The 57,671-nt window shown below is 64.2% G+C and carries 43 protein-coding genes, 1 tRNA gene, 1 rRNA gene and 1 pseudogene (1 of these 46 running past the window's edge); 40 read left to right on the top strand and 6 right to left on the bottom strand.

Translation table 11 applies throughout. The annotated features are described in order from the left end of the window. The 4 genes from BIGA_RS05455 to BIGA_RS05440 all read left to right on the top strand — a co-directional run. A protein-coding gene (locus BIGA_RS05455; protein ID WP_081929508.1) for a metallophosphoesterase crosses the window boundary here: on the top strand, nucleotides 1–672 show its final stretch. It extends 4,407 nt beyond the left edge of the window; the window shows 672 of its 5,079 coding nt (coding positions 4,408–5,079); its start codon lies off the left edge, out of view; the stop codon is at nucleotides 670–672. 590 nt (nucleotides 673–1,262) lie between these two features. Next, nucleotides 1,263–2,609 carry a xylose isomerase gene (gene xylA, locus BIGA_RS05450; RefSeq protein ID WP_033507682.1) on the top strand — a complete coding sequence of 449 codons (1,347 nt, stop codon included), beginning with the start codon at nucleotides 1,263–1,265 and terminating at the stop codon, nucleotides 2,607–2,609. 263 nt (nucleotides 2,610–2,872) lie between these two features. Further along, nucleotides 2,873–4,693 carry a glycoside hydrolase family 43 protein gene (locus tag BIGA_RS05445; RefSeq protein ID WP_051917114.1) on the top strand — a complete coding sequence of 607 codons (1,821 nt, stop codon included), beginning with the start codon at nucleotides 2,873–2,875 and terminating at the stop codon, nucleotides 4,691–4,693. Further along, on the top strand, nucleotides 4,693–5,922 hold the full coding sequence (locus tag BIGA_RS05440; RefSeq protein ID WP_033507681.1) for an MFS transporter: 1,230 nt from the start codon (nucleotides 4,693–4,695) through the stop codon (nucleotides 5,920–5,922). Before BIGA_RS05445 ends, BIGA_RS05440 begins: the two co-directional genes overlap by 1 nt. Before the next feature lie 471 nt (nucleotides 5,923–6,393). On the opposite strand, the gene BIGA_RS05435 is transcribed toward BIGA_RS05440, so the two are convergent. Next, the gene (locus tag BIGA_RS05435) at nucleotides 6,394–7,440 is read right to left on the bottom strand and encodes a LacI family DNA-binding transcriptional regulator (RefSeq protein WP_051917113.1); all 1,047 of its coding nucleotides are present in this window, start codon (nucleotides 7,438–7,440) and stop codon (nucleotides 6,394–6,396) included. Between the two features lie 570 nt (nucleotides 7,441–8,010). Here BIGA_RS05435 and BIGA_RS05430 point away from each other — a divergent pair. The 4 genes from BIGA_RS05430 (at nucleotide 8,011) to BIGA_RS05415 (ending at nucleotide 13,167) form a co-directional block, all read left to right on the top strand. Beyond that, entirely contained in the window at nucleotides 8,011–9,288 is a 1,278-nt protein-coding gene (locus tag BIGA_RS05430) for an ABC transporter substrate-binding protein (RefSeq protein WP_033507680.1), read from the top strand. Between the two features lie 143 nt (nucleotides 9,289–9,431). After that, complete coding sequence (locus BIGA_RS05425; RefSeq protein ID WP_033507679.1) at nucleotides 9,432–10,469, top strand: carbohydrate ABC transporter permease; 1,038 nt, start codon at nucleotides 9,432–9,434, stop codon at nucleotides 10,467–10,469. Between the two features lies 1 nt (nucleotide 10,470). Beyond that, nucleotides 10,471–11,340: a carbohydrate ABC transporter permease gene (locus tag BIGA_RS05420; protein ID WP_033507678.1), complete on the top strand. Its 870-nt coding sequence runs from the start codon at nucleotides 10,471–10,473 to the stop codon at nucleotides 11,338–11,340. Nucleotides 11,341–11,580: 240 nt separating this feature from the next. Further along, entirely contained in the window at nucleotides 11,581–13,167 is a 1,587-nt protein-coding gene (locus BIGA_RS05415) for an IS3 family transposase (protein WP_034259774.1), read from the top strand. Nucleotides 13,168–13,254: 87 nt separating this feature from the next. Here BIGA_RS05415 and BIGA_RS05410 read toward each other — a convergent pair. Beyond that, nucleotides 13,255–14,363: pseudogene (locus BIGA_RS05410) on the bottom strand (IS30 family transposase). Between the two features lie 400 nt (nucleotides 14,364–14,763). Here BIGA_RS05410 and BIGA_RS05405 point away from each other — a divergent pair. The 13 genes from BIGA_RS05405 (at nucleotide 14,764) to BIGA_RS05350 (ending at nucleotide 30,532) form a co-directional block, all read left to right on the top strand. Continuing rightward, entirely contained in the window at nucleotides 14,764–16,455 is a 1,692-nt protein-coding gene (locus tag BIGA_RS05405; protein ID WP_033507724.1) for an ABC transporter substrate-binding protein, read from the top strand. Nucleotides 16,456–16,530: 75 nt separating this feature from the next. Next, entirely contained in the window at nucleotides 16,531–17,523 is a 993-nt protein-coding gene (locus BIGA_RS05400) for an ABC transporter permease (protein ID WP_033507725.1), read from the top strand. A gap of 11 nt (nucleotides 17,524–17,534) precedes the next feature. Next, entirely contained in the window at nucleotides 17,535–18,473 is a 939-nt protein-coding gene (locus tag BIGA_RS05395) for an ABC transporter permease (RefSeq protein ID WP_237744067.1), read from the top strand. A 5-nt stretch (nucleotides 18,474–18,478) separates the two neighbouring features. After that, nucleotides 18,479–19,330, top strand: coding sequence for an ABC transporter ATP-binding protein (locus BIGA_RS05390; protein ID WP_033507726.1), 852 nt, complete (start codon nucleotides 18,479–18,481; stop codon nucleotides 19,328–19,330). 11 nt (nucleotides 19,331–19,341) lie between these two features. Further along, on the top strand, nucleotides 19,342–20,163 hold the full coding sequence (locus tag BIGA_RS05385; RefSeq protein WP_188599645.1) for an ABC transporter ATP-binding protein: 822 nt from the start codon (nucleotides 19,342–19,344) through the stop codon (nucleotides 20,161–20,163). A gap of 90 nt (nucleotides 20,164–20,253) precedes the next feature. Continuing rightward, the gene (locus BIGA_RS05380; RefSeq protein WP_033507728.1) at nucleotides 20,254–21,873 is read left to right on the top strand and encodes a glycoside hydrolase family 43 protein; all 1,620 of its coding nucleotides are present in this window, start codon (nucleotides 20,254–20,256) and stop codon (nucleotides 21,871–21,873) included. A 6-nt stretch (nucleotides 21,874–21,879) separates the two neighbouring features. Continuing rightward, nucleotides 21,880–23,847: a right-handed parallel beta-helix repeat-containing protein gene (locus BIGA_RS05375; protein ID WP_033507729.1), complete on the top strand. Its 1,968-nt coding sequence runs from the start codon at nucleotides 21,880–21,882 to the stop codon at nucleotides 23,845–23,847. Between the two features lie 28 nt (nucleotides 23,848–23,875). Continuing rightward, nucleotides 23,876–25,351, top strand: coding sequence for a carboxylesterase/lipase family protein (locus BIGA_RS05370; RefSeq protein ID WP_051917112.1), 1,476 nt, complete (start codon nucleotides 23,876–23,878; stop codon nucleotides 25,349–25,351). Between the two features lie 41 nt (nucleotides 25,352–25,392). Continuing rightward, entirely contained in the window at nucleotides 25,393–26,520 is a 1,128-nt protein-coding gene (locus BIGA_RS05365; RefSeq protein ID WP_033507730.1) for a glycosyl hydrolase family 8, read from the top strand. Nucleotides 26,521–26,545: 25 nt separating this feature from the next. Continuing rightward, nucleotides 26,546–28,426 carry a sialate O-acetylesterase gene (locus BIGA_RS05360; RefSeq protein WP_051917111.1) on the top strand — a complete coding sequence of 627 codons (1,881 nt, stop codon included), beginning with the start codon at nucleotides 26,546–26,548 and terminating at the stop codon, nucleotides 28,424–28,426. Nucleotides 28,427–28,454: 28 nt separating this feature from the next. Further along, nucleotides 28,455–29,654, top strand: coding sequence for an iron-containing alcohol dehydrogenase (locus tag BIGA_RS05355; RefSeq protein WP_033507732.1), 1,200 nt, complete (start codon nucleotides 28,455–28,457; stop codon nucleotides 29,652–29,654). Nucleotides 29,655–29,667: 13 nt separating this feature from the next. Continuing rightward, nucleotides 29,668–29,880, top strand: a complete 213-nt coding sequence (locus tag BIGA_RS09515) for an SDR family NAD(P)-dependent oxidoreductase (RefSeq protein WP_152596034.1) — start codon at nucleotides 29,668–29,670, stop codon at nucleotides 29,878–29,880. Nucleotides 29,881–29,911: 31 nt separating this feature from the next. Then, a complete protein-coding gene (locus BIGA_RS05350; protein WP_033507733.1) occupies nucleotides 29,912–30,532 on the top strand; it encodes a sugar O-acetyltransferase in 621 nt (206 codons plus the stop codon). A gap of 9 nt (nucleotides 30,533–30,541) precedes the next feature. On the opposite strand, the gene BIGA_RS05345 is transcribed toward BIGA_RS05350, so the two are convergent. Beyond that, nucleotides 30,542–31,441, bottom strand: coding sequence for a nucleoside hydrolase (locus BIGA_RS05345; protein WP_033507734.1), 900 nt, complete (start codon nucleotides 31,439–31,441; stop codon nucleotides 30,542–30,544). A gap of 111 nt (nucleotides 31,442–31,552) precedes the next feature. Then, nucleotides 31,553–33,082 carry a xylulokinase gene (locus BIGA_RS05340; RefSeq protein WP_033507735.1) on the bottom strand — a complete coding sequence of 510 codons (1,530 nt, stop codon included), beginning with the start codon at nucleotides 33,080–33,082 and terminating at the stop codon, nucleotides 31,553–31,555. A 182-nt stretch (nucleotides 33,083–33,264) separates the two neighbouring features. Here BIGA_RS05340 and BIGA_RS05335 point away from each other — a divergent pair, with 182 nt between their 5' ends. The 6 genes from BIGA_RS05335 to prmC all read left to right on the top strand — a co-directional run bounded on the left by BIGA_RS05335 (nucleotide 33,265) and on the right by prmC (nucleotide 37,946). After that, entirely contained in the window at nucleotides 33,265–34,488 is a 1,224-nt protein-coding gene (locus BIGA_RS05335; RefSeq protein ID WP_033507736.1) for an ROK family transcriptional regulator, read from the top strand. A gap of 174 nt (nucleotides 34,489–34,662) precedes the next feature. Then, nucleotides 34,663–35,277: an ECF transporter S component gene (locus tag BIGA_RS05330; protein ID WP_033507753.1), complete on the top strand. Its 615-nt coding sequence runs from the start codon at nucleotides 34,663–34,665 to the stop codon at nucleotides 35,275–35,277. Nucleotides 35,278–35,320: 43 nt separating this feature from the next. Continuing rightward, nucleotides 35,321–35,394, top strand: a tRNA-Ile gene (locus tag BIGA_RS05325). 180 nt (nucleotides 35,395–35,574) lie between these two features. Continuing rightward, nucleotides 35,575–35,787, top strand: coding sequence for a 50S ribosomal protein L31 (gene rpmE / locus BIGA_RS05320; protein WP_033507737.1), 213 nt, complete (start codon nucleotides 35,575–35,577; stop codon nucleotides 35,785–35,787). A gap of 111 nt (nucleotides 35,788–35,898) precedes the next feature. Beyond that, nucleotides 35,899–36,987 carry a peptide chain release factor 1 gene (gene prfA / locus BIGA_RS05315; protein WP_033507738.1) on the top strand — a complete coding sequence of 363 codons (1,089 nt, stop codon included), beginning with the start codon at nucleotides 35,899–35,901 and terminating at the stop codon, nucleotides 36,985–36,987. Next, nucleotides 36,987–37,946: a peptide chain release factor N(5)-glutamine methyltransferase gene (gene prmC / locus BIGA_RS05310; protein ID WP_033507739.1), complete on the top strand. Its 960-nt coding sequence runs from the start codon at nucleotides 36,987–36,989 to the stop codon at nucleotides 37,944–37,946. The genes prfA and prmC overlap by 1 nt, the downstream gene beginning before the upstream one ends. On the opposite strand, the gene BIGA_RS05305 is transcribed toward prmC, so the two are convergent. Beyond that, complete coding sequence (locus BIGA_RS05305) at nucleotides 37,934–38,635, bottom strand: sugar O-acetyltransferase (RefSeq protein ID WP_237744066.1); 702 nt, start codon at nucleotides 38,633–38,635, stop codon at nucleotides 37,934–37,936. The two genes, prmC and BIGA_RS05305, sit on opposite strands and share 13 nt — an antisense overlap. Nucleotides 38,636–38,806: 171 nt before the next feature. Here BIGA_RS05305 and BIGA_RS05300 point away from each other — a divergent pair, with 171 nt between their 5' ends. The 9 genes from BIGA_RS05300 (at nucleotide 38,807) to BIGA_RS08990 (ending at nucleotide 50,241) form a co-directional block, all read left to right on the top strand. Beyond that, nucleotides 38,807–39,466, top strand: coding sequence for an L-threonylcarbamoyladenylate synthase (locus BIGA_RS05300; RefSeq protein ID WP_033507740.1), 660 nt, complete (start codon nucleotides 38,807–38,809; stop codon nucleotides 39,464–39,466). Then, complete coding sequence (locus BIGA_RS05295; protein ID WP_081929504.1) at nucleotides 39,463–40,686, top strand: MraY family glycosyltransferase; 1,224 nt, start codon at nucleotides 39,463–39,465, stop codon at nucleotides 40,684–40,686. Before BIGA_RS05300 ends, BIGA_RS05295 begins: the two co-directional genes overlap by 4 nt. Before the next feature lie 80 nt (nucleotides 40,687–40,766). Continuing rightward, on the top strand, nucleotides 40,767–42,317 hold the full coding sequence (gene guaB, locus BIGA_RS05290; protein ID WP_033507741.1) for an IMP dehydrogenase: 1,551 nt from the start codon (nucleotides 40,767–40,769) through the stop codon (nucleotides 42,315–42,317). Between the two features lie 161 nt (nucleotides 42,318–42,478). Next, entirely contained in the window at nucleotides 42,479–43,156 is a 678-nt protein-coding gene (gene orn, locus BIGA_RS05285) for an oligoribonuclease (protein WP_033507742.1), read from the top strand. Nucleotides 43,157–43,221: 65 nt separating this feature from the next. After that, nucleotides 43,222–44,631: a DEAD/DEAH box helicase gene (locus BIGA_RS05280; protein WP_033507743.1), complete on the top strand. Its 1,410-nt coding sequence runs from the start codon at nucleotides 43,222–43,224 to the stop codon at nucleotides 44,629–44,631. A gap of 113 nt (nucleotides 44,632–44,744) precedes the next feature. Next, nucleotides 44,745–46,598: an AAA family ATPase gene (locus tag BIGA_RS05275; RefSeq protein WP_081929501.1), complete on the top strand. Its 1,854-nt coding sequence runs from the start codon at nucleotides 44,745–44,747 to the stop codon at nucleotides 46,596–46,598. A 301-nt stretch (nucleotides 46,599–46,899) separates the two neighbouring features. Then, nucleotides 46,900–47,325 carry a hypothetical protein gene (locus BIGA_RS05270; RefSeq protein WP_033507745.1) on the top strand — a complete coding sequence of 142 codons (426 nt, stop codon included), beginning with the start codon at nucleotides 46,900–46,902 and terminating at the stop codon, nucleotides 47,323–47,325. Nucleotides 47,326–47,404: 79 nt separating this feature from the next. Further along, complete coding sequence (locus tag BIGA_RS05265) at nucleotides 47,405–49,198, top strand: proline--tRNA ligase (RefSeq protein WP_033507746.1); 1,794 nt, start codon at nucleotides 47,405–47,407, stop codon at nucleotides 49,196–49,198. Between the two features lie 395 nt (nucleotides 49,199–49,593). Next, on the top strand, nucleotides 49,594–50,241 hold the full coding sequence (locus BIGA_RS08990; protein ID WP_237744068.1) for a single-stranded DNA-binding protein: 648 nt from the start codon (nucleotides 49,594–49,596) through the stop codon (nucleotides 50,239–50,241). Between the two features lie 14 nt (nucleotides 50,242–50,255). Here BIGA_RS08990 and BIGA_RS05255 read toward each other — a convergent pair whose 3' ends face one another. Further along, a complete protein-coding gene (locus tag BIGA_RS05255; protein WP_033507747.1) occupies nucleotides 50,256–52,340 on the bottom strand; it encodes a M13 family metallopeptidase in 2,085 nt (694 codons plus the stop codon). Between the two features lie 169 nt (nucleotides 52,341–52,509). On the opposite strand from BIGA_RS05255, the gene BIGA_RS05250 reads away from it, so the two are divergent. The 4 genes from BIGA_RS05250 to BIGA_RS05235 all read left to right on the top strand — a co-directional run bounded on the left by BIGA_RS05250 (nucleotide 52,510) and on the right by BIGA_RS05235 (nucleotide 57,671). Next, nucleotides 52,510–53,331, top strand: a complete 822-nt coding sequence (locus BIGA_RS05250) for an HdeD family acid-resistance protein (protein WP_033507748.1) — start codon at nucleotides 52,510–52,512, stop codon at nucleotides 53,329–53,331. Between the two features lie 58 nt (nucleotides 53,332–53,389). Beyond that, nucleotides 53,390–54,169 carry a type I methionyl aminopeptidase gene (map, locus tag BIGA_RS05245; protein ID WP_033507749.1) on the top strand — a complete coding sequence of 260 codons (780 nt, stop codon included), beginning with the start codon at nucleotides 53,390–53,392 and terminating at the stop codon, nucleotides 54,167–54,169. Between the two features lie 236 nt (nucleotides 54,170–54,405). Further along, nucleotides 54,406–55,698, top strand: coding sequence for a citrate synthase (locus BIGA_RS05240; protein WP_033507750.1), 1,293 nt, complete (start codon nucleotides 54,406–54,408; stop codon nucleotides 55,696–55,698). A 453-nt stretch (nucleotides 55,699–56,151) separates the two neighbouring features. Continuing rightward, nucleotides 56,152–57,671: ribosomal RNA gene (locus tag BIGA_RS05235) — 16S ribosomal RNA — on the top strand.

The raw sequence follows: 57,671 nt of genomic DNA, 5'->3' as shown, positions 1-57,671 counted from the left end.
AACGTGGTCAACATGCTGTTCGACTACCAGGGCATGGAAGAGGGCGGCAAGGGCTACCTGCGGTTGATGCACGTGAACACTGCTGACGGCACGATGAGCGTGCGCACGTATTCGCCGTCGCTTAACGAATACGGCTCCGAATCCGTGGCCACTTCCGAATTCGCGCCCTCGGACGAGGAATTTGTCATCCATCTGAACGAACTGGGCATCGATACGACCCAGGCCGATCGGCCCAAGACGCTGACCACCGATTCCTTCCGCGTCGATGTGCTCGGTGGCGAGGTTATCGGCACTGCCCTGATCGAACCTGCGCAGTCCGATTCCGACGACGTCCGTACTGCGTCGATCGTCTGGAGGGATGCCCCCGAAGGTGTTCAGGGATGGTATGCCAAGGTCACCTCGCCGTACGGAGGATCGGCCACCTCGGCTGTCGACTATGTGACAGTGGGCGTCGGGACGGGCGAACAGCAGCCTTCGGATGGGCAGCAGCCTTCGGGCGGACAGCAGCCTTCGGGCGGACAGCAGTCCTCTTCCTCGGGTCGGCCGGACGGCGAGAAACCGGCGGACACCGGTGCTGGAGTGATGGTGCCTACGGTGATCGCCGCGGTTGCGTTGTTGATTGCGGGCAGCTGCATGGCGCTGCGTAGTCGCGGCGGCCGCCATCGCGTCTGACCTTGGGCGGCCGTCGTCCGAGGAAGATGGCCGCCTGATTGTCCAATAATCGTGCCGGTGCGGCGGAGCCTTGATCTTCAAAGGTTCCGCCGCACCGGCATGGTTATGCAAGAGCAGATCGAACCGTTCTGATGCGGTCCGACGGCGCGATGGGATTGCCCTGCCGTGTGATTGCGGCATGGAATGATCCTGGTCTTGTCCGATGGGTTTCGTCCCTCGTGGTTGCGGCATGGTACGGAATCCTGTTGATGGGTTTTGGACGGTTTTGTACCCCGCAGTTGTGGTACGGAATGCTGGGGGATGCGTTTTGGGGATGCCGTACCGCGTGGTTGTGGTACGGGAGATGCCGGGGCCATCCGAGGGATTCTGTACCACGCGGTTGTGGCGGTGGCAAGAAGGCTGGGGCTGGTCGGGGAGTTGCGGGTGATTGCTTGGGATGTGGCTGGCTGAATGGGCGTCGTATGACGCGAAACGCCGATAAAGTTAAACGAATTGACATACTTGGGTAAATGGTCTTACTATGTATGCAACGGCGGACCACAAGAACGCCGACACAATAACAGCTCGAATCAACAGCAAAGGAGCAACCCATGGGTCTGTGGGATGTTGACAAGATCGAATACGTCGGTCGCCAGAAGGGACCGCAGGAGGGCCTGGCCTTCCATTACTACGACGCCGACCGCGTCGTCGCCGGCAAGAAGATGAAGGATTGGCTGCGCTTCGGCGTCGCCTGGTGGCACACCTTCGATCAGGAGCTCGTCGATCCGTTCGGCACCGGCACCGCTCACCGTCCGTGGTACGGCAAGTACTCCAACCCGCTCGACGAGGCTCTGGCCAAGGTCGACTACGCCTTCGAGTTCTTCACCAAGCTCGGCGCCGAGTACTTCTGCTTCCATGACCGCGACATCGCTCCGGAAGGCGACACCCTGCGTGAGACTAACGCCAACCTGGACAAGGTCGTCGACAAGATCGAGGAGAACATGAAGGCCACCGGCGTCAAGCTGCTGTGGAACACCTCCTCGCTGTTCACCAACCCGCGCTTCGTCTCCGGTGCCTCCACCTCGCCGTTCGCTGACATCTACGCCTACGCTGGCGGCCAGCTGAAGCACAGCCTGGAGATCGCCAAGCGCCTGGGCGCCGAGAACTACGTGTTCTGGGGCGGCCGCGAAGGCTACGAGAACCTGTGGAACACGCAGATGCAGCGTGAGCAGGAGCACATGGCCAAGTTCTTCCACATGTGCCATGAGTACGCCAAGGAGATCGGTCTGGACGCCCAGTTCCTGATCGAGCCGAAGGCCAAGGAACCGACGATGCATCAGTACGACTTCGATGCCGCCACCGCCATCGCCTTCCTGAAGACCTACGACATCGACTTCATGAAGCTGAACCTCGAGGGCAACCACGCCAACCTGGCCGGCCACACCTACCAGCATGAGATCCGCACGGCCCGTGAGGCCGGCGTGCTCGGCTCGCTCGACGCGAACCAGGGCGACAAGCTGATCGGCTGGGATATGGACGAGTTCCCGACCGACCTGATGGAGACCACCACCGTGATGTGGGAGGTCATCGACGAGGGCCAGATCGGTCCTCGCGGTGGCCTGAACTTCGATGCCAAGCCGCGTCGTACCTCCTTCGACGCCGAGGACCTGTTCCGTTCGCACATCGCGGGCATGGACACCTTCGCCGCCGGCCTGCTGGTCGCTGCGAAGATGCACGAGGACAAGTTCATCCAGAACCTGCAGGCCGAGCGCTACGCTTCCTACGATTCCGGCATCGGCGCCACCATCGAGGATGGCACCGCCACGCTGGCTTCCCTGGAGGAGTACGCTCTCGACATCCCGCAGGCCAAGCTCATCGAGACCACCAAGTCGGATCATCTCGAGTCCGTCAAGGCCACGATCAACAACTACATCATCGACGCCCTCGCCGAGGCGTGATGATTCCGGGCCCGACCTGCCGGGAGGGCCCGAAGATGGCGAACCGGTGTCGGCCGCTTCGGCGGTAAGAAGCGACCGACACCATAGAACCAGTCATATTCTCCTTTCTCCTTTTCCTTCCGATTGATCGAGAGAACGCCTGCGGGGGCAACCCGTGGGCGTTCTCCCGTTTCGGGGCTCCGAAAGTTTCACCACACTTTGGTACAACGCTGTATGAAAGTTTCGAGACAGCGCATCCAACTCTCTGTACAAGGACCACGACGATGACCACAACCACCATCACTAATCCGATCCTGACCGGCATGTACCCGGACCCGTCCTGGATGTGGGACGCGGACCACGGCCGCATCGCCATGGTCAACTCCTCGTTCGAACTGGTGCCCGGCCTGCCGATCCACACCTCCGACGACCTGGGGCGGTGGATCCACGTCTCCGACGCCATCGACGAGGCGATGGCCCGTCGTCTGCTCATCCCATTCGTGGAAGATTCGGGCGGCGTCTACGCGCCGACGTTGCGCCGCATCGGTGGCCGGTACGTCATCGTCTGCACGATCGCCCGCATCAATGAGGAGGCAGCGCGGCGCGGCGGCGTCACCGAGGAGGAACTCGCGGCCGCCGCCAAGGCGGAGGGCAACTTCGCAATCGTGGCCGACACGCTGGAGGGACCGTGGTCCGGCCCGTACTGGATCGAGGGCGCCGAGGGCATCGATCCGGACATCTTCGAGGATTGCGACGGCGCGGTGTACTGGACCCAGACCCGTCCCGCCCTCGACCCGCAGTGGGAGGGGCAGACCGAAATCTGGACGCAGCGCATCGACCCGGAGACCTGGACCCTGATTAACGACGGCCAGGCCGCCGGCGATGGCAGGACCGTGATCTGGCGCGGCTACGGCGTCGATGCGGTCTGGGCCGAGGGACCGCACCTGTACCGCATCGGCGACTATGTATACCTGTTCACCGCCGAAGGCGGCACCAGCTTCGAGCACAGCGAGATGGCGATGCGCGTGTTCGCGCCGCAGGGACTCAAGGCCGCAATCGAGACGTTCCGCGCGGACATCGCGGAGGCCGGCGTCGCAATCCCCGCGCCGCGCGAGGGCGAACACTGCCTGCTGGGCACGCACGACCGTTTGTTCCACGCGAACAAGAAGAACCCGATCCTGACCCACCGCCATCTGGGTCTGAACGAACCGGTGCAGTGCGTCGGCCACGGCGACATCCTGCACCACCCGACGCTGGGCTGGTGGATGGTCAGCCTGGGCGTGCGTGAAACCAAGGGCGCCAACCCGGGCGAGCTGCTGAGCTACCTGGGTCGTGAGCCGTTCATCGCGCCGATGACGTGGGAGCATAACCCGTCGAGTTGGAAGCTTGACGGCGGCGGCGCACCGACCTCCGACCCGGGCGATCCCGGCTGGCCTGTCGTCGCGCCAGGCCTGGGCCGGATGCCGGAGCGTCTGACGATTCTCGACGCGGGGACGGATATCGCCGCTGATGATCCGGCCGTCCGCGGCATGACGGCCGTCGCCGACGACCGCGCGGTCCGTGTGCTCATCGGCCTGAACGACGCCGGGACCCGTGCCGCGGCGGCCCGTCCGGTGCTGGATGCCGATCGCGAGGCCGACCTGACGATCCGCGATGAAACCGGCATCCGGTACGCGCGCATCGCCGAGGACGACACGCTGCTGTCCGTACCGGACGGCGGCACGTTGGTCATCCGACAGAACTCCACCCATCTGGTCACGCTGTGCCATGGCCTGGGAGATGGCCGGCGGCCGGCGGGCGTCACCTGCATCTTCACCGAGGATGGCGTTGACGACACCCGCAGCTATGGGCCGCTGCCGGAAGGCTGCACGCGTGTGGCCGTGCTGATGCGCCGCAACGAGCTGACCGTGCTGGCCTATGACGGGACCCGTGACGTGGCCGGACTCGTGGAAGAGACGATCCGCGGCGGCGAGCCCGACGGATGCCGGGTGATGGACCGCCGCGACGCCCGTTTCCTGAGCACCGAATGGTCTGGCGGCTTCGTCGGCTGCCTGGCCGGCGTGCCGACCGGGACTCTGGCCGTCGACGGGGAGACGATGCACTGATGACCCGGGCCGAAACCGGGGAGCGCATGCCGTGGCGGTTGGCGATCGCCCTGGTGATCGGTCCGGCCGCCTGGCTCATGCCCCATCAGGGTGCGATCTCCACGCTGTTGCCGCAGCGCGTCAGCGAGATCGATCCGGCGAACAAGGTTTCGCTGGTCATGATGTTCTCGACCATCGCGATGCTGGTCGCGCTCGTATCGAACATCGTGCTCGGCGCCTGCTCGGACCGCACCCGCACGCGGTTCGGCAAGCGCAAGCCGTGGATCATCGGCTGTTCGATCCTGTCCTGTCTGGTGCTGTTCGCGTTCAGCCGTGCCGACGGCATCGGCGCGATGCTCGGCTGGTGGTGTTTGTACGAGTTGGTGGTCAACGGCGTGGCCGCCGCGATGATCGCGCAGCTGTCCGACCGGGTGCCGGCGCGATGGCGGGGCACCGTGTCCTCCGCGTACGGTCTCGGGCAGATGATCGGCGGCCAGACCGGCATTCTCGTGGCCGCGCAGTTCCTTGAGAACGTGACGCTGGGCGTGGAGACCTTCGCCGCGGTCGCGCTGATCGGTGGCATCATCTCCGCGCTGCTGGCCGGGGAGCGTTCGAACCTGGACGAACCGATGCCGCCGTTCAACCCGCGCGAGCTGCTGAGGATGTTCATGTTCCCCACGCACGGCGCGCGCGACTTCTACAAGACGCTGGCGGCGCGGTTCCTGTTGACGGTGGGCAGCAGCATGATCTCGAACTACATGCTGTACATCCTGCAGGACTACCTGCACCTTGATCAGGCCGGTGCGCAGAGGATGCTGTCCATCAACTCGTCGATCACACTGGCGATCGGGCTGGTCTGCTGCCTGGCGGCCGGACCGCTCGCCGATCGGATCGGGCGACCGAAGATACTGACGGTCATCACCGCCTGCATGATCGCCGTCGGCGCGATCATCCCCTTCCTGTTCCCGACCCCGGCGGGGCTGATCGCATTCTCGGTGATCGTCGGCATCGCCAACGGCGCGAACTCGTCGCTGATCCAGACGATCAGCGTCGAGGTACTGCCGAACCCGGAGGCAGCCGCCAAGGATCTGGGCTTCCTGAATCTGGCGAACACATTGGGCGGCGTCGGCGGATCGTTCGCGGCGGCGATGGTCATCAACACGGTCGGCTACGGCGGCGTGTTCGTCGGCGAGGCCGTGGTGGTGCTGGTGGCGGCCGCGTTGTTCCGCTCGATCCGCCGCGTGCGCTAGTCGGAAGGCTGAGGATCGGCATCGATGGATGGTCTTGGTGCCGATGGGCGGACGCCGCCCGGACGATGGTATGGCATGCGTCATGGCCGGTTCGATGACGACTGGCCATGGCACCGTCGTGTTGGCATGGAACGGGAGTTCGGGTGTCGAAATGAGCGGTTCCGTTGGTCTAAACCCATCAAAACGTGACGGTTGACGAAATTTGAACCCATCAAAACGTGTCGATCCGGCATCTCCTAACCCATCAAAACGTGACAAATCGACGATTCCTAACCCATCAAAACGTGCAAAGAGAGAAGTGTCTCCACTCCGTGAAATGAAAACCGGCCAACTCTGGGAACAAAAAACAGTCCAACTCTAGGAACGAAAACGGTCCAACTCGGGGAACGGCTGATAGTAATCATTGCAATATCAAGGTTTTGGAGCGTTGATACGATCCATCATGCAAGTTCGCCGAACGCGTGGGACCGCTCAGTGCGGTTCGCTGATCTCCAGCGGGCGCGTGCTGTCCCGGACGATCAGCGTGGTCGGGTAGATGGAGCGGTTCTGGATCGGTCGACCGTGCGATTTGTCGATGATCATGCGCACGGCCGCGGCGGCCATGTCCTGCAGCGGCTGGCGGACCGTGGTCAGCGCCGGGCCCATGTGCGCCGCCGTCTGCACGTCGTCGAATCCGATGACGGACAGCTGCTCGGGGATCTTCAGATCCAGCGTGCGCGCCGCCTCGTAGACGCCCATGGACTGCAGGTCGCTGCCGGCGAAGATGGCCGTGGGGCGTTTGGCGGAGTTCTTGAGCAGCGACAGTCCCTGCAGGTAGCCGCCGGCCGTGGAGAAGTCGCCTTCGCGCACCAGGTCGGGGTCGAAGGGGATGTCGTGCTCGTCCAGGGCCGCCTTGTAGCCGTCGAGTCGCGCCTTGGAGCACAGCATGGAGTTCGGTCCGGTGATGATGCCGATGCGGGTGTGCCCCAGGGAGAGCAGGTGACGGGTGGCGATGAGGCCGCCGGTCCAGTTGTCGGCCTGTACGGAGAGGTTGTCGGGGGAGGGGTCGCCGGCCGGGTCGAGCGTGACATAGTCGATGTTGAACGCTTGCAGGCGTGATTTCTCCGATTCGGTGAGGTTCGAGAAGATCAGCACCACGCCGAGCGGCTGCCGGCGCAGCACGCCTTCGACCCACCGGGAATCGGGGTGCGAGCGGTCGCCGCTTTCGGTGGTGACGACGCTCATCTCATGGGCGCTGGCCTCGTGCACGATGCCGCGCAGCACCTCCAGCGACCAGATGTTGTCGAAGTTCTGGAATACGGCTTCGATGAGCTTGCGGTTCTTGGTGGTGGAGATGCGCTTGGTGTAGCCGCTGTCCCGCAGCGCCTCCTCGATGATTTGTCGGGTGCCGGCGGCCACGTCGCTGCGGCCGTTGAGCACCTTGGAGACCGTGGCCAGGGAATACCCGGTGCGTTCGGCGATGTCGGCTAGCTGCGTGGATTTGGACGACGCTCGGTGACGACGCGCGGTGTCGGACATATGCAACCCCTTCTATGATATGATGTACAATGAATTCGTAAATTCCGGAGTCCAGTATATCGAAATTTTCGACAACACACGAAGAGTGCCGTCTGAAAACATGAAAGCGTCGAAAACTTTCGAAAATGTTCGGAAAGTGTTGAATGTAGAGTGTCGTCGGTGGCTGTCGAGACGGCGGTAGATGTCTGGGCGGGTGATGTGTGGGTGCTTGATGGGGGTGCTGGGCGGTGTGGGGGATGTACGAAAGACTGAAATAATGCCGTAATCAAGCGATGTCAAACGTTTGCACCGATGCTTCTGCGGTAGGCGGGGTGTGTGGGAGTGGGTTTAGGGCGTGGGCCGCGACACGCCGCGCGCTGTAAGTTTGACGGTTTAACTAACTCGCGATAGTATTTTTTCTATCGAAAACAATGAAAGTTTTCGGAAATATTAGAATTCGGAATCGCGAGACGATCGGGTTCGACGGGCCGTAACGCTGCACAACGGCGGAAGGTTCCTGAGCCCGGGAGAAAGGACGCTACGTCGGGTCGCCGAGGTGGCTGCGGTTTCGAACGGCATATAGGAGGAACGATGAAGTTTAAGAGGATTCTGGCCGCCGGTGTTTCGGCCGCTGCCGTGCTGGGCATGGCCGCCTGCGGCGGCGGAGGCTCGTCCGCCGACGACAACACCATCGTGTTCTGGCACAACGCCACCTCAGGTGACGGTCGTCAGTACTGGGAGGATTTCGCCGCGGAGTTCGAGTCGGAGCACGAGGGCGTCACCGTCCAGATCGAGGCCATCCAGAACGAGGACTTCGAAGGCAAGCTGACCACCGCCATGCAGGATCTGTCCTCCGGCCCGGATGTGTTCATGGCCCTGGGCGGTCAGAAGGACCGCGACATGATCGCCGCCGGCCAGATGATGGACCTGACCGACAAGATCACCGATGAGAACAAGGAGAAGCTCGGCTCCTCGCTAGATTCGGCCACCTACGACGGCAAGATCTACGGCATGCCGACCACCGTCCAGCCCGGTGGCATCTGGTACTCCAAGGATCTGTTCGCCCAGGCCGGCATCACCGAGGCTCCGACCACCTGGGAGGAGCTGATTGATGCCTGCCAGAAGCTCAAGGACGCCGGCATCGACCCGATCGCCGTCGGCGCCAAGGATGCCTGGCCGGCCGCTCACTGGTATTACTGGCTGTCCCTGCGCATCTGCTCGCCGGACGTCTACGAGGAGAGCATGGCCAACAAGGACTTCTCCGCCGAATGCTGGACCGCTGCGGGCGAGAAGCTGCAGGAGCTCAACGACGCTGGCTACTTCAACGAGGGCTACCTGACCACCACCGCCCAGCAGGGCGCGAGCTCGTCGGCCGGTCTGTTGGCCAATCACAAGGCCGCCATGGAGCTTATGGGCACCTGGGAGCCGGGCGTGCTCAAGGATCTGACCCCGGACAAGCAGCCGATGGCCGACCTCGGCTTCTTCGCCTTCCCGTCCGTCGAAGGAGGCGAAGGTGAGGAGGGTGCTCTGATGGGTGCTGCCACCGGCTTCGGCGTGAATCCGGAGGCTCCGGATATCGCCATCGAGTTCATCAACAAGATGGCTGAGAAGGAGTGGCAGGACAAGTATGCCACCGCGTTCTCCACGATTCCGGCGACGACCGAATCCCAGGCCGACGTGACCGATGAGAGCCTCGCCATGCTCATCACCGCCCTCAACGAATCCGACGGCATGAAGCTGTGGATGGATACCTCGCTGGGTGCCAACATCGGCAACGCTCTGAACACCGGCGTGGTGAACCTGCTCTCCGGCACCGGCACCCCGGAGGACATCGTCAAGGCGATGAACGACGCCGCAGCCAAGGGCTGATAACGGCCAGGGCGCTCTCTGACTGAAACGGCGGCCGGAACCGATGAGGATGGTTCAGACCGAAGATGATTGAACCATCCGGCAACGGTTCCGGCCGCCGTCCCCTTTTCCACAGCATGTAACAGACAATCAATGGAGATCCCATGACAAGTGCAATCCAAGCGGAAGCGGCACGGCCCCGCTCCGCCAAGAAGGAGAAGAAGCCCAGCAGTGGCAAGCTGCAGCGCAATCTGGAAATCCTTGTGCTCGCGGCGCCGGCCATCATCGTGTTCGTCGGCTTCGTGATCCTGCCGCTGATCCTCGGTTTCTACTACGGCTTCTACCGCTGGAAGGGCTTCGGTATGCCGTCCGAGACCGGTGAGTTCGCCGGCATCGACAACTACATCACCGCGTTCAAGGACCCGACCTTCCAGGCCGCCATCGGACATACGTTCATCGTGGTCGTCGGCTCGCTGGTCATCCAGGCGCCGATCGCCATCCTGTTCGCTTTGCTGCTCAACCAGAAGTTCAAGGGCCGCGGCCTGGTCCGCACGCTGATCTTTGTGCCGTACGTGATCTCCGAGGTCATCGTCGGCACCGGCTGGAGCCTGCTGCTGCAGAAGACGGGCGCCGTCAACGAGCTGCTGTCCTACATCGGCATCGACGGTCCCGACTGGCTCGCCGACCCGAAGATCGCCATGATCACGCTGCTGGTCATCATCAGCTGGAAGTACATCGGCTTCGCCGTCATCCTCATGCTCGCCGGCATGCAGTCCATCCCCGAGGAGCTGTACGAGGCCGCCAAGGTGGACGGCGCCGGATTCTGGCAGATGCAGTGGAGCATCACGCTGCCGCTGCTGGCCCCCACCCTGCGCATCTGGGTGTTCCTCTCGATGATCGGCTCGCTGCAGCTGTTCGATCTGGTCAACATCATCTGGGGCAGCTACATCTCCGAGACCGCAGGCGTCTCGACGATGGCGACCTACATGGTGCGCAACGGCCGCGATTCCGGCAACTACGGCTACGGTTCGGCCGTGGCGATCATCATCTTCATCATCTCCCTGGTCGTGGCGCTCGTCTACCAGAAGTTCGTGCTCAACCGCGATCTGGAGGGAGCTCTGACCGAAGAGAAGCAGGCCAAGAAGCGCGCGGCCAAGCGCGCCAAGGAAGCGCAGCGGCTGGCTGCAAGCGAGGTGAAGTGAGATGGCCAAGAACACGCAATACACCAAGACCAACGGCTACCGCGTCTCACAGAAGACCCCGTGGGGCCACCCGGTGGTCTACCTGCTGTCGGTGATCCTGGTGGCGATCTGCACGGTGCCGGTGCTGTACATCATAATCGGCGGCTTCCGCACCAACTCCCAGATCACCAACAACCCGTCGGGCTTCCCGAACCCGTGGGTCATCGACAACTACATCAACGTGGCGCAGAGCGACACCTTCTGGGTGGAGCTCAAGAACTCGCTGATCGTGGCGGTGTTCACCATGCTGGGCGTCGTAGTCCTCGGCATCATGGTCAGCTACGTGATCGCGCGTTACAAGTTCAAGTACGCGCCGCTCATGTACTCGCTGTTCTCGGCGGGCCTGATGTTCCCGATGACCGTCGGCATCACGCCGCTGTACCTGATGATTCGCAACCTCGGCCTGTCAAACTCGCTCGCCGGCATCATCCTGCCGCAGATCGCGTTCGGCCTGCCGCAGACCATCATCATCCTGGTGCCCTTCCTGCAGTCCATCCCGAACGAGCTCGAGGAGGCGGCGCTGCTCGACGGCTGCTCGCGTCTCGGCTTCTTCTGGCGCATGGTCATCCCGCTGGCCATGCCGGGCGTGGCCACCGTCGGCATCCTGCAGTTCGTGGGCAGCTGGAACGGCTACATGCTGCCGTTGTTCGTCCTGAGCAGCTCCGACAACTACACCTTGCCGCTCGGCGTGTCCATGTTCAGCTCGGAGCATTCGGTCGATACGGCCGCCGTGCTGGCGTTCACGTCGCTGGCCATGCTGCCGGCCCTGATCTGCTTCACGATCTTCCAGAAGAAGATCGTCGGCGGTCTGACCGGCGCCGTCAAGGGCTGATCGGCGCAGTCAAAAGCTGATTGGTCATCAGGAAAGGCACCCCCAAGAAGGGGGTGCCCTTCCTGATATGGAGCACGAAGATCTCCAATACATTGCTCGCTGGGTTCTAGACGAATCCGTTGATATCCGTATTGATGATGGACTGTTCAAAACTGATCGACTACGGATCGCTGTACAACCTGAAAATGAACGGGGTGGTGACGAAATGTTGGACTCCTTGAGCGGGGAGGAGTCGTCATCATGGCGAGGTATTCGAGGGAGCAGCGCAGGCGCGCGGCGGAGTTGTACGAGCGGTACGAGCACAGCGCGGCGGACGTGATCCGGGAGCTGGGGTATCCCAGCAAGGAGGCGTTGCGCATGTGGCATCGCGACTGGCTGGAGGAACGGCGCACGGGGATCCCCTCCAGTCGTGGCGAGCATTATTCGAGGTACACGGATGGTCAGAGGCGCGCGGCGGTGGAGCATTACCTGACACATGGCAGGCGTCTGAGCAGGACCATACGCCAAATGGGGTATCCCAGCCGTGAGGTGCTGGCGGCGTGGATCGACGAGCTGGCGCCCGGGGAGCGCGCGGTCAAGCGCGGCCCGGTGGCGGACGAGGTCAGGCGTATGGCGGTGGCGCGGCTGGTCGCGGGCGGTGTGACGTCGCGGCAGGTCGCGGCCGAGGTGGGCGTGGAGGCGTCGGTCGTGAGAAACTGGAAGCGTCAACTGCTGCACGAGCCGGTACCGGAGGACGATCCAGTGACACCAGACAAGCCGGGGAAGAGGAATGATGGCGCGGCGGATCCCGACGCGTCGGATCTGGACGGGCTGATTGCCGAGCGCGACCGTGTGCGCGCCGAGCTGGAGCGGATCCGCCGGGAGAAACGGGAGGCGGAGATCGAGCTGGCGATCCTCAAGGGGGCGTTGGAATTGGTGGGAAAAGAGCGGGGCGCAGACCCGGACAACCTGACCAATAGGGAGAAGACGATCCTCGTCAAGGCCGTCAGTGCCGGACATGGCATCCCCGCGGGGCGTCTGCTCGCCCGGGTCGGTCTGGCGCGCAGCACGTACTACCATCAGTTGAACGCGATGAACAGGCCGGACAGGGACGAGGGGCTGCTCGCCCTGGTGCGCGACGTGTTCGAGAACAGCCTGCGCCGCTACGGCTACCGGCGGGTGTGGCTCGAACTGAGAAACGCCGGGATCGTCGTGTCCGCCAAAAGGGTCATGCGGCTGATGACGCGGCACGGGCTCGTCCCCTTGCTCAAGCGGGCCCGGCGCTACAGCTCGTACAAGGGCGAGCTGACCAAGGCGCCGGACAACCTCGTCAATCGCGTTTTCCATGCCGAGGGGCCGAACCGGCTGTGGGTCACGGACCTGACGGAGTTCTCCATCCCCGCGGGCAAGGTCTACCTCAGCCCGGTGATCGACTGCTACGACGGGATGCCGGTGGCCTGGACGATCGGCACGAGCCCGAACGCCGAGCTGGCCAACCGGATGCTCCGCGACGCGTGCGCCACGCTCGGGGACGGGGAGCGTCCGGTCATCCACTCCGACCGCGGTTGCCACTACCGGTGGCCCGGGTGGATCAGCATCTGCAGGGAGAACGGGTTGACCCGGTCGATGAGCGCGAAGGGCTGCAGTCCGGACAACGCGGCCGCGGAAGGGTTCTTCGGGCATCTCAAGCAGGAGTTCTTCCACGGCCGGAGCTTCACGGGCGTCACCATCGAAGGGTTCGTCGAACAGTTGGACGGGTACATGCGCTGGTATCGGGACGAGCGGATCAAGCTCGCCTTCGGCACCAGCATCGCCAAACGAAGACGCGAGCTCGGACTCATGGCATAATCAAAGAACAAGGACACCGGAGTCCAACAAAACGTCACCACCCCCGAATCCCGCTTTCCCGCTGATGTTGTCAGCCGTCCCCCGGATTCAACTTGTTAGTGCAATGCTTGTGTTTGGGTTGGTGGTTTTAGATTGTAGTCGGGTTATCTCCTCGTCCCATGCCTCGTTGGGTGTTTTGTATTCGAGCTGTTTCATGGGGGTGTCGTCGGTCTCCTTGGCGATCGCGTCGAGCTCGGCCTGGGTCAGGTCGTCGAACGGGGTTTTCTTGGACAGGTAGCGGCGGATCCTGCCGTTCTCCTGTTCTCGTTGGTGCCGCGCTGCCAGGAGCTGTAGGGGTCGGCGAAGTAGACGGGCATGCCCAGGGCCTCGTCGACCAGCGTGTGGCAGGAGGCCTCGGTCCCGTTGTCCCAGGTCCGGTCGATCCTCGCCTCGGCGGGCAGGTCCCCGTGGATCTCGCATTCGGCGCGCGCGGTGGCCATGGCGCTCTTGTCGGGGACCAGGCGCGCGAACGGTCCGCGGCTTTTGCGCTCGACCTGCGTGTCGATGCACACGCGCGAGGGGGCCGCGCCTATCACGGTGTCGGACTCCCGGTGGCCGAACTGCCCGCGCGAGTCCACAGCCCTGGGTCGTTGGCCGATGTCCACGCGCATGGGGATGCGCGGCCCCCCGACCTTGCGTCCCTTCCGTCTGGCGCGGCGCCTCCGTCCCCGCGGCAGGTATTGGCGCAGGTCCAGGTCGCGCTGCGGTTTCGCGTAGATCCATTGGTGGAGGCATTCGTGGCTGACCCGCATCACGGGGTCGTCCGGGTACTCCAGCTTCAGCCTGCCCTCGATCAGCTCGGGGCTCCATCCACGGCGCAGCGCGTCCATCACCCACGAGCGCAGCCGGTCCGAGTCCATGCGCCGCGGTTTGCGGGACTCGTGGCGCCTCAGGTCGGCCCTCCGCTGCGCCGCGAGGGCGGAGTAGAACGGCATGGACGTCCAGGGCCCGGTCTTCAGCCGTTTCGGCCGGTACGGGCGGTAGGATTCGTTCTCGTTGGACGCGAACCACAGGCCGCGCCTCAGCTCGCGCGACACGGTGGCCTTGTCCCGGCCGACCAGCTCGGCCGTTCTCCTGATGCTCAGCCCCTGCTCGCAATGCAGCCTCTCGATCCGGATCCGCTCGTCCGGGGACAGGCGCGAATAACATGTACCCACGAGTGCAACACCTCCAGCTGGAACCTAGACACTTCCAACCCTAGGCAGGTGTTGCACTTCTATCTAGAACCCGCGTCCTTCAACTGCTTTCGAGTATAACGATATTTCAACAGTGTGGCTGGTTTAGCGGTGCGTCGAGGTCACCGATAGGTGAAATATCATCGAAAATACTGAATTATTTTCGAATTTCTCTCATATTGTGGACAAAAGGACACGGTGTGATGTGAAAAATACCGGAAAATCAACAATTTTGAGCACCTTTCATGCCAGTGTCTTAAGTTTGACAAATGAATTAACTAAACTTATGCTGTAAATTGTTTCGAGAGAAGAAATCGAAATGTCGGACTATTTATAGCGAATAGCCCGAACCTTCTCAATTCCACAGCAAAGGAGTTCGAAGATGAACACAAAGAGATGGCGAAAGGCGGCGGCCCTGGCCGTGGCCGGCCTGATGACGCTGTCGATGGGGGCATGCGGCGGCGATGGCGGCGGCAGTCCGCAGTCCGACCAGGTCATTATCAATAGCGTGATGAACTCGTCTTCCCAGGCGTCGCTGAACTACAACCCGTTCTCCCCGACGGCCCTTTCCGGCGTGGTCGGCGCCCTGTACGAGCCGCTGTTCTTCATGAACAACCTCAAGGACGACCCGACCCAGCTCGAGCCGCTGATGGGCGAGTCCTACACGATCAGCGACGACGCCAAGACCATCGACGTCAAGATTCGCGAGGGCAAGAAGTGGTCCGACGGCGAACCCTACACCGCCGAGGACGTGGCCTACACCTTCAACCTGGTCGATTCCAACGCCTCGCTGAACACCAGCGGCTTCGCCGGCACCGCCGAGGCACTGAGCGACACCGAGGTCCGCATCACCCTCGACAAGTCCGAGTCGGTGAACGCGCTGTCCTACCTGTCCGGCACGATGATCGTCCCGAAGCACATCTGGGAGAACATCGACGATCCGGTGACCTACACCAACGAGGACGCGGTCGGCTCCGGCCCGTTCACCGTCGAAGGCGGCAACTTCTCCCCGACCGCCTATACGTTCATGAAGAACCCGTACTACTGGGAAGACGGCAAGCCCGAGGTGGACGGCGTGCGCTACGTGCTGATCACCGGCGGCACCCAGGCCTCGCAGAACGCGCTGACCGGCGGCGACGTCGATTGGATGTCGGCGATCTTCCCGAACATGGACCAGGTGCTCTCCGGCTACCCGGACATCGCGACCGTCGACGTGCCCTCCAGCCAGATGGCCTTCATGACCTGCTCGAACGCCGACCTCGGCTGCACCGGCCCGATCACCGATCCGGCGGTCCGTAAGGCCATCTACTACGCGCTCGACCGCGACCAGATCAACAAGCTCGCGCTGAACGACCAGTACAGCGAGCTCGCCGGCTCGCTCTACCCCTACGGACAGTTCACCAAGTACATGTCCAAGGACGTCCCCGATTCGCCCATTCCGGGTGAGGCCCGCGTCGACGAGGCGACGAAGATCCTCGAGGACGCCGGCTACACCAAGGGCGACGACGGCATCTACCAGAAGGACGGCGTGAAGCTGAGCATCGCCGTGGCGGTCCAGAGCGACTACTCTGACTGGATCAACACGATCAACGTGGCGGCCCAGCAGCTCAAGGAGGCCGGCATCGAGATCCACGCCGACCAGATGTCCTCCAACGAATGGACCCAGGCCATGCAGCAGGGCGAGTTCGAGATGTCGGTCTACGGCCTGTGGGTCGCGGGCGCCGAACCCTGGATGTTCTACAACCAGTTCTATGCGACCAACTCCACCGCCCCGGTCGGCGAAAGCGCCTGGCCGAACTACGCCCGCTATAGCAACCAGACCGTCGATGACGCGCTCAACGTCATCAACGGCACCACGGACGTCAACGTGAAGACCGAGGAGTACGAGAAGATCCAGAACCAGGTGTTCCAGGACATGCCGTACATCCCGATTCTCCGCCAGTCCGGCCTCACCGAGATGTGGACCGACAAGGTGACCGGTTGGCCGACGAACGACAACGTCTACGCCAATCCCCAGACCTGGGCCAACCCCGACCTGGGCATCGTCCTGAAGAACCTCAAGGTCAAGCAGTGATCTGAGCGTTCGAACCACCGGTGCGCGGCGCCGCCGCACGGAGCCGCGCACCGTTTTCGACCAAGTGAGGCAACAATGAAGTTCTACCTGAGAAAGATAGGATTCTACCTGGTGGCGTTGTTCGCGGCGCTGACGTTGAACTTCGCCATCCCGCGCATGATGCCCGGCGATCCCGTCGCGGCGGTGCTGAACAGGCTGGCGTCGCGCGGCGGCACCGTGGCCCCGGAGACTAGGGCGGCGGTGACCGCCATGCTCGGCCAGGACGGTGGCAACATCATCCAGCAGTACATCGACTACCTGAAGAACATCTTCACCGGCAACTGGGGCGTGTCCGTCCTGTACTTCCCCAATCAGGTGACCACGTCCATCGCCTCGGCCCTGCCGTGGACCATCGCGCTGGTCGGCACCACGACGGTGATCTCCTTCTTCATTCAGCAGGCGCTCGGCATCTGGGCCGGATGGAGGCACGGCGGCGTCTTCGACAACATCGTCTCCCCGGTGGCGACGGTGCTGCAGTCCGTCCCGTACTTCTGGCTGGCGCTCATCTTCATCTGGCTGTTCGCCCGCATCCTGCACTGGTTCCCGCAGGCAGGCGGATACAACTACAGGGAGGTCGTGCCGGGACCGACGCTGGACTTCTTCCTGAGCGCGCTCGAATACGCGGCGCTGCCGGCGCTGACCATCCTGATCAGCTCACTGGGCATGGGCGTCGTCGGCATGCGCAACATGATGGTCTCCACGCTGTCCGAGGACTACATCGTCACGGCCGAGGCCAAGGGCCTGAGCCCGCGTCGCGTCATGATGTGCTACGCGGCCCGCAACGCCGTGCTTCCCTCGATCTCTGGCTTCGGCACGTCGATCGGCGCCGTCGTGGGCGGCTCACTGCTCACCGAGCAGGTGTTCTCCTACCCGGGCGTCGGCCAGATGCTGCTGCAGGCCGTGCAGAGCAACGACTACGCGCTGATGCAGGGCATCTTCCTGATCATCACGGTGACGGTCCTGGTGGTGAACCTCATCATCGACCTGCTCTACGGCATCATCGATCCGCGAACCCGGCAGCAGAACTGAGGTGAGAGGCAATGTCTGAAACGAATACCGCCACTTCCGCCGCGAAGACCGTCGTCCCCAAGCGGCGCCATCCTATCTGGGATTCAGTCAAGAGGGTGCTGCCCGAGCGGTCCCCGAAGCTGATCGTCGGCCTGACCATCGTCGGCCTGATGGTGCTTTTCGCCATCGTAGTCCCAATCTTCACTAAGGACCCCAACAAGATCAACGACATCGGTCTGTCCGCGCCGTCCGCCCAGCATTGGCTCGGCACCACGCAGTCCGGCCAGGACGTGTTCACCCAGCTCGGCTACTCGGTCCGCGGCTCGCTGACCATCGGCTTCTCGGTCGGCATCATAGCCACCGCGATGTCGTTCATCTTCGGCGTGCTCGGCACCTACATCGGGGGCATCTGGGACGATCTGTTCTCCCTGATCACCAACATCATGCTGGTGATCCCCGGTCTGCCGCTGACCATCGTGATTGCCGCGCTGATGCCGAGCAAGGGCACCATGATGCTGGTCATCGTCATCTCGATCACCGCGTGGGCCGGCTCGGCCCGCGTGCTCAGGGCGCAGACGCTGTCGATGCGCGGCCGCGACTACGTGCTCGCCGCGAAGATCGCCGGCGAACGCCCGTGGCGCGTGATCACCGTCGAGATCCTGCCGAACTTGCTGCCGGTCATCGGCTCGCAGTTCGTGTTCGCCGTCATCATGGCGATCCTGAGCGAGTCGTCGCTGTCCTTCATCGGCCTGGGCTCGACCTCCTCGTACTCTCTGGGCACGATGCTGTTCTATGCGCAGAACGGCTCGGCGCTGAACACTGGCGCCTGGTGGTGGTTCCTGCCGCCGGGCCTGATGATCGCCATCATCGGCGCGGGCCTGTCCTTCATCAACTTCTCCATCGACGAGGTCATCAACCCGCGTCTGCGCAAGACCTCCTCGAAGAAGAACAAGGGAAAGAAGAAGAGGTGAGTGTGATGACGACACAAGATCCCAACGTCCTGCTCACGGTCAAGAACCTCGATGTCATCTACGACACCGACACCCCGGTGCACGCCGTCCAGAACGCGAGCTTCGAACTGCGCCGCGGCGAAATGCTCGGCCTAGCCGGCGAATCGGGCTGCGGCAAGACCACGCTGGCCTACAGCATCAACCAGATGCTGAAGGAGCCCGGCAAGATCAACTCCGGCACGGTCATCTTCCATGACAAGTCCGGCACTGACATCGACATCCGCAAGTTGTCCGGCAAGGCGCTGCGCGAGTACCGATGGGAGAAGACCTCGATGGTGTTCCAGGGCGCGATGAACTCGCTGAGCCCGGTGACCAAGATCGAGAAGCAGCTCGCTGACATCTACAAGACGCACCGTCCGGACATGCCGAAGACGGAGCGCCACGACCGCTGCGCCCATCTGCTGGAGATGGTCAACGTTGATCCGAACCGTCTGGCGGCGTGCCCGTTCGAGCTGTCCGGCGGCATGCGCCAGCGCGTGATGATCGCGATGGCGCTGGCCCTCGAACCGCAGCTCATCATCATGGACGAACCGACCACGGCGCTCGACGTCGTCGTGCAGCGCGAGATCATCGAGGAGATATCGGAGCTGCGCCGCGAGAAGGGCTTCTCCGTCATCTTCATCACCCACGATCTGCCGATGCTGCTCGAGATCACCGACAAGATCGCGGTGATGAAGGATGGCGTCATCGTGGAACAGGGCGTGTCCGAGGATGTGTACTTCAACCCGCAGCATCCGTACACCCAGCGGCTTCTGAGCTCGTTCCCGTCGCTGACGGGAGACCGCGGCTCGTTCGTCCGCGTTCCCCGCAAGAAGTGAAGGGAGCAGCAATGTCAGTACTGAAACTTGACCACGTCAAGAAGGACTTCAAGCTCCGCGACGGACTGAAGACCACCACCATCCACGCGGTGAAGGACGCGACGTTCGAACTGCCGTCGGACAAGACGATCGCGCTGGTCGGTGAGTCCGGATCCGGCAAGTCGACCATCGCGAGGATGATCACCTGCCTGGAGACGCCTACGTCCGGCACCATCACGCTGGACGGCGAGCCAGTCCCCACGCACGGCAGGAAGCTGTACGAGTACCGTCACAACGTCCAGATGGTGTTCCAGGACCCGTTCGCCTCGCTGAACCCGTACCACACGATCTTCCATCACATCGCCCGTCCGCTGATGCTCAACCATCTGGCGAACAGCCGCGAGGAATACGAACAGAAGGTCATCGAGCTGCTCGAGCGAGTGGAGCTCACCCCGGCGACGAAGTTCATGTACCGCAGGCCCCACGAGCTGTCCGGCGGCCAGCGCCAGCGTGTCGCCATCGCGCGCGCCCTGGCGCCCCAGCCCAAGGTACTCATCGCCGACGAGCCGGTGTCGATGCTGGACGTGTCGCTGCGGTTGGGCGTGCTGAACCTGCTCTCCCGCATCCAGCAGGAGGAGCACATCGGCATGCTGTACATCACCCATGATCTGGCGACCGCACGCCACTTCTCCGACGAGATCATGGTGATGTACCATGGCGACATCGTCGAGCACGGTCCCGCCGACGACGTGATCCTCCACCCGCAGCAGGAGTACACCAAGGTGCTGCTCGCCGCCGCCCCGGACCCGGAGAAGCATTTCGCGAAGGTCCGCGCGGAACGCGCCCGTCAATGACGGCAACCGGGCCGGCACCGGTCGCGTGCCGGCCCTTTTCCAACGCCGCGTCCCGGGAGGGCCGACGCGGCCGTACCAAAGGATTCAATGATGAAGATTTCCAACCCCGTGCTCACCGGCTTCCACGCCGATCCCTCGATGATCCGCGTCGGTGACACTTACTACATCGCCAACTCCACTTTCGAATGGTTCCCCGGCGTGCAGCTGCACGAATCCAAGGACATGGTCCACTGGAACCCGCTGCCCGCCGCGCTGAACACCACCGAGCTGCTCGACATGCGCGGCAACTCGGCCTCCGGCGGCATCTGGGCTCCGGACCTGAGCTACGCCGACGGCAAGTTCTGGCTGATCTACACCGACGTGAAGGTCGTCAACGGCGCGTTCAAGGACTGCACCAACTACCTGGCCACCACCGAGGACATCCACGGCCCGTGGTCCGGTCCGATTCGCGTCAACGGCGTGGGCTTCGACGCCAGCCTGTTCCATGACGACGACGGCCGCAAGTACCTGGTGCAGCAGACCTGGGATCACCGCGAGTACAAGCATGCGTTCCACGGCATCACGCTGACCGAGTTCGACGTCGAGACGATGCAGCTGAAGCCGGAGACGGCCCGCACGATCTGGATGGGCGACGACGTCAAGCTCGTCGAGGGCCCGCACCTGTACAAGATCAACGGCTGGTACTACCTGTTCGCGGCCGAGGGCGGCACCGTGTGGACCCACCAGGAGGTCGTGGCACGCTCCCGCACGCTCGATGAGCTCTCGTTCGAGGCCTCGCCCACGAACCCGTTCATCACGAATTTCGACACCCCGCGCAGCTACCTGCAGAAGCAGGGCCACGGCGCCCTGGTGGACACCCCGTCCGGCGAATGGTACTACGCCTCGCTGTGCGGCCGCCCGTGGCACCACGAGACCGAGTCGTTCACCGACCCACGCGGCTGGTGCACGCTGGGCCGCGAGACCGCGATCCAGAAGGTCGAGTGGGACGAGGACGGCTGGCCGTACATCGTCGGTGGCCATGGCGGCGAACGCTACGTGGAGGCCCCGAAGGACGCAATCGAGACGGTTGCGCCCGAGACCCGCGACCAGCACGACGAGTTCGAGTCCGATACGCTCGACCCGCGTTGGAATACGCTGCGCGTGCCGTTCGACGCGAAGATGGGTTCGGTCGGCGGCGGCAGCCTGAGGCTGATCGGACAGGGGTCGCTGTGCAACACCTTCGACCTGTCGCTGGTGGCCCGTCGCTGGCAGGCGTTCGACTTCGACGCCGAAACGTGCGTCGAGTTCGACCCGAAGACCTATCAGGCGATGGCCGGTCTGACGAACTACTACAACGACCAGCACTGGTCGTGGGCGTTCGTCACGTATGACGAGGACCGCAAGTGCCGCGTGATCGAGGTGGCGCAGAACGACCGCAACAACTACACCTCGTTCCTGCGCGAGAACGCCGTGGTCGTTCCCGAGGGCACTGAGCGAGTCTGGCTGCGCGCCAAGGTGCGCACCCAGTGGTACACCTATGAGTACTCGTTTGACGGCCAGACCTGGACTGAGCTGCCGGTCAGGCTTGACGCGAAGATCCTCTCCGACGACTACGTGAACCAGACGTACGGCGGCTTCTTCACCGGAGCCTTCGTGGGACTGGCCGCGGTCGATTACTCCGGATACGGCGAGGTGGCCACCTTCGACCACTTCGACTACAAGGAACTCTGAGGCACAATGGCATTCGAGTATCATGTGCGTCCCGACGGCGACGACCTCGCCGTCGGCGACGTCCTGCACCCCTTCGCCACGATCTCCAAGGCCGCGGCCGTCGCCCGGCCCGGCGACACTGTCATCGTCCATGACGGCGTCTACCGCGAGCAGGTCGACCCCGCCCATCGCGGCATCAGCGACCTCGAGCGCATCACCTACCGCGCCGCCGACGGCGAGCATCCGGTCATCAAGGGCTCGGAACGTATCGACACCTGGGTGCGCGACCGCGGCGACGTATGGCGCGTCACCCTGCCGAACACGTTCTTCGGCGACTTCAACCCGTATCGCGAGCCGATCTTCGGCGACTGGCTGAACACCCCGGACCACCGCGTCGACAAGCCGAAGCATCTGGGCGACGTCTATCTCAACGGCCGGTCGTTCTACGAAGTCACCGACCCCGCGGAGCTTGACGACCCGCAGGTGCGCACCACGGTGGTCGACAACGCCCTGCAGGTCGTCCGACCCGTCGACGACCCCGATCAGACGCGCTACGTATGGTATTGCGAGGTCGACGAGCATGCCGGCGAGACCACGATCTGGGCGAATTTCCACGGCGCGGACCCGAACGTCGAACTCGTCGAGATCAATGTGCGCCGCAGCTGCTTCTTCCCGTCGCGCACGCATATCGACTACATCAGCGTGATCGGCTTCGAGATGGCGCAGGCCGCCTGTCCGTGGGCGCCGCCCACCGCGCCGCAGATCGGCATGGTCGGCCCCAACTGGGCGCGCGGCTGGGTCATCGCGGACAACCACCTGCACGACGCGAAATGCTCGGCGGTCTGCCTCGGCAAGGAGGAATCCACCGGCGACAACGAGTGGTACCGCACCGAACGCAAGACCGGCTATCAGTACCAGCTCGAAGCCGTGTTCAAAGGACTGCGCATCGGCTGGTCCAAAGGCGTGGTCGGCGGACACCGCGTGGTCGGCAATACGATCCATGACTGCGGGCAGAACGCCATCGTCGGTCATATGGGCTGCGCGTTCAGCACGATCAGTCGCAACCACTGCTACCGCATCGGACTCAAGCGTGAGTTCTTCGGCTGGGAGGTCGCCGGCATCAAGTTCCATGCAGCCATCGACACCGTGATCGACCACAACGACATCCATGACTGTTCGCTGGGACTGTGGCTCGACTGGCAGGCGCAGAACACGCGCGTCAGCGCGAACGTGTTCCATCACAACGTGCGCGACACGATGATCGAGGTCTCGCACGGTCCTTGCCTGCTGGACAACAACGTCTTCGCCTCGCCGTGCACGATCCAGAACTTCTCACAGGGGCTGGCGTTCGTCAACAACCTGGTATGCGGGACCATCGACCTGCATCGCGTGATGGACCGGTCCACGCCGTACCACTTCCCGCACAGCACCGAAGTGGCCGGCTGCGCGTTCGTTTCGGGCGGCGACGACCGCTACCGCAACAACCTGTTCACCGCGCCCTGCGGCGCGGATGACTGTCCGGGCCTGGCCGCGCTCGATGCCTATGCCGGGTACCCGACCTCGCTCGACGGGTACATCCGCAGCGTCCACGAGGCCGTGGCCGAAGGCGTGCAGGGCGGCGGCGACCCGTATCCGGTCCAGCCGTTGTACGTGGGCGGCAATGCCTACTGCGGCGTGCAGACACCCGATCAGGAACCCGATGCGCTTCATACCGAGGAACCGGTCTCGGTCCAGGTCGAAGAGACCCCGGAGGGCGTCGTCGTCACCGTCGACGTGCCCGCGGCCGTGGCGGCCCGACGTGAGTCGGTCGTACGCACCGCCGATCTCGGCACGCCGCGCATCGTCGAGGCGCTGTACGAGAACCCGGATGGTTCGCCGATCACGTTCGACGCGGACATCACCGGCGAACGGCGCGACGGCCCGTCCGTCCCTGGCCCGTTCGTCGCGCTGCATGCGGGCGTGAATCGTTTCGTATGCGCGAGGCGCACGGTCTGATTTCCGCAGCTAAGCAAAGGAACCGAACATGTTACGAACCGTGCAAACCGCGCTCGGCCCGGTCGAGGGTCTTGCCGCCCCCGAACCCGAAATCACCGTGTTTCGCGGCATCCCGTTCGCGGCGCCGCCCGTAGGTGATCGGCGGTGGCGAGCGCCGCGGCCCGTCGAACCGTGGCCGGGGACGCTGGCGGCGTACGACTTTGCCCCCGCATGCCCGCAGCCTACGCCGGGCGGTTCGAACGAGTTCTATGACCGGGAATGGGGCACCGACCCGGCCATAGAACTCAACGAGGATTGTCTGTATCTGAACATCTGGACCCCCGCGCTACGTGGCAACAGGCGGGATACGCGGGTGGTCGCGGACCATCCGCTGCCGGTGATGGTGTGGATCCACGGCGGCGCCTACCAGACCGGATGCACCGCAGAGAAGGAATTCGACGGCTCTGCCCTGGCGCGCCGTGGCGTGGTGGTGGTTTCCGTCGGCTACCGGCTCAATGTGTTCGGATTCCTGGCGCACAACCGCTTGCGCGAGGAGGCCGAGGCCCGGCATGATGATGAGCCCTACGCGAACTTCGGTTTCCTGGACCAGCGAGCCGGCATCCGATGGGTGGTCAAGAACATCGCCGCGTTCGGCGGTGACCCGGAGAACATCACCATCTTCGGGCAATCCGCCGGGGCCGGCAGTGTGTTGGCGCAGATCTGCTCGCCGCTGAACCGCGGCCTGTTCCAACGCGCCATCATGCAGTCCGGTGCTGGGCTGGGGATGTTCAACCGCCATCAGCAGAGTCTCGAGTACGGTCACCGCACCGCGGAGCGCCTGTTCGAGGCGTTGGGAGTCTCCTCGCTCGACGAGGCACGGCAGGTGCCGGCCGCCGAACTGCTCGCCGCCGCGGAAGCGTTGCCGGTGCCTCCCGAATCCGGCCGCGAGGGCGACTGGTCGATGATGGTCAACTGGGTGCCCTGCGTGGACGGACGGTTCATCACCGACCAGTATGCGCGGACCATCGCGCGCGGAGAGCAGAACGAGGTCGAGATCCTGCTGGGCAACACCACCGGTGAATTCATGGAAACCGACGCCGACGGCACCCTGCTGCCCGCGGGCGAGGTCGGCAACCTCAAACTGATTGCCGAGTGGATCCGCGGCGGCCGCAAGGCGCCGTACTACTACCGGTTCGACGTGGCCATGCCCGGGGACGACGCCGGCGCGTTCCACTCCTCGGAGTTGTGGTTCTCGTTCGGTACGTTGGCCACCTGCTGGCGGCCGTTCGTCGGATGGCACTACGACCTGTCACGCCGGATGGTCGCCTACTGGACGAACTTCGCCGCCACCGGAGACCCGAACGGTCCCGACACGGACGGCACGCCGCTGCCGGAATGGACACGGTACGCCCCGTTCGGCGGCGACGCCATGCGGCTGGGTCAGCGGACCCGTATGATTCGCGACTGGAGCACGAACGTCGAACGCAACGCGTTGTTGCAATGGGGTGGCGCAGCAGCCGACTGAACCACGAGAACACAGGAATCACGAATACAAGGAGAACGACAATGACCGATCACGACGCTTCCGAGACCAGCCTGTTCGAACAGTGCGGCTACAGCCGCGAGGCCATCCAGGCCCGCCTGGAGCGCAACTGGTATGAGATGTTCGAAGGCCCGGACAAGATCTACTGGGAGAACGACGAGGGCCTCGGCTACGTGATGGACACCGGCAACCACGACGTGCGCACCGAAGGCATGAGCTATGCGATGATGATCGCCGTGCAGTACGGCCGCAAGGACGTGTTCGACAAGCTGTGGGGCTGGGTCATGAAATACATGTTCATGACCGAGGGCTTGCACAAGGGCTACTTCGCCTGGTCCGTGAACCCCAGCGGCGTGCCGAACGCCGACGGCCCGGCCCCGGACGGCGAGGAATATTTCGCGATGGATCTGTTCCTGGCCGCCGCGCGCTGGGGCGATGGCGAAGGCGTGTACGAGTACTCCCGTCACGCCCGCTCGATCCTCCACACCTGCGTGCACCGGGGCGAGGATGGCGAGGGCTACCCGATGTGGAACCCGGAGAACCATCTGATCAAATTCGTCCCGGAGACCGAATGGACCGACCCCTCGTACCACCTGCCGCACTTCTACGAGGTGTTCGCCGAGCGCGCCGACGAGGCCGACCGTCCGTTCTGGGCGCAGGCCGCCAAGGCGAGCCGCGAGTACCTGGTCACCGCCTGCCACCCGCAGACCGGCATGAACCCCGAATACTCGAACTACGACGGCACGCCGCACGTCGACGAACGCGACCACTGGCATTTCTACTCCGACGCCTACCGCACCGCCGGCAACATCGGGCTGGACTGCCTGTGGAACGGCGTCGTGCCGGAACTGTGCGATGCGAATGCGCGTCTGCAGCGTTTCTTCCTCGAACACGACCGCACCTGCGTGTATGCGATCGACGGCACGCCGGTGGACGAGACCGTGCTGCACCCGGTCGGCTTCATCGCCGCCACCGCCGAAGGCTCGCTCGCCGCGATGCACTCGCAGGAGCCGGACGCGCTCGACAACGCGATCCGCTGGGTGCGCCTGCTGTGGGACACCCCGATCCGCACCGGCACGCGCCGCTACTACGACAACTTCCTCTACGCCTTCGCGTTCCTGGCGTTGGCGGGGGAGTACCGCACCTGGTGAGGTGCCGAGAGAAGGAGGGGTGGATATGACTGTGGAAAATACTTGGAGCTTGAATCCCCTCTTCGGTGAGGGATGCGTACTGCAGTCCGGTATGCCGGCGAACGTGTGGGGCGTCGGCGAACCAGACCGACGGATCGAGGTGCGTGTGCATGGCACCGCCGCCACCGCGACGGTCGGTGACGATGGAGCCTGGCGCGTGCAGCTGGATCCGCTGGAGCCCGGCGGCCCCTACCGGCTGGAGGTGCGGGTCGACGGCGGCGACGAACCGGTGATCGCGCACGACGTCTACGCGGGCGAGGTGTTCGTCTGCGCGGGGCAGTCGAACATGGAATACCAGATGGAATTCCTGCGCTGGCGTTACCCGTCGGAGTATGCGCGCGAACCCGACCCGCTGCTGCGCCACTGCAAGGTCCCCGTCCGGTTCGACTTCCACGGACCGCGGCGCGACTTCGACGAACCGGTACGCTGGGTCGGTGCGGCCGCCGACACGCTCGACGAGTTCACCGGCGTCGGATATTTCTTCGGACGCATGGTTCGTGCATGGCTCGGCGTACCGGTCGGTCTGCTCAACATCACGCTCGGCGGCTCGCCGATCGAATCGTGGATGGACGAGGAGACGCTCGCCGCGTGGCCGAAGGCGCTCGCCGACCTGGAACCCTATCGCGACGACGAGGTGGCCCGCACCCGCAGCGAGGAGAGCATCGCCGCAATGAACCGCTGGTATGAGGACCTGCGGATTCGCGAGGCCGAAGCCGGCCAGGAGGATTGGGGACACGGTACGCTCGAGCTGCCCGTGTTCTTGAAGGACGCCGATCCGAGGCTCGCTGGATTCCGTGGCGTAATCCATCTGCGCCGCACGGTCACGTTGCCGGCCTACGCGGCTGGGCATGCGGCGGCGCTGCACCTTGGCGCCATGGTCGATTCCGACGAAACCTCGGTCAACGGTGTCAAGATCGGCCAGTCCGAGCACCAGTACCTTTCCCGCGACTATATGGTGCCCGAAGGCGTGCTGAAGGCCGGACGCAACGAGATCGACGTGCGCCTGGTCGTCGAACACGGCACAGGCCGCGTGACGCCAGGCAAGCACATGCACCTCGACATGGGCGACGACTCCTACGATCTCGACGGCACCTGGACCTACGCCATTGGCGCGCGGGTGGACACGGACTGCCCCGGTGAGGACTTCGTGCGTTGGAAACCGCTCGGTCTGTACAACGGCATGACCGCGACCTGCGCCGGTTACGCCGCACGCGCCGCGCTGTGGTATCAGGGCGAGTCGAACACCGGCGACGTGGCCGACGACTACGGCCGCATGCTGGCCGCGATGATTGGATGCTGGCGCAGGGCATGGGGGCAGGAACGGCTGCCGTTCCTCATCGTGCAGCTGCCGGTGTTCTCCATCGACGGCGTGGAGGACGGTGGTTGGCCACTCGTCCGCAAACACCAGTGGGAAGCCTCCAGCCTGATCGAGGATGTTGCCACCGTGGTGACCCTTGATGCCGGCAATTGGAACGATTTGCATCCGTGGAACAAGAGTGTGGTCGCGGATCGTCTGTTCGCCGCGGCGCAACGTGTTGTATATGGCAAGGACGACGCACCGCGCTCGCCGGAGTCGATTGACGTTCGGCTGGCTGATGGACGGCTGACCATCACCTTCGACGATGGCACCGGCGATTGCGGCTTGGACACATTAGACGGCGCAGATCCAGGCGAGTTCGAACTGGTTTGGGAGGACGGCTCCCGGCAAGCAGTGCCGGCGAGCATCGACGGCAACACCGTAGTCATCGCCGTGCCGTGGCGCAGACCGACGGCAGTGCGGTATGCGTGGCGCAACGCTCCGAACCGTGGATTGCTGTGCGGGTCGAACGGTCTGCCGGTTCCGCCGTTCGCCGAACCCATCGCATGACGTAACCGTTCGTGAAAGAAATGAACGCATGAGAAACTTCATCTTCCACAATCCCGTCAAGATCTACTTCGGTGAAGGCCAGGCCGTGCATGTGGCAGAGGAGGCCAAGTCGCGCCCTGGAGCCGTGCTGCTGGTCTACGGCGGCGGCTCGATCAAGCGCAACGGCGCCTATAACGACGTGACGGCCGCGCTGCGCGAAGCCGGCAACGAGGTCATCGAACTGTCCGGCGTGACGCCGAACCCGAGGCTCGACAAGGTCCTCGAAGGCGTGAAGCTGGTCAAGGAGCATGGCGTGTCCCTGATCCTGGCCGTCGGCGGTGGTTCGGTCATCGACTGCGCCAAGTTCATCTCGCTCGGCTCCGGCCTGGGCGAGGACGAGGACCTGTGGGACGACTATGTCGAAACCGGCAAGCCCGCCCCTGAGAACCTCGTGCCGCTCGGCGTGGTGCTGACCACGGCGGCCACCGGCTCCGAGATGGGTGACGCGGCCGTGCTCACCAACTGGGCCCGCAACCGCAAGCTCGGCTACACGTCCTTCCCGCTGACGCCGAAGTTCTCGGTGCTCGACCCGACCTACCTGCTCACCCTGCCGGACGAGCAGACCACCTACGGGTTCGTGGACATGTTCTGCCACACCTGCGAGCAGTATTTCTCGCTGCCTAGCGACGACAACCTCTCCGACGAGATGGCCGAGGCCATCCAGCGGCACATCCTGCGCTCCTGGCGCGCCTGCCGCCGCCATCCGCGCAGCTATGAGGCCCGCGGCAACGCGATGTGGGATTCCACGCTCGCGCTCAACCGAGTCATCTCGCGCGGCAAGGAGGAGGACTGGGTCACGCACGGCATCGAGCATGCGCTGTCCGCCTACTTCGACATCCCGCACGGCGCTGGCCTGGCCGTGGTGCACCCGCACTGGATGAAGTACGTGTACGCCTCCCGCCCCGAAGCCACCGCCAGGTTCGCCCGCTGGGCCGTCAACGTGTGGGGGGTGGACTCCACCGGCAAATCCGAACGCGAGGTGGCCGAGGAAGGCATCGAACGCTACGTCGATTTCCTGCGCCTGGTCGGCGCCCCGCTCACGCTCCCTGAGGTCGGCATTCCCTCCGATTCGGCCACGCTGGACAAGCTCGCAGACCATGCCGGCGAGGTCGGCGGCTCCTACCGCCACATCACCCGCGATGACGCGCGCGCCATCCTCGCATCCTGCGTGACGTCGGTCGTGTTCTGAAAGGATCTATGAGATGGGACGACTTGATGGACGTCTGTGCGTGATCACCGGCGCCGGACGAGGCATTGGACGCGCCGTGGCACAGCGCTTCCTGGATGAGGGTGCCGAGCTGGTGGTGGCGAATCGGCGCGCACCTGCGCCGATGTGCGGGTGGAAGGCGAGCCGTGGATGGATGCGCGGTGAAACGACGCCATCCGTCGGGAATCGGCCCGACAATGGTGGCTGAATGCCGTCGATATGGAAAGGATCGTCAGCTCATGACCGTTGACCTCAACACCCTGTTGGAAACCGACGACGATGTGCGTCGCTTGTTCGAAGGGCGTCCGATGCAGTACCGCAAGTCAGAATCGTTGCCCGACCTGACCTGGCAGGCGCAATCGACCTGCGACCGCATCAACCGCGTTTTCTTCGAGGACCAGGCCGAGGCGATGCGTCTGTTCCATGACCTGGTGCCGGGCGCTGGGGACGGTGTCGACTTCCGACCCCCGATCAATCTGGATTACGGCATCGGGTTGACGATTGGCGACCGCACGTTCATCAACAAGGATTTCCTGATCGTTGGCGGCGGATACGTCGAGATTGGTTCCGACTGCCTGATCGGGCCGCGATGCACGATCTGCACTCCGAATCATGCATTGGACGCGAAGACCCGGCTGGACGGCTGGGAGCACACGATGCCGGTGCGCATCGGTTCGAACGTGTGGCTGGGCGCGAACGTGACGATCTGCCCGGGCGCCGTCATCGGCAACAACTCGATTATCGGCGCCGGATCGGTGGTCGTGGGCGACATTCCCGCGAACTCGATCGCGGTCGGCAATCCGTGCCGTGTCATCAAACCGCTGCCGGACCACGATCCGGCGTTCGCCGAAATCGAATAGCGGATGGCGTTACTGCTGAGCTTGCGCGAACAGTGCGAGCTTGGCAAACAGATCGCCTAGTGTGAACCGGCTGTCCACCGTGTCGTAGAGTCGGACTGTCGGGCGTGAGGCGTCGAATCGGGACACCGTGTCAGCTCCGATGATGGGAGCTGACACGGTTCGGAACCGGCCGCAATCGGGTTTGATGGCCACCGCCACGGCGGGGCAGTCGCCCAACGACCAGCCGTCACCGCACGTCCATGCGGCCACATCGCTGTTGTTGTAATCGACGAGTTGCTGGAACAGCCAACGCCCGAGTTCGCCGCACGGACGCACCCGCATGTCCAATTCCGCGATGCTCACGTTCATCGTGGAATACGCCGAAAGCGGGATGATCCACATCGCCACGCCGCTCGAAAGCACCTCGTTGCCGGCGGTGATGTCGTTGCCGGCGTTGAACTCGCGTATCGCCTCACGTTCGGGATCGGCGTTCTGGGTGCCGATCCATACCACCGTCATGCGGCGTGCGATATCGGGTCGCACCCGCAACGCCTCCGCCACGTTGGTGATGGCTCCCAAGCAGAGTACGAACAACGGGTGATCGTCCTCGCGCAGCGCCTCGTCGATGATGAACGCGGCCGCTTCGGACAGTGGGGGACACATCTCGCTGGGACTGCCGATCGGACCATCGTGGCCGCGCATCACCGGAACGTCCGAGCCAATCAGATCTCGTACGTGTACGGCGACGTTCGCGGACCGTTCCATGCTGCCGGATTCGGCGAAATGCTCGGCGCAGATCGCCTTGACGATGAACTTCGGGGTGAGCAGCGCCTGCGCAATGGCGAAGGGGTCGTCGGCCTCGCACCCGGCGTCCGTGTCGATGATGACACGGATTCGCTTGTCGTCGCGGACGGTGTAATGACCTATCATCAAAAACTCCTGAATCAGCATATCCGAATTATGCTGGATTTTCAACGCATGCGGCCTGAACGAGGAAATGGATTCCTTCGTCCAGGCCGCACAGATTGGTGTCAGATGCAATCAGCCGCGCCAGCGCACGTACTGCTCGTACACCTGCGGGGTCGGCTCGCCAGTCAGCGTGGTCTCGACCTTGACCGGCCACGCCGGCGGCTCCGCTTCGCCGGACAGCACCCAAGCGGCCTGACGGGCGGCACCGATCGCCACATACTCGTCGGTCTCCGGCAGCTCCACGTCCATGCCGAGGATGGCGGGGGCCAGTGCACGCACGGCCGCGGACTTGGCGCCGCCGCCGATCAGCAGGATGCGCTTGACGTCCACGCCCAGGCCTTTGACCAGCTCGAGGCAGTCGCGCTGCGAGCACAGCAGGCCTTCCACGAACGCGCGGGCGATGTTCTCGCGCTTGGTGTTCGCCAGCGTCATGCCGTACAGTGCTGCAGTGGCATCCGGACGGTTCGGGGTGCGCTCGCCGTCGAAATACGGCACCAGGGTGATGCCGCCGGCACCCGGCTCCGAGGCGGCGGCCAGTTCGGCCAGCTCGTCATAGTCCACGCCGAGCGCAGCGCGTCCGGCATCGGAGATGCGCGAGCCGTTGATCGTGCAGGCCAGCGGTAGCCAGTGACCGGTGCAGTCGGCGAAGCCGGTGACCGAGGCGGTCATGTCATAGGCCGGGATGGGGGAGATGGCTGCGGCCACGCCCGAGGTGCCCAGCGAGATGCTCACGTCGCCCACGCCCATGCTCAGGCCCAGCGACGCCATCGCATTGTCTCCGCCGCCGGGGCCGATCGGGCAGCCGCCCTCGACGTCCTTACCCGCGATGGCCGGATCGGCGACGTCGCCGGTTTCCGTCGGGCCGAGCACGCGCGGCAGCACGATGTCAGCGGTTTCCTCTTCGCTGCGGCCGAGAGCCATGGCGAGCAGATCGCGGCGGTATTCGTTGGCGGTCGCGTCGAAGTAGGCGGTGCCGGATGCGTCGGAACGATCGGTGAACAGCGCGTCCAGATTCGCCTTCAGTTCCTCGGCGGTCGCATCCTCGCCCATCGGGCCGTGGCCTGCGATGCGCCAGCTCAGCCAGTCGTGCGGCAGGCAGATCGCGGCGATGCGTTCGGCGTTCTCCGGTTCGTTCGCGGCGACCCACGCCACCTTGGTGATGGTCAGCGAGGCGACCAGCGACGAGCCGACCGCCTTGACCCAGCGCTGACGGCCACGCATCGTCGGATCGTCGGACAGGTCGTCCTCGCTGCCGTCGGCGGCCTTCTCGGCCTCGCCGAGGCGAGCGATGAGCACGTCGGCGTTGGTGGCGGAACGGGTGTCGTTCCACAGCAGCGCGTCGCGGATCACGCGGCCGTGGTCGTCGAGCAGCACCATGCCGTGCTGCTGTCCGCCGACCGCCAGCGCGGCCACGTCGTCGAGCCCGCCGGCCTGCTCTGCCGCCTCCTGGAACGCCTGCCACCAGGCTTCGGGGTTCACGCTGGTGCCATCGGGATGCTTGGCCTGTCCGAAGCGGACCATCTCGCCGGTAGCGGCATCGGTGACGCGCACCTTGGTCGACTGGGTGGAGGTGTCCACGCCGGCCACCAGAACTCTGCTCATTGTGCCTCCTTGCAACATGCCGCCGAAACGGTGCTCCGACGGCGTTTGTCCGAATTACGGTTCCATCATACCCAAATAGTTAGACGAATGAACTATACTGGTGTGTGTACCATTCACATTGCGGTGGGAGGCACGCCAGAGGCGATGAAGCACCAAAGCACATAACGAGGAGGGTAGCCGACATGGCAGCATTGCGGCGAATCAACCAAGACGACCTGCGCAACCACAACCTTTCGGTGGTGATTGACACTCTGCTGCGCACCACCGAGCCGTTGAGCCGTGCCGAACTGGCCAAACGCACCGGACTGACCAAGGCCACCATGTCGCTGCTGGTCTCCATGCTCGTCGACGACGGCGTGGTGCGCGAAGGGGAGCCGAGCGTGCAATCGTCGTACGGCCGTCCGAGCACGCCGCTGCTTATCGCCGGGGGGCGGTACTGCGGCATCGGCCTGCAGGTGAACACGGACGGCTACGGCGTCATCGTGCTGGATCTGGACGGCACCGTGATCTCGGAGCGGTGGGTCGATGCGGACATCTCGGCCCCCGACGCCGACGAGGTGTTCGCGGAACTGGATGCCTTGGCAATGGAACAAGAGGCCCTGCTCGCCGAACGCGGATGCACGGTGGCCGGGGCGGGCCTCGCGCTGCCGGGTCTGGTGACGGGCAACATGCGTCTGCTGATGGCCCGCAACCTGGGGTGGGAGCAGCTCGACCTCACCCGGTTCGACGTGATGCGGCGTCTGGACGTGACCGCGGGCAACGAGGCGAACATGGCCGCGCTCGCGCAGATCCCCGGATACGCCATGCGCCGCGACGGCGACGGCATCGTGGGCCCCTCCGAATCGTTCATCTATCTGTCCACCGACGTCGGCATCGGCGGCGCCGTGGTGCGCAACGGCCACGTGGAGATCGGCGACCATGGCTTCGGCGGCGAACTCGGCCACACGTCGGTGGAACTGCGCGGACCGGTGTGCCGGTGCGGGCGGCGGGGCTGCCTGGAGACGTACGCGGGACGGCGCGCAATGGTGGAATCGGCGGGCATCGCCAGCGGCTCCGCCGCGGCGCGCCACGAATCGGTCGACGAGCTGATCGACCGGTGGTGCGCCGGCGACGTCAGGGTGGCCGCCGTGGTGAACAAGGCCATCGAGGCGATGGTGTCCTCCATCGCCTCGGCAATCAATGTGTGCGACATCGAAACGGTGGTGCTGGGCGGCGTCTGGTCGCAGTTCGGTTCCGAGATCGCCGTGCAGATGCAGAGCGCGTTGCAACGGCAGGTGCTGGGATACCCGGAGGTCCGCGCCAAGGTGCTGATGGCCGACGTCACCTCGCGCCCGGCGCTGGTCGGCGCCGCCGCGATGGGACTGCGGCATTTCGTCGACGACCCGATGCGATTCGTGTCCGCCTGATACAGTGGCTCGTGGCGTCCCGCCCGAGCTGCGCAGGTCAAGGGGCGCCTGCACCGCCGGCTTCGTGCGGGGCGTCCGATACCGTGCGCAGCCATGAGGGAACAGGAGCATCCCATGGTCGACCGTACCGATTCTTCAACCGACAACATCATCACCACCACCGAACCGTCGCCCATGGGGCAGTCATCCAAGCCGGAGAACCGCCGTTGGCGGTGGACCGCGGCGGACATCGCTGTGGGCGCGGCATTGGGCGTGGCCTGCGGGCTGGTGTTCTGGGGGTTCAACTTCGCTTACGCGTGGCTGTCGCCGATCATCGGCGGCATCCTGCCCGGACTGGCCAGCGTGCTGCACCCGCTGTGGTACTTCTCCGGCACGCTGGCGGTGATCATCCTGCGCAAGCCGGGGGCGGCGGTGTATGTGAACCTGGTCGGCAGCGCCGCCGAGATGCTGCTGGGCAACCAGTTCTCGTTCGGGTTCGTGTTCGCGTCCGCGGCGCTGCAGGGCGTGTTCTCGGAACTGCCGTTTGCGCTCACCCGTTACAAGGTGTTCAACCTGCCGATCTCCATGGCGTCCGGCGTCTTGGTGGCCTTGGAATACGGCGTGTATCTGATGTTGTTCCGGTATCAGGGCGTGGCGTTCCTCAGTGCGCGCGGCATCGTGCATATGGTCAGCGAACTGGTCGGCGGTGTGCTGATCGCCGGCGTGATGAGCTGGTACCTGTACCGTGCGATCGCCGCCACGGGCGCGCTCGACCGCTTCGCCTCGGGGCGTGCGCGGTTCGCCGCGTAACGTCCGGCTGTTTGCTATAGTGGTCACGTTGGTTTCCCAACGTGGGGCTGTAGCTCAGTCGGTTAGAGCATCGGACTCATAATCCGCCGGTCCAGGGTTCAAGCCCCTGCGGCCCCACTCGCCAATCAGCGAACCACCCGACTCCGGAATCCGCTGGCCCGGAAGGCAGACGGCTCGCCGTCCGTATGTGGTGCGCATCGGATCTGTCCGTGCCTGTGCATACAATCCCATAGGTTCCGGTTCACGCCAGCCATAGGGGCAAGCGACCCGGGTCCCCCGAATTCCTTAGGAGACACCATGAAGCAGGGTATTCATCCCGATTATCATGCCGTTCAGGTCACGTGCTCGTGCGGCAACACCTTCGTCACCCGTTCGACCTACAAGGGCGAAGCCATGACGGCCGACGTGTGCTCGAAGTGCCATCCGTTCTACACCGGCAAGCAGAAGATCCTCGACACCGGTGGTCGCGTGGCCCGTTTCGAGAAGCGTTACGGCAAGCGCAGCAAGTAGCTTCCTCAACGCCAGCCCCGGCAGGCTCGGCGCGCTTCGGCGTGCCGCCGCGGGACTGGCGTTGTTGTATATCCGCCAATACATATCGAATCGAACGGAGACGAGCAGCACATGGCAGACGAACAGTTCCCCGCGGCGCAGACCGCGTTGGAGGAATACCGCCGCATCGAGCAGGAGATGAGCCAGCCGGAGGTCGCCTCCGACCCGGACAAGATGCGCAAGCTGGGCCGCCGCCACGCCGAGCTCGGTTCGATCGTGTCCGCATACACCGCCTACCTGCAGGTGCGTGACGATCTGGAGGCCGCCCGTGAGATGGCCTCCGAGGACCCCGATTTCGCCGAAGAGGCCCGGCGGCTGGAGGCGGAGCTGCCCGCCGTGCAGGAGAAGCTGCACACGGCGCTGATCCCGCGCGATCCGGACGACGCACGGGACACCATCATGGAGATCAAGGCCGGCACCGGCGGCGAAGAGGCCGCGCTGTTCGCCGGCGACCTGCTGCGCATGTACCTGCGGTATGCGGAGAAGCGCGGCTGGACCACCACCATCCAGAGCGAGAACCGCACCGAGCTGGGCGGCATCAAGGACGTGCAGGTGGCCATCCGGGCCAAGGGCACGCCGGCTCCTGAGGACGGCGTGTGGGCCAGCCTGAAATACGAGGGCGGCGTGCACCGCGTGCAGCGCATCCCCGTCACCGAATCGCAGGGACGCATCCAGACCTCCGCGGCCGGCGTGATCGTGTTCCCCGAAGCCGACGACGACAACGACGAGATCGAGATCGACCCGAAGGACCTGAAGATCGACATCTTCATGAGCTCCGGTCCGGGCGGCCAGTCGGTGAACACCACGTATTCGGCGGTGCGCATGACGCATATCCCGACCGGCATCGTGGTGAGCATGCAGGATGAGAAGTCGCAGATCCAGAACCGCGCGGCCGCACTGCGCGTGCTCAAGTCGAGGCTGCTGGCCATGAAACACGAGCAGGAGGCAGCCGAGGCCGCCGACCTGCGTCACTCCCAGGTGCGTTCGCTCGACCGCTCCGAACGCATCCGCACCTACAACTTCCCGGAGAACCGCATCGTCGACCATCGCACGAACTACAAGGCCTACAACCTGGATCAGGTGCTCGACGGCGACCTGCAGGCCGTCATCGACTCCGACATCCAGGCCGACGAGGCCGAGCGCCTCGCACGCCAGAGCTGATGAACGTCGAACAGGCCATCCGTCGCGCGGCGGCCACGCTGCGCGACGCCGGTGTGGACACCCCCGAACATGACGCCAAACTGCTGCTGGCCGAAGCCTGCGGTTGCAGTCTCAGCGACGTGGACAAGGCCATGCTGCTGGGGAAGTCGATTGCCGCCCTTGCGGAGGAACACTCCGCGGAAGGCGTTTCCCCCGCCCCCTCCGTAGAGGGGGTTCCCGAGCGGCGTTTCGACGCCATGCTTGCCCGTCGTGCAGCACGGGAGCCGTTGCAGTACATCGTCGGCCACGCCCCGTTCCGCTACCTCGACCTCGCCGTCGGCCCGGGCGTGTTCATCCCGCGGCCCGAAACCGAGCTTGTGGTGCAGGAGGGGCTGGATTGGTTGGCGGTGCAGCGCATCACCGCGCCGCGCGTTGTCGATCTGTGCGCCGGCAGCGGTGCGATCGGCCTATCGATCGTGACCGAAACCGCCGATGCCGAGGTCTGGGCGGTCGAGCTCAGCGAACGCACCGCCGCATGGACTCGCCGCAACGCCGAAGCCGTATTGGGAACGGCCAGAACTGGCTCCGGCATAGACGGTCGGTACCACCTGGTGCTCGGGGACGCGACCGACCCCGATACGCTCGCCGAACTGGACGGCACCGTGGATCTGGTGGTCACCAATCCACCGTATGTGCCCGAATCCGAGATCCCCGAACAACCCGAGGTCCGCGATCATGATCCGCAGTTGGCGCTGTACGGTGGCTCTCCGGATGGCCTGCTGATTCCCGGACGCATCATCGACCGAGCTGCCGCGCTGCTGCGCCCGGGCGGTCTGCTCGTCATGGAACATGACATCAGCCAGGGTGCCGCGCTGGTCGCCTACGCGCAGGCCCACGGCTTCAACCACGCCCGCACCGGCCGGGATTGGACAGCACGGCCCCGGTATCTGGTCGCCCGGCGTGACGACTATTGCGCATAGTCCTGCAGCGCGGAGGCGTCGGCGTCGGTGATCGTGCGGATCACCCGCGCGGGATTGCCCACCGCCACCGAATGCGGCGGAATGTCCTTAGTCACCACGGCGCCGGCTCCGATGACGCAGCCTTCGCCGATGGTCACGCCGCCCAACACGGTGACATTACCGCCGAACCAGCAGTTCGAGCCGATGACGATCGGCCTGCCGTATTCGTAGTCGTATGTCGAGCCGTCCGCTGCCTTGCGCACGTTGCGGTCCTGCCAGCGCAGCGGATGCATCGGCGGCAGCAGGGACACGTTCGGGCCGAACAACACGTCGTCGCCGATGGTGACAGGCGCGCAGTCGAGCACCGTGAAATTGAAGTTGGCGAACACGCGATCGCCCATCGTGGTGTGCACGCCATAGTCGAAGAACACTGGCCCCAGAACGTCCAGATCCTCGCCATGGTGGGGGAGCAGCTCATCCAGCACGGCGGCCCGGGCCTCATGATCGCCGCGCGGTAGCGCGTTGAACCTGGTGCACAGGTCGCCAGCGCGTTCGCGCAATGCCGACAGCTCCGGGTCGGCCGGGTTGTAGAGCTTGCCGTCCATCATCTCCTCGCGCTCCGAGCGGCGGGGCGTGCGCAGTTCGACGGGAGGCATCTCGCCGGAGGACGGTTGCGGGGTGTGCTGAGGGGTGTGGGGTGCGCGGTCCATTGGCGTCCTTTCCTAGATGGTATGAGGTTTGAGGTGCGCGTTGCTGGTTGCATGTGCTGCCCTTGGACGCCGGTTGCCGTTGGGACGGCGACCGTGCCCGGGGCCTGTTGCTCGTCGCATACCGATGGTGCAATAGTAAGGTTGTAATGAGGACGTAAACGGGAGGTGCCGATGAGTGCGATTCGCAAGGTCGATGACGATTCCCTTGCCGAGGCCGCTGAAATCATTCGCAACGGCGGTCTGGTGGTGGTGCCGACGGATACGGTATACGGAGTGGCCTGTGACCCGTTCAATGCCAAGGCCATCGACCGTATCTATGAGATCAAGGGTCGTCCGCGGTTCAAGGCGCTGCAGGTGCTGCTGTCCTCGATCGAGGAGCTCGATGCGCTGGGCCTGGATTTGCCGGTGCCGTTGAACCGTCTGGCGGCGGCGTTCCTGCCGGGCGCATTCTCCCCGATTGCGGTGGCCCGCGAGGATTGCGCACTGGGGACGGTGCAGCAGACCCCATCGGGTGCGCGCACGCAGGGCATCCGCATCCCCAATTCCGCGTTGAGCCTGCGCATTCTCAAGGCCACCGGTCCGTTGGCCGCCTCGAGCGCGAACCGCTCCGGCGGCGAAAGCGCGCAGACCGTCGAGGAGGCCGAGGCCGCCTTGGGCGGCGCCGTGGATCTGTATCTGGACGGCGGCCCGACGCAGGGGCATGTGTCCAGCACCGTGGTGGCCGCCGACCCGTTGGCACGTGACGGGATCGCCATCCTGCGCGAGGGCGTGATCCGCGAGCCGGTGATCCGCAAGGCGCTGATCGTGAACGGTGGAGGTCTCGGCGCATGAGGGTCTACCTGTTCATCGCCGCGATCGCCGGCGGTGCCACGTTCCTGCTCACCCCGTTGATCCGCCATCTGGCCATTCAGATTGGTGCGGTCGGCAAGGTGCGCGCGCGTGACGTGCATACGATTCCCACGCCGCGTATGGGCGGCCTGGCCATGATGCTGGGGTTCGCGGTGGCGATGCTGTTCGCCAGCCACATTCCGTTCGTCAGCGGGCTGTTCCAGAACAATCACCAGGCTTGGGTGGTGCTTGCGGGGGCGGTGGCGATCTGCCTGCTGGGCATGGCCGACGACCTGTGGGATCTGGATTGGATGTTGAAGATGGCCGGCCAGCTGCTGATCGCCGTGTTCGTGGCGTGGGGCGGGCTGCAGATCATCTCGCTGCCGATCGGCTCGCTGTTCGCGGCCTCGCCGACGTTGTCGATCGCGATTACGGCGTTCCTGATTGTGGTGTCGATCAACGCGGTGAATTTCGTGGACGGCCTGGATGGTCTGGCGTCCGGCATCGTGGCGATCGGCGGCATCGCGTTCGCGATCTACTCCTATATCATCGCCCGTTCCTCGCCGTCGTACGCGTCGATGGCCACCCTGATCGACGTGGCGATGGTGGGCATCTGCGTGGGCTTCATCCTGCACAACTGGCATCCGGCCAAACTATTCATGGGCGACTCCGGTTCCATGCTGCTCGGATACCTGATCACCTGCGCGTCGATCATCATGACCGGTCGCTTGGATCCGGCGTCGATCCACACCAGCATCTACCTGCCGGTGTTCATGCCGATCCTGCTGCCGGTGCTGGTGCTGTTCCTGCCGGTACTGGATATGTGCATGGCGATTGTGCGGCGTCTGCGCAAGGGCCAGTCGCCGATGCACCCCGATCGTATGCATCTGCATCACCGGATGCTGAAGATCGGCCACTCGGTGCAGGGGGCCGTGCTGATTCTGTGGGGGTGGGCCGCGCTGATCTCGTTCGGCTCGATCATGATCCTGTTCTTCCCCGCGCGGTTTGTGGCGATCGGTTTCGCGATGGCGGTGGTGCTGCTGACCGTGGCCACGATGTACCCGTATCTCAAGCATCGCATCCCGGAATTGCGTGCGGAGAACGCGCGGCTGGAGGCGGCGCGACGGGCGGCTGCGGCGGGCGGACCGAAGGCGTCCGATGGCGATGGCGACGGTGCGTCCGCCGGCGTCGGCACCGGGGACAAGGCCGGGGTTTCGGACTGACGGCGGCACCGGAAAACAAGGTGACGGGCCGCGGCGACACACGGCGGAGCCGTGTCAGTCCCTGCTTTTAGAGTGGGCCTATGGCTACAAATCTTGATATGAACGCGGAATCCGCGTATGCTCCGCTTCCCCCGATTTTCGAAAAGCTCGGGCTTGCCTATGACGACGTGCTGCTGCTGCCGAACGAGACGGATGTCATCCCGTCCGAGGTGGACACCACCACGCATCTGACCCGTGAGATCACGATGAAGGTCCCGATGATCTCCGCCGCCATGGATACCGTCACCGAGGCCGAGATGGCCATCGCCATGGCCCGCAACGGCGGCATCGGCGTGCTGCACCGCAACCTGTCGATCGACGATCAGGCCGCTCAGGTGGATGTGGTCAAGCGTTCCGAATCCGGCATGATCACCAACCCGCTGACCGTGAACCCGGACGTCACCCTGGCCGATCTGGACAAGCTGTGTGGCCGTTTCCACATCTCCGGCCTGCCGGTTGTGGACAAGGAGAACCGTCTGGTCGGCATCATCACCAACCGCGACATGCGTTTCATCCCGTCCGACGATTACGACCATCTCAGGGTTAAGGACGTCATGACCCGCGAGAACCTGGTCACCGGCCCGGCGAACATCTCCAAGGAGGACGCCCACCGCCTGCTCGCCCAGCACAAGGTGGAGAAGCTGCCGCTGATCGACGAGAACGGCAAGCTGGCCGGCCTGATCACCGTCAAGGACTTCGTCAAGACCGAGCAGTACCCGGACGCCACCAAGGACGGCCAGGGCCGTCTGCGCGTGGCCGCCGGCGTCGGCTTCCTCGGCGACGCCTGGCAGCGCGCCTCCGCTCTGATGGAGGCGGGCGTCGACGCGCTCGTGGTCGACACCGCGAACGGCCAGGCCCGTCTGGCGCTCGACATGATCCGTCGCCTGAAGAACGATCCAGCCTTCCGCGACGTGCAGATCATCGGCGGCAACATCGCCACCCGTGAGGGCGCCCAGGCCATGATCGACGCCGGCGCGGACGCCGTCAAGGTCGGCATCGGCCCCGGCTCGATCTGCACCACCCGTGTGGTCGCCGGCGTCGGCGTCCCGCAGCTGACCGCCGTGTACGAGGCAGCGCTGGCCTGCCGCGCCGCGGGCGTGCCCTGCATCGCCGACGGCGGCATCCACTACTCGGGCGACATCGCCAAGGCCCTGGTGGCCGGAGCCAGCTCCGTCATGCTCGGCGGCACGCTGGCCGGCTGCGAGGAGGCCCCGGGCGAGAAGGTGCTCCTGCACGGCAAGCAGTACAAGCTGTACCGCGGCATGGGCTCGCTCGGTGCCATGGCGCCGCGCGGCAAGAAGAGCTACTCGAAGGACCGCTACTTCCAGGCCGACGTGACCAGCAGCGACAAGGTCATCCCGGAGGGCGTCGAGGGCGAGGTGCCGTACCGCGGCCCGCTGAACGCCGTGCTCTACCAGATGATCGGCGGCCTGCACCAGTCGATGTTCTACATCGGCGCGCACAACATCAAGGAGATGTCGGAGCGCGGCCGCTTCGTGCGCATCACCGACGCGGGCCTGCGTGAATCGCACCCGCACGACATCGTGATGACCGCGGAGGCCCCGAACTACTCCGGCTTCCACGCCAACTGATCCGCGGAGGGCGCCGCAGCGGACTGACGGAGTGATTCCGTAAGAAACCCCAGCGCGTGTCCCCGTAAGCCATCTCATCCTCCCCTCCCAGAGGGGAGGATGTTTCATAGGTGATATATAGTGGTCTGTTCCGTACACGTCCGAAGGAAACGAGGCACACGATGGTGGACGCACATGACAACGAGACCTACACGGCGCAGGATTCCCGCCTGATCTGGATCGACTGCGAGATGACCGGCCTGGACATCTTCCATGACGAACTGGTCGAGATCTCCGTGGTCCCCACCGACTTCGACCTGAACGTGCTCGACGAGGGCATCGACTACGTCATCAAGCCCAGCCAGACCGCCGTGGACCAGATGAACGACTTCGTGCGCAGGATGCACACCCACTCCGGGCTGATCAACGAGTGGGAGCATGGCCTGGACGTGGCCGAGGCGGAGTCCAAGGTCATCGAATACGTGCGGCGCTTCACACCCAAGGGCGTGCGCCCGCTGCTGGCCGGCAATTCCGTGGGCTCCGACAAGAAGTTCCTCGACCGTTACATGCCCGGTCTGATGGAGCACCTGCATTACCGTGTCATCGACGTGAGCACCATCAAGGAACTTTCGCGCCGCTGGTATCCGACCGTATACAACCACAAGCCCGCCAAGTACGGCGGCCACCGCGCACTCGCCGACATCATCGAATCGATCGACGAACTGCGCTACTACCGCGACCTGCTGTTCGTGCCCGCGCCCGGCCCCGACGACCGGGCCGCGGCCGATGCCGCCGCGCGCATCGAACAGACGAGCCTGCTGCGCACCTACGAGCGGAACGGCAGTCCGCTGGGGGAGTAGTTCCCGTGGGGAATCGTTGACGGGAGCGTCGGCGATCCCCGGACGATACCGGTGAGGAGGACGGCATGCTGCAATCCGAGGCGATGGCAATCCTGAATGCGGGCGCGAACGTGTTCCTCACCGGTGCGCCCGGTGCGGGCAAGACGTACGTACTTAACGAGTTCATCCGCAACGCCCGCGCCGAGGGCGCCAGCGTGGCCGTCACCGCGTCCACCGGCATCGCCTCCACGCATATCAACGGCCAGACCATCCACTCATGGAGCGGCATCGGCGTGGCCACCGCGCTGACCGAGCCGCTGCTCAAACTCATCCGGTCCCGCCGCCGGCGCAAGATCCAGGACACCGACATCCTCGTCATCGACGAGGTCTCGATGTTGCACGCCTGGCTGTTCGACATGGTCGATCAGGTCTGCCGCATCATCCGGCGTGATCCGCGCCCGTTCGGCGGCATGCAGGTCGTGCTCTCCGGCGACTTCTTCCAGCTGCCGCCGGTCAGCGTCTCCGGGCGGAACAACGACGTCATCGCCCCGGCCCCCGAATTCGTGGCCGCCCGCGAACGCTACGCCAAGGCCGGACGCAACCCGGAGGGCTTCGTCACCGAATCGTTGGTCTGGCCGGAACTGAACCCGACCGTCTGCTACCTGACCGAGCAACATCGCCAGGATACCGGCGAACTGCTCACCGTGCTGACCGACATCCGTCAGGGCAGGGTGGATGACGGCGATCGCATGGTGCTCTCCTCCCGGCTGGGGCTGGAACCCGTGGCCGGCGAGGTGGCCGTGCACCTGTTCCCGGTCAACCGGCAGGCCGACGGCCTGAACGACCTGCGGCTTGCGCAGATCGAGGACGACGAGCACGGGTTCTATGCCGAATCGGCCGGTCCGGTCAACCTGGTGGACCGGTTGAAGAAGAACATGCTCGCGCCGGAGCACCTGGTATTGAAGACCGGGGCCGCCGTGATGGCGCTGCGCAACGACGCCGACCACCAGTACGTCAACGGGTCGATCGGTACGGTGCGCGGGTTCGCGCCCGAATCCAAGGGCGGCTGGCCGATCGTGGAGTTCGAGAACGGCAATATCGTGACGATGAAGCAGGCCTCCTGGGAGATGATGGACGGCGAGACCGTGCTCGCCAGCGTCAAGCAGGTGCCGTTGCGCTGCGCGTGGGCGATCACGATCCACAAGTCGCAGGGCATGACGTTGGACCGGGCCGTGATGGACCTGCGCCGGACGTTCGCGCCCGGCATGGGGTACGTGGCGCTCTCGCGCGTGGAGAGGCTCGACGGCCTGTATCTGGGCGGCGTCAACGACCGTGCGTTCCTGGTCTCGCCCGACGCGGTGATGCTCGATTCGGTCCTGCGCCGCCGATCCGACGCCGCAGCCGGACTCCTGGCCGAGGAGGGCCCCGCCGCCTTCGCACCGCATGCGAACGACCCTGCCGAATCCGACGAATTCGAACAGGCCGAACTGTTCTGATGCCACTGCCGAACCGCAGACGCAGGTAAGGTGGTGCATCGCTGTCGGGAATCCGAAGGGTGGATTGGGACGGGCGTGGCGGATTACACTGGAACCGGAACGGAGGTGCGCTGATGACTGAGCATGCTGGGCGATGTGTGGCGCTGGAATCATGCGGTAACGGGGTGTGGCGTGCGCCGGGTGCGTGCATCGTGGACCGTACCGGTCGCAAACGGTTGCCGATCGGGCATAGCTCGTTCGAAGGCGTGGCTGCCGATTCGGTGTATGTGGATAAGACCCAGCTCATCGCCGATCTGCTGGACAGCAATTACGCGGTCACGCTGTTCTGCCGCCCGCGCAGGTTCGGCAAGTCGTTGAATCTCACGATGATGCGCACGTTCTTCGAACTGCCACCGGACGGGCGCAGTCGTGCGGCGCTGTTTGAGGGAACCGCCGTATGGCAGGCCGACGGCGGCAACTGGCGTGAGCATCAGGGCGTGTATCCGGTGATCAGTCTGAGCATGATTGCCGCCAAAGGGTTGACGTGGGAAGCGACATTCGATTCGCTGAAGCAGATGATCGCCGTTGAATATAACCGTCATGATTATCTGGCGTCCAGCGAACGGTTGAATGACGGGGAGCGCCGTTATTTCCGGCGTATCGCCTCGGGACAGGCGGATACGGGGGATTACAGCGACTCGTTGCGGCGATTGGCGCTGATGCTCAACGAGCATCACCGGCATAAGGTGGTGGTGCTGATCGACGAATACGATGCGCCCGTGATGGCTTCGTATTCCGCGCCGAACGGCGGATATTACGAGGAGGCCGTGGCATTCCTCAAAATCTGGCTGACCGGCACGCTCAAGGACAACGACAACGTGCTGGCCCTCGCCTGCCTGACCGGGGTGCAGCGCATCAGCAAGGAGTCGATTTTCAGCGATCTGAACAATCTGGTGGTGAACACGGCGTTGTCGGATAGGTTCGATGAACGCTACGGCTTCACCGAAGCGGAGGTTTCCGCGCTGCTGAGTTATCTGGGGTTCAGTCGGGATTGCCAGGACACGGCCCGGCAATGGTACGACGGCTATCGTTTCGGCACTCAGGATGTCTACAACCCGTGGAGCGTGCTGAACTATCTCGATAACGACTGCGCGGCGGACAGCTATTGGGGCAACACGTCCGGCAACAGCCTCATCGGCGATTTGCTGCGCCGGGCGGATGCGGACACCTTGCAGCAGGTTTATGACCTCATGCAGCCGGGCGGTGTGGTGACCGCCCCGCTGGACCTGAGCGTGGTATTTCCCGATCTGGGCATCCGAAAGGACGCCGTGTGGTCCATGCTGTATCTGGCCGGCTACCTGACCACCGAGGACACCGGTTTCCCGGGGCAGACCAGATTGCTGCGCCGGCTGCGCATCCCGGATCTGGAAATCGCCGGACTGTACCGTGACGAGATCATCGGTCGGTTCGCCTCGTCCACCGACTCCATGGAGGGCGAGCGGCGCTTGGCCCGGTTCCATGAGGCATTGGCCAAGGGCGATGCTGAGACGTTGAACGCCGAACTGGGCGCGATACTGCGTGATTCCACATCCAGCTTCGATGTGGTATCGGAGAATTCCTGCCATATGCTGCTGATGGGGCTATGCTTCGGCGTTTCCGGCTACGGTGACCCCTTGTCCAACAAGGAGGCCGGATACGGGCGGTATGATCTTCGTTTGGAGCCTGCGTTGCCTGGCACCTTCGGTGCGATGTTCGCGGCGCCTGGGCCAAGGCCGGTGATTACCATCGAGATGAAGTACGTGCGTCCGGCCGATGGCGTGGATGGCAAGACACTCGATGATGAACTGAGAGCCAAAGCTGGCGAGGCGTTGCGGCAGATCACCGAGCGGTGGTATGACGAGCGACTGCCCGATAACGCGCAAGGGCGTCTACGCTGGGGCATCGCCGTGGGCGGTCGCCATTGCGTCGCAATCGCAGAACGGGTGTGAACCTCGGCAGGGAACGAACCGGTACAGCATCGTTCATGGCATGCCGCAGAGTCGAGCCGAGGCTCTTGCCGATTGCCGGTCGGCGCAACAACGATTCTCCGCTACTACACTACGTAGGGGCGGTTTCACCCGCCAACGCCCGCCAATCGCCCGCGTGAACGGTTCCGGGTGTGTGGCGTCGCCGGTTTGACGGTTCGTCGGATAGGATGAACATACCGATACCGATGACGGTCGGTGCCAATGATGGTGCCGTCCGTGGCTGCCGGCGGGCGTTCGCATCGCCGGTGAAGGGAGGCTTGCCATGAAGCGTCTGACGTATGTGTGGTCCACAATCGGCCTGCTGATTCTGTTCGCGGTGTTCCTGATGTTCCAGATGCCGGGCATGCCGGCGTGGGGCACGGTCAAGCTCACCGACATCCTGATGATCATCGGCGGCCTGCTGTTCATCGTGCCGATCTACATGGATTCGCTGCGGCGCAAGAATGGCGACGGCGCGCCGAACCGTTGGGTGTGGGCCACGCTGCCGCCGATCGGCATGGCCGTGGTGTGCGTCGGCATCCTGATCCCGAATGCCGTGGAGTTCTTCTCGCTGTTCCCGCTGGCGGACGTGTTCTACCTGGTCGGCTGCCTGCTGATGCTGCCGATCGTCGTCTACCCGCCGTTCGACCTGAACCGCGAGGAGCTGGAGGAGGAGATCGAGGACATGGAGGAGCATATGGGCCGGTGACGGGAGCCGGTCCCGGCGCGTCCCCTGCTTGTCCCCTCGCGCGAATACCTTGGAACGCATGAGTTCCAAAGCACTTCGTATGTCTACGCTGTTCCTGCGCACGTTGCGCGAGGACCCCGCCGATGCCGACGTCGATTCGGCCAAACTGCTGCAGCGCGCCGGTTATGTCCGCAAGGCCGCGCCCGGCATCTGGACCTGGCTGCCGCTGGGCCTGCGCGTGCTGAACAAGATCGAGAACGTGGTTCGTGAGGAGATGGACCGCATCGGCGCGCAGGAGGTGCACTTCCCGGCGCTGCTGCCGCGCGAGCCGTATGAGGCCACCCACCGCTGGGAGGAGTACGGCGAGAACCTGTTCCGTCTGAAGGACCGCCACCAGGCCGATTACCTGCTGGCCCCGACCCATGAGGAGATGTTCACGCTGCTGGTCAAGGACCTGTACTCCTCGTACAAGGACCTGCCGGTCACGCTCTACCAGATCCAGACCAAGTACCGCGACGAGTTCCGTCCGCGCGCCGGTCTGATCCGCGGCCGCGAGTTCGTGATGAAGGACGCCTACTCGTTCACCATCGACGAGGAGGGCATGAAGAAGGCCTACATGGATGAACGCGGCGCCTACGAGCGCGTGTTCACCCGTCTGGACCTGAAGTACATCCCGGTGTTCGCCATGTCCGGCCCGATGGGCGGCTCGGCCTCCGAGGAGTTCCTGGCGCCGATGCCAATCGGCGAGGACACATTCGCGCTCGCTCCGTCCGGCAAGGCGTGGAACGTGGAGGCGTTGACCACGCCGGAGGTGCCCGAGGTCGACTGCTCGGCCACCCCCGCCATGGTCAAGCGCGAAACCCCGGATTCCAAGACCATCGAGGCGCTGGTCGAAACCGCGAACCGACTGTACCCGCGTGCGGACGGCCGTGAATGGACCGCCGCCGATACGCTCAAGACCGTGGCCGTCACCGTGTTGCATGCCGAGGACGAGGATCACGACAAGCCGTGGCGCGAGGTCGTCGCCGTGGCCGTGCCGGGCGACCGTCAGGTGGATATGAAGCGTCTGGAAGCCCAGTTCGCCCCGTCCGAGCTGGAGGAGGCCACTGAGGCCGACCTCAAGGCGCATCCGGAGCTGGTGGCCGGCTACATGGGCCCGATGATGTTCGGCAAGCAGGCTGAGGCGGCAGGCGTGGCCGAACCGGTGCGGTTCTTCATCGACGCGCATGTGGCCCGTGGCTCCGAGTGGATCATCGGCGGCGACGAACCGGGCAAGCATGCGTTCCACGCCGTCTACGGCCGCGACTTCGAGGCCGACGGCACCGTGGAGGCCGTGGAAGTGCGCCATGGCGACATGAGCCCGGACGGCTCCGGCCCCTTAAGCTTCGAGCGCGGCGTGGAGATCGGCCAGGTGTTCCAGCTGGGCCTGAAGTACTCCAAGGCCCTGGACCTGAAGGTGCTCGACCAGAACGGCAAGACCGTGCCGGTGTGGATGGGCTGCTACGGCATCGGCGTCAGCCGCGTGCTCGCCTGCATCGCCGAAACCCATCATGACGACAAGGGCCTGGTCTGGCCGGCCATCGTGGCGCCCGCCCAGGTGCATGTCATGGCCACCGGCAAGGACGAGGCCGCGTTCGAGGCCGCCGAGAAGCTGGTCGCCGAGTTGGAGGAGCGCGGCATCGAGGTGCTGTATGACGACCGCAGGAAGGTGTCCCCGGGCGTCAAGTTCAAGGACGCCGAGCTGATCGGCGTGCCGCTGATCGCCGTCGCCGGCCGCGACACCGTGAACAACGGCACCATCGAGATCCGCGGCCGTGCCACCGGCGATTCCGAGGCTGTGCCCGCCGCCGACGCCGCCCAGGCGCTCGCCGACAGGCTCGCGGCGCTGATGTAAGACTGACTGCGATTATTCGATGCGATGGCCTCTCTCCCGACCGGAGAGGGGCCATTATGGTATGTCGGATTGCGGGGTTTCCGCGAGGTGGGGTGTCCGAGTAGGCCCCGGCCGCTGCTCCGTGAATCAGATGGGACGGCCTGTGGATGTCAAGCCGGTTATGCACCGGGGTTATCCACAACACGCCCGAAACCGAAGTCTGGGGTCACCAAAGCCTCTCGCCGTTGCGGTCCGCCTGGTTCGGCGCGCATAGTGGGATGCACCGATGAGCCACGGTGCGCAGGAGACGGGACGCTCCTTATCTCTCTCCCTCCACCTCGGTACCCGTACCTGTGCGCCGTGGTTCATGCGGTCCACACCGTTGCGGAAAGGGGATGGACATGGTGCAGTTGGGCGTGGTGACGATTGTGGGGTATGTAGGCAGTGAGCCTGCGATATTCGACAAGGCGAAGGGCGCGATATGCTCGTTTCGTCTGGGGTGCACGCGGGGATATTACGATGCGGCGCATGTCTGGCGCAGCTTTCCGACCACGTGGATCACGGTGAAGACGTTCCGGCGGCTTGCCGAACACGTGCATCGTTCGGTGCGCAAGGGGGACCCGGTTATCGTGACGGGCCAGCTCAACACGGAAGTCTGGACGCAGGAGGATGCGGAACGCAGCCGGCTGGTGATCGAAGCCTCCAGCGTGGGGCATGACCTGAATTGCGGTAACGCCATGTTCTACAAGGATGATAAAACGGCGCGTGGCGTTCAGCGCGATGCCGATTCCGATGGCCGGACGGCGGAATCCGGGGGCAATGTCGGACCTTTGGCTGCGACTTCGGATGCGCCGGCGGCTCCGGTCGAGATCGATGCGGCCGGATACCGGGGCACCGATGCGACGGCACCTCAGACCGCGTCGGAATCATACGGTACGGCGAGGGGCGCGGACGGCGCCATCGATGCGGCGACGAATGTGCGGCAACCGTATACGCATACGGCAGGAGCCGGCCAACTCGCTCCCAATGACGAACAGGAGGAGTTTGCCGACTCCGGATTCTGACGGTTGATGACGCGTTACCAGATGCGCACGCGCTGTTCGGGGTCCAGCCACATCGGGTCTCCGGGCTTGACCTCGAACGCCGTGTAGAACAGATCCACGTTGCGGGCGATGCCGTTGGTGCGGAACTCGGCGGGGGAATGCGGGTCGATCTGCAGATACTGTTCGGCCAGCTCGTCACGCTGCGTGGTGCGCCAGATCGAGGCATAGCTCAGGAAGAAGCGCTGCAGTCCGGTGAATCCGTCCATCACCGGCGACTGCGCCAACGCCTCGGCAATGGCTTCGGGCGAACCGTCGTTCTCGCGTCCCGCGGCCTTGTCCAGTGCGATGGCATAGGCCTTGAGCGCAATGCCGACGCCGCCCAGATCGCCGATGTTCTCGCCGATGGTCAGTGCGCCGTTGACGTGCGGGGCCTGGTCCGGATCATCGGCGTACTTCTCCTGCAGCTGGGTCGGCACGAAGGCGTTGTACTGCTCGATCAGCGCCTTCGTGCGGGCTTCGAAGTTCGCACGGTCCTCATCGGTCCACCAGTTGTTGAGCTTGCCGTCGCCGTCGTACTGGCTGCCCTGATCGTCGAAGCCGTGGCCGATCTCATGGCCGATGACCGCGCCGATGCCGCCGTAGTTCGCGGCGTCCTCCGCCTCGGCATTGAAGAACGGCGGTTGCAGGATGGCCGCCGGGAACACGATGACGTTCATCGAAGGCTCGTAGTAGGCGTTCACGGTCTGCGGGTTCATCAGCCACTCGCCGCGGTCCACGGGCTTGCCGACCTTGGTGAACTGATAGCCGTACTCATACAGGCAGACGGCGCGCATGTTATCCACGATGCCGGCCTCGGACCGGATGTCGAGCGCCGTGTAATCGCGCCAATGGTCCGTGTAGCCGATCATCGGCGTGAACTTGGAGAGCTTCTCCAGGGCCTTGGCCTTGGTCTGCTCGCCCAGCCAGTCGCTGTGTTCGATCGAGACACGGTAGGCGCCGATCAGGTTGGATACCAGGTCCTGCATGCGCTGCTTGGAGCTTTCGGGGAAATGCCGGCGCACGTATTCCTTGCCGACCTCCTCGCCGCATGCGCGGTTGACCAGGGAAACCGCACGCTTCCAGCGGTCGCGCTGCTTCTTGGTGCCGGCCAGCGTCTTGCCGAAGAACTCGAACTGGGCCTCATCGAACTGCTTGCCCAGCAGGGATGCGAACCCGATCAGCAGATGCACGCGCGCCCACAGCTTGAGATCGTCCACATCGGCCCGATCCCAGAACTCATCGAGCCCGGTGAAGAAGCTCGGCTCGCATACGTTGACGTTGGCGAGCACGGTCCTCATATCCACCGGCTGCGCCGCGCTCGCGGGCGAGGCGTCATAGGACGCCTGCCAGGCGTCGGCCCAGGCCGCGATGTCGACATGGGAGAGCATGGCGCACAGCTGATCGAACGAGGTCATGTTGTAGGTTTTCTGCGGATCCCGAACGGCCACGTTATCCCAATGATGCGCCGCGATGCGCGTCTCGACGTCCAGGAAGCGCTTCGCCATGGCGTCGGAGTCGGCGTGATGCTCGGCGTAGCCGGCCAGCCGCAGCAGCGTGGAGACCATATCGACGTAGGCCTGGCGGATCGGCTCGTAACGGTCCTCGCGGTAGTAGGCCTCGTCGGGCAGGCCGATGCCGCCCTGCACCAGATGCAGGATATTGGTATCCGGATCCGCGGGGTCGCCATAGACGCCCATGCCGAACAGGTCGATCTCGTCGCGCGGGTTGAGCGAACCGAGCACGCGGACCAGCGACGCCTTGTCCTCGGCGCCGTCGATCAGGGCCAGGTCCTCGCGGATCGGGTCGATGCCCGCGGCCTCGATGGCGTCGGTGTCCAGGAACGAATGGTACAGAGCCTGGGATTTGGCGGCAGGACAGCCATCCTCGTCCTCGAGGATGTCGCGGATCTGCCGTTCGGCATCCTCGGCGAGTTTGTCGAACGCACCGTAGCGGGAGCGGTCGTCGGGCAGCCGGTACGTGTCGATCCACGGTCCGTTGACGTAACGGAACAGATCGTGGGAGGGTTTGATGACGGAGGAGAACGACGCCGGATCCAGTCCGGAAACCAATGCTGTAGTCATGGTCCCACACTATCCGCGCAAGATGACATTCCCGGCCGAGCGCAAGGGGTACGGGGGAGGAGTCATTCAGCTCATGGCATAGAAATTAGTCACGGTGTCTAACAGATACGACTACGATGGAAGAAAGAAGCGATGCAACGTGCCGCTTCACCAAGTCAAGGAGCATCCCATGTCGGATCAGAACGTCAACGGCCCCGATTCCAACGGCCAACAGCCCGGCAGCCAACCGGAGTATGGAGCATACGCGCCCAATGCGGGCAACCCCAACGCGGCCGGCGACGGGTACGGCGATAACAACCAGTACTACGCCCAGTACACCCAGTACACCTACACCCAGGGCGGCGCCCCGAACGACGGCGGCTATCAGGGATACTCCGGCGGCCCCTACGGGCAGCCCGGCCCGGGCCATCCGGGCGATCCGTTCAAACTGTTCGAGCAGATGCTGCCGCAGCAGGCCAAGAACGCGGTGCGGGCCCTGTACGGCGTCATCGGCGTGGCCGCGGTCGTGCTCGGCCTGGCGCTGCTGCTGTGGCCCAGCCATACGTTGGTCATCGCGGCGGTGCTGCTCGGCATCTACTTCGTGGTCTCCGGCGTCATCCGCATCGTCTCGTCCATCGTGGAACTCGGCCTGCCGGCGGGCTGGCGCGTGCTGAACGTCTTCGTCGGCATCCTGCTGTCCATCGGCGGCGTGGTGGTGTTGAAGAACGCCGCCCTGTCCGGCACCACCATGCTGGTCATGATCACACTGGTGGTCGGCATCGGCTGGATCATCGAGGGCGTCACCGCCCTGCTGGAATCCTGGAAGCTGCCGCAATCCGGCTGGTCGGTGCTGTACGCCATCGTCTCGGTGATCGCCGGCCTGATCGTCCTGTTCGCCCCGTTGAGCTCGGCCATGTGGCTGATGGTCTTCGGCGGCATCGCCCTGATCGTGATGGGCGTCGCCTCCGTCGTGCGCGCCTTCAGCTTCGGCCGCACGCCGAAGGCCAGGTAAGCGGAACGATGATGCCGATGGTGTCCATATGTTGGGCGCGCGAAGTAAGGTAGCAAGCATGATCGAACTGAAGACACCATCGGAAATCGAAGCGATGAAGCCCGCCGGCCGTTTCGTGGCCGGCATCCTGACCGACCTGAAGGCCATGACCAAGGTCGGCACCAATCTGCTGGAGATTGACGACTTCGTGCGTCGCCGCATCGAAAGCCGCAAGGGCGCGGAATCCTGCTACGTGGATTACGCCCCCGACTTCGGCACCGGTCCGTTCGCCCACTACATCTGCACCTCCGTCAACGACGCGGTGCTGCACGGCGTGCCGTACGACTACGCGCTGAAGGACGGCGACCTGCTGAGCCTCGACCTGGCGATCAGCGTGGACGGCTGGGTGGCCGACTCCGCCATCAGCTTCGTGGTCGGCGAGAAGAAGGACCCCGAGGACCTGCGCCTGATCAAGTGCACCGAGGAGGCGCTCGCCGCCGCCATCGACGCCGCGCAGTCCGGCAACCGCTTGGGTGATGTGTCCTGCGCCGTCGGCGATGTGGCCCGCTCCTACGGCTACCCGATCAACCTGGAGTTCGGCGGCCACGGCGTCGGCCACATCATGCACGGCGACCCGCATGTGCCCAACGACGGCAAGGCCCACCACGGCTACAAGCTGCGTCCGGGCCTGGTCATCGCCATCGAACCGTGGTTCCTCAAGACCACCGACGAGATCTACCAGGATCCCAAGGACGGCTGGACCCTCAAGTCCTCCGACGGCTCGCGCGGCGCGCACAGCGAGCACACGATCGCCATCACCGACAACGGCCCGATCATCCTGACCGCCCGCGACGAGTGACGGCTGCCGGGCGCCGCCGCATACGGCTGGGCGCTCGGAGGATGGCCATCTGTCAAGACAACCCGAGCCGGGGCGTGCTCACGTTTGTTACGATGAGCGCGCCCCGGCTTTCGTATACGCCGGCGTGGGGCATGACGGCAACCAGCCAAACGGTGTGATAACGGAACAGGAATCGGGTCCGTCGGCGGCAGGACGCCGTTTGCGGGCCGGATACAGTCGTGGAAAGGCGCACACATATGGCAACAGCACAACTCAACGTGGATTCGGCCAGCTTTACCCTGCCGGTGGTCAAGGCCACCTCGGGCCCGGACGGCATTGTGGTGTCGCGGTTGCGCAACGACGGCTGGGTCACGCTCGACCCGGGATTCCTGACCACGGCGCAGTGCGAGTCGAAGATCACGTTCATCGACGGGAACAATTCGATCCTGCGATACCGCGGGTATCCGATCGAGCAGCTGTGCGAGCAGTCGGATTTCCTGGAGGTCGCGTGGCTGCTGGCGAAGGGGGAGCTGCCGAGCCGTGAGGAGTATGACCGGTTCTGCACGAAGATCAACCACCGGACGATGGTCGGTGAGGACTTCCGCACGTTCATGGGCTCGTTCCCACGTTCCTCGCACCCGATGAGCGTGCTCGCCTCGGCGATCAACGCGCTGGCCACCTTCCACCCCGAGACCTGCACCATCGACGATCCCGAACAGCTGGATGAGGCCGCGGTCAATATCATGGCCAAGGCGCGCACGATCGTCAGCTATATCTTCCGGCGTCGGCATGACGAGCCGATGCTGTACCCGGATTATGCGCGCGGTTATGTGGACGATTTCCTGCGCATGTGTTTCGCCGTGCCGTATGAGCCGTTCGAATCCGATCCGCTGTATGTGCATGCGCTCGGCCGTCTGCTGATCATCCACGCGGATCATGAGCAGAACTGTTCGACATCGGTGGTGCGCATCGCCGGTTCCGCGCATGCGAACCTGTATTCGGCGGTGGCCGCCGGCATCAACGCGCTGTCCGGTCCGTTGCATGGCGGTGCGAACGAGGCGGTGCTGCGTCAGCTGGAGGCGATCCGCGATTCCGGCAAGACCGTCCGCGAGTTTGTGGAATGGGCCAAGGACAGCGGCCACCGTATCTCCGGTCTCGGGCATCGTGTCTACAAGTCGTACGATCCGCGCGCGGCGATTGCCCGCGGTTATCTGGAGAAGATCCTGGAGCGTGAGGATACGCTGGATCTGCCGGCGGGGGAGCGCTCGTTGTTCGAGATCGCGACCGAGCTGGAGGATATCGCCTCGCACGACGAGTATTTCGTCTCCCGGCACCTGTACCCGAACGTCGATTTCTACACCGGCCTGATCTATCGGGCGATCGGCTTCGATTCGGCGATGTTCACGACGTTGTTCGCGTTGGGCCGTATCCCGGGGTGGATCGCCCAGTACCGGGAGATGCTCGCCGATCCGAATACCAGGATCGGCCGCCCGCGTCAGGTGTATACCGGTCACGCGCAACGCGACTATGTGCCGTTCGATCAGCGGTGAGCATCGGGTTACATCTTGACGACACGCCGGTGAACTTCGATTCCGCATGTGTTTTCCGAGCGGAAACCACGATATTCTGGTAGTGGAAACGGCTTTGAAGCCCTATTTCGACACGCCGAAGGAACCGTGGAATATCAACGGTTCCTCAGGTTTTCGTGTCCTTCGATTTGCATGAACGGACGCATCGGGGTAAATTCATATCTCGCTGCTCAGCACGGCGGCCTCCTCTCCGAGAGATGAGGAAGTCTGCTGGTGCGGTGGTGGTTTGAGAACTCAAGAGCGTGTTTGTACTACTTTGTAGAGTCATTTTGATTGCCAGTCCGATTCCCGCTCCTTTGTTGGGAGTGGCCGAGGGGCCTTGATGGGGGTCGGGGTTTTGTGTGGATCGTTTTCCTTATAAACGGTCTCGTCAATTATGTTTGGAGTCATCGTTCGGATGTCTTCGCAAGGTTTTTTGTGGAGGGTTCGATTCTGGCTCAGGATGAACGCTGGCGGCGTGCTTAACACATGCAAGTCGAACGGGATCCCTGGCGCTTGCGCCGGGGTGAGAGTGGCGAACGGGTGAGTAATGCGTGACCAACCTGCCCCATGCACCGGAATAGCTCCTGGAAACGGGTGGTAATGCCGGATGCTCCAGATGACCGCATGGGATTCTGGGAAAGCTTTTGCGGCATGGGATGGGGTCGCGTCCTATCAGCTTGTTGGTGGGGTGATGGCCCACCAAGGCTTCGACGGGTAGCCGGCCTGAGAGGGCGACCGGCCACATTGGGACTGAGATACGGCCCAGACTCCTACGGGAGGCAGCAGTGGGGAATATTGCGCAATGGGCGAAAGCCTGACGCAGCGACGCCGCGTGCGGGATGGAGGCCTTCGGGTTGTAAACCGCTTTTATCGGGGAGCAAGCGAGAGTGAGTGTACCCGTTGAATAAGCACCGGCTAACTACGTGCCAGCAGCCGCGGTAATACGTAGGGTGCAAGCGTTATCCGGATTTATTGGGCGTAAAGGGCTCGTAGGCGGTTCGTCGCGTCTGGTGTGAAAGTCCATCGCTTAACGGTGGATCTGCGCCGGGTACGGGCGGGCTGGAGTGCGGCAGGGGAGACTGGAATTCCCGGTGTAACGGTGGAATGTGTAGATATCGGGAAGAACACCAATGGCGAAGGCAGGTCTCTGGGCCGTTACTGACGCTGAGGAGCGAAAGCGTGGGGAGCGAACAGGATTAGATACCCTGGTAGTCCACGCCGTAAACGGTGGATGCTGGATGTGGGGCCCTTTCCACGGGTTCCGTGTCGGAGCTAACGCGTTAAGCATCCCGCCTGGGGAGTACGGCCGCAAGGCTAAAACTCAAAGAAATTGACGGGGGCCCGCACAAGCGGCGGAGCATGCGGATTAATTCGATGCAACGCGAAGAACCTTACCTGGGCTTGACATGTTCCCGACGACCTCAGAGATGGGGTTTCCCTTCGGGGCGGGTTCACAGGTGGTGCATGGTCGTCGTCAGCTCGTGTCGTGAGATGTTGGGTTAAGTCCCGCAACGAGCGCAACCCTCGCCCCGTGTTGCCAGCGCGTCATGGCGGGAACTCACGGGGGACCGCCGGGGTTAACCCGGAGGAAGGCGGGGATGACGTCAGATCATCATGCCCCTTACGTCCAGGGCTTCACGCATGCTACAATGGCCGGTACAACGGGATGCGACATGGCGACATGGAGCGGATCCCTGAAAACCGGTCTCAGTTCGGATCGCAGTCTGCAACTCGACTGCGTGAAGGCGGAGTCGCTAGTAATCGCGAATCAGCAACGTCGCGGTGAATGCGTTCCCGGGCCTTGTACACACCGCCCGTCAAGTCATGAAAGTGGGCAGCACCCGAAGCCGGTGGCCTAACCCTTGTGGGGGGAGCCGTCTAAGGTGAGGCTCGTGATTGGGACTAAGTCGTAACAAGGTAGCCGTACCGGAAGGTGCGGCTGGATCACCTCC

Origin of the sequence: Bifidobacterium pullorum subsp. gallinarum (assembly GCF_000741215.1) — a bacterium.
GTDB lineage: Bacteria > Actinomycetota > Actinomycetes > Actinomycetales > Bifidobacteriaceae > Bifidobacterium > Bifidobacterium pullorum_B.
Note: the sequence above shows the minus strand (reverse complement) of the source record. Positions and strands in the feature narration are given on the sequence as shown.

Coding starts and splice junctions, on each gene's coding strand:
- BIGA_RS05335 (WP_033507736.1), top strand. CDS start 33,265: ATGGCAGCATTGCGGCGAATCAACCAAGACGACCTGCGCAACCACAAC.
- BIGA_RS05375 (WP_033507729.1), top strand. CDS start 21,880: ATGGCATTCGAGTATCATGTGCGTCCCGACGGCGACGACCTCGCCGTC.
- BIGA_RS05370 (WP_051917112.1), top strand. CDS start 23,876: ATGTTACGAACCGTGCAAACCGCGCTCGGCCCGGTCGAGGGTCTTGCC.
- BIGA_RS09515 (WP_152596034.1), top strand. CDS start 29,668: ATGGGACGACTTGATGGACGTCTGTGCGTGATCACCGGCGCCGGACGA.
- guaB (WP_033507741.1), top strand. CDS start 40,767: ATGGCTACAAATCTTGATATGAACGCGGAATCCGCGTATGCTCCGCTT.
- BIGA_RS05390 (WP_033507726.1), top strand. CDS start 18,479: ATGACGACACAAGATCCCAACGTCCTGCTCACGGTCAAGAACCTCGAT.
- xylA (WP_033507682.1), top strand. CDS start 1,263: ATGGGTCTGTGGGATGTTGACAAGATCGAATACGTCGGTCGCCAGAAG.
- BIGA_RS05400 (WP_033507725.1), top strand. CDS start 16,531: ATGAAGTTCTACCTGAGAAAGATAGGATTCTACCTGGTGGCGTTGTTC.
- BIGA_RS05395 (WP_237744067.1), top strand. CDS start 17,535: ATGTCTGAAACGAATACCGCCACTTCCGCCGCGAAGACCGTCGTCCCC.
- BIGA_RS05280 (WP_033507743.1), top strand. CDS start 43,222: ATGCTGCAATCCGAGGCGATGGCAATCCTGAATGCGGGCGCGAACGTG.
- map (WP_033507749.1), top strand. CDS start 53,390: ATGATCGAACTGAAGACACCATCGGAAATCGAAGCGATGAAGCCCGCC.
- BIGA_RS05425 (WP_033507679.1), top strand. CDS start 9,432: ATGACAAGTGCAATCCAAGCGGAAGCGGCACGGCCCCGCTCCGCCAAG.
- BIGA_RS05345 (WP_033507734.1), bottom strand. CDS start 31,441: ATGATAGGTCATTACACCGTCCGCGACGACAAGCGAATCCGTGTCATC.
- BIGA_RS05405 (WP_033507724.1), top strand. CDS start 14,764: ATGAACACAAAGAGATGGCGAAAGGCGGCGGCCCTGGCCGTGGCCGGC.
- prmC (WP_033507739.1), top strand. CDS start 36,987: ATGAACGTCGAACAGGCCATCCGTCGCGCGGCGGCCACGCTGCGCGAC.
- BIGA_RS05240 (WP_033507750.1), top strand. CDS start 54,406: ATGGCAACAGCACAACTCAACGTGGATTCGGCCAGCTTTACCCTGCCG.
- BIGA_RS05300 (WP_033507740.1), top strand. CDS start 38,807: ATGAGTGCGATTCGCAAGGTCGATGACGATTCCCTTGCCGAGGCCGCT.
- BIGA_RS05440 (WP_033507681.1), top strand. CDS start 4,693: ATGACCCGGGCCGAAACCGGGGAGCGCATGCCGTGGCGGTTGGCGATC.
- BIGA_RS05350 (WP_033507733.1), top strand. CDS start 29,912: ATGACCGTTGACCTCAACACCCTGTTGGAAACCGACGACGATGTGCGT.
- prfA (WP_033507738.1), top strand. CDS start 35,899: ATGGCAGACGAACAGTTCCCCGCGGCGCAGACCGCGTTGGAGGAATAC.
- BIGA_RS05360 (WP_051917111.1), top strand. CDS start 26,546: ATGACTGTGGAAAATACTTGGAGCTTGAATCCCCTCTTCGGTGAGGGA.
- BIGA_RS05435 (WP_051917113.1), bottom strand. CDS start 7,440: ATGTCCGACACCGCGCGTCGTCACCGAGCGTCGTCCAAATCCACGCAG.
- BIGA_RS05265 (WP_033507746.1), top strand. CDS start 47,405: ATGTCTACGCTGTTCCTGCGCACGTTGCGCGAGGACCCCGCCGATGCC.
- BIGA_RS05420 (WP_033507678.1), top strand. CDS start 10,471: ATGGCCAAGAACACGCAATACACCAAGACCAACGGCTACCGCGTCTCA.
- orn (WP_033507742.1), top strand. CDS start 42,479: ATGGTGGACGCACATGACAACGAGACCTACACGGCGCAGGATTCCCGC.
- BIGA_RS05295 (WP_081929504.1), top strand. CDS start 39,463: ATGAGGGTCTACCTGTTCATCGCCGCGATCGCCGGCGGTGCCACGTTC.
- BIGA_RS05330 (WP_033507753.1), top strand. CDS start 34,663: ATGGGGCAGTCATCCAAGCCGGAGAACCGCCGTTGGCGGTGGACCGCG.
- BIGA_RS05250 (WP_033507748.1), top strand. CDS start 52,510: ATGTCGGATCAGAACGTCAACGGCCCCGATTCCAACGGCCAACAGCCC.
- BIGA_RS05255 (WP_033507747.1), bottom strand. CDS start 52,340: ATGACTACAGCATTGGTTTCCGGACTGGATCCGGCGTCGTTCTCCTCC.
- BIGA_RS05270 (WP_033507745.1), top strand. CDS start 46,900: ATGAAGCGTCTGACGTATGTGTGGTCCACAATCGGCCTGCTGATTCTG.
- BIGA_RS05275 (WP_081929501.1), top strand. CDS start 44,745: ATGACTGAGCATGCTGGGCGATGTGTGGCGCTGGAATCATGCGGTAAC.
- BIGA_RS05355 (WP_033507732.1), top strand. CDS start 28,455: ATGAGAAACTTCATCTTCCACAATCCCGTCAAGATCTACTTCGGTGAA.
- BIGA_RS05365 (WP_033507730.1), top strand. CDS start 25,393: ATGACCGATCACGACGCTTCCGAGACCAGCCTGTTCGAACAGTGCGGC.
- BIGA_RS05445 (WP_051917114.1), top strand. CDS start 2,873: ATGACCACAACCACCATCACTAATCCGATCCTGACCGGCATGTACCCG.
- BIGA_RS05385 (WP_188599645.1), top strand. CDS start 19,342: ATGTCAGTACTGAAACTTGACCACGTCAAGAAGGACTTCAAGCTCCGC.
- BIGA_RS05305 (WP_237744066.1), bottom strand. CDS start 38,635: ATGGACCGCGCACCCCACACCCCTCAGCACACCCCGCAACCGTCCTCC.
- BIGA_RS05380 (WP_033507728.1), top strand. CDS start 20,254: ATGAAGATTTCCAACCCCGTGCTCACCGGCTTCCACGCCGATCCCTCG.
- BIGA_RS05430 (WP_033507680.1), top strand. CDS start 8,011: ATGAAGTTTAAGAGGATTCTGGCCGCCGGTGTTTCGGCCGCTGCCGTG.
- rpmE (WP_033507737.1), top strand. CDS start 35,575: ATGAAGCAGGGTATTCATCCCGATTATCATGCCGTTCAGGTCACGTGC.
- BIGA_RS05340 (WP_033507735.1), bottom strand. CDS start 33,082: ATGAGCAGAGTTCTGGTGGCCGGCGTGGACACCTCCACCCAGTCGACC.
- BIGA_RS05415 (WP_034259774.1), top strand. CDS start 11,581: ATGGCGAGGTATTCGAGGGAGCAGCGCAGGCGCGCGGCGGAGTTGTAC.